The organism is Rhodobacter capsulatus (genome assembly GCF_052363185.1).
GTDB lineage: Bacteria > Pseudomonadota > Alphaproteobacteria > Rhodobacterales > Rhodobacteraceae > Rhodobacter > Rhodobacter capsulatus_E.
Genome location: NZ_CP198955.1, coordinates 1,868,749 through 1,921,059 on the forward strand (window position 1 = coordinate 1,868,749; position 52,311 = coordinate 1,921,059).

At 64.0% G+C, this 52,311-nt stretch carries 65 protein-coding genes, 1 tRNA gene and 1 pseudogene (2 of these 67 cut by a window edge); 43 read left to right on the forward strand and 24 right to left on the reverse strand.

Annotation, left to right across the window (positions count from 1 at the left end):
• The 3 genes in view from ACTTAG_RS09210 to ACTTAG_RS09220 are tightly spaced (at most 35 nt apart) and all read right to left on the reverse strand, a layout consistent with a single transcriptional unit that may run on beyond the window.
• On the reverse strand, positions 1 to 312 hold the 5' portion of the coding sequence (locus tag ACTTAG_RS09210; protein WP_444462043.1) for a DMT family transporter. The gene continues 21 nt to the left of window position 1, outside the view; the window shows 312 of its 333 coding nt (coding positions 1–312); the start codon lies at positions 310 to 312; its stop codon lies off the left edge, out of view.
• The gene (locus tag ACTTAG_RS09215) at positions 312 to 923 is read right to left on the reverse strand and encodes a YitT family protein (RefSeq protein WP_444462044.1); all 612 of its coding nucleotides are present in this window, start codon (positions 921 to 923) and stop codon (positions 312 to 314) included. Before ACTTAG_RS09215 ends, ACTTAG_RS09210 begins: the two co-directional genes overlap by 1 nt.
• A gap of 35 nt (positions 924 to 958) precedes the next feature.
• A complete protein-coding gene (locus ACTTAG_RS09220; RefSeq protein WP_444462045.1) occupies positions 959 to 1,576 on the reverse strand; it encodes a YitT family protein in 618 nt (205 codons plus the stop codon).
• A gap of 383 nt (positions 1,577 to 1,959) precedes the next feature.
• Between ACTTAG_RS09220 and ACTTAG_RS09225 the strand changes: the two genes are divergently transcribed.
• On the forward strand, positions 1,960 to 2,196 hold the full coding sequence (locus tag ACTTAG_RS09225) for a hypothetical protein (protein ID WP_444462046.1): 237 nt from the start codon (positions 1,960 to 1,962) through the stop codon (positions 2,194 to 2,196).
• Between the two features lie 77 nt (positions 2,197 to 2,273).
• Here the strand turns inward: ACTTAG_RS09225 and ACTTAG_RS09230 are convergent, their stop codons facing one another.
• The 4 genes from ACTTAG_RS09230 to ACTTAG_RS09245 form a co-directional block, all read right to left on the reverse strand.
• Positions 2,274 to 3,488, reverse strand: coding sequence for an NADP-dependent isocitrate dehydrogenase (locus ACTTAG_RS09230; RefSeq protein ID WP_444462047.1), 1,215 nt, complete (start codon positions 3,486 to 3,488; stop codon positions 2,274 to 2,276).
• 93 nt (positions 3,489 to 3,581) lie between these two features.
• On the reverse strand, positions 3,582 to 4,178 hold the full coding sequence (locus ACTTAG_RS09235; RefSeq protein ID WP_444462048.1) for an HD domain-containing protein: 597 nt from the start codon (positions 4,176 to 4,178) through the stop codon (positions 3,582 to 3,584).
• Complete coding sequence (locus tag ACTTAG_RS09240) at positions 4,175 to 4,402, reverse strand: hypothetical protein (RefSeq protein ID WP_444462049.1); 228 nt, start codon at positions 4,400 to 4,402, stop codon at positions 4,175 to 4,177. The genes ACTTAG_RS09235 and ACTTAG_RS09240 overlap by 4 nt, the downstream gene beginning before the upstream one ends.
• Position 4,403: 1 nt before the next feature.
• A complete protein-coding gene (locus tag ACTTAG_RS09245; protein WP_444462050.1) occupies positions 4,404 to 5,063 on the reverse strand; it encodes an alpha/beta hydrolase in 660 nt (219 codons plus the stop codon).
• Between the two features lie 211 nt (positions 5,064 to 5,274).
• Between ACTTAG_RS09245 and ACTTAG_RS09250 the strand changes: the two genes are divergently transcribed.
• From ACTTAG_RS09250 to ACTTAG_RS09295, 10 genes are all read left to right on the forward strand, one after another.
• A complete protein-coding gene (locus ACTTAG_RS09250; protein WP_444462051.1) occupies positions 5,275 to 5,733 on the forward strand; it encodes an RrF2 family transcriptional regulator in 459 nt (152 codons plus the stop codon).
• Positions 5,734 to 5,852: 119 nt separating this feature from the next.
• Positions 5,853 to 6,920, forward strand: coding sequence for a cysteine desulfurase family protein (locus tag ACTTAG_RS09255; protein ID WP_444462052.1), 1,068 nt, complete (start codon positions 5,853 to 5,855; stop codon positions 6,918 to 6,920).
• A 19-nt stretch (positions 6,921 to 6,939) separates the two neighbouring features.
• A complete protein-coding gene (gene sufB / locus ACTTAG_RS09260; protein WP_444462053.1) occupies positions 6,940 to 8,454 on the forward strand; it encodes a Fe-S cluster assembly protein SufB in 1,515 nt (504 codons plus the stop codon).
• An 11-nt stretch (positions 8,455 to 8,465) separates the two neighbouring features.
• On the forward strand, positions 8,466 to 9,059 hold the full coding sequence (locus ACTTAG_RS09265) for a hypothetical protein (RefSeq protein ID WP_444462054.1): 594 nt from the start codon (positions 8,466 to 8,468) through the stop codon (positions 9,057 to 9,059).
• A gap of 30 nt (positions 9,060 to 9,089) precedes the next feature.
• Complete coding sequence (gene sufC, locus ACTTAG_RS09270) at positions 9,090 to 9,860, forward strand: Fe-S cluster assembly ATPase SufC (protein ID WP_444462055.1); 771 nt, start codon at positions 9,090 to 9,092, stop codon at positions 9,858 to 9,860.
• Positions 9,860 to 11,128 carry a SufB/SufD family protein gene (locus ACTTAG_RS09275; RefSeq protein ID WP_444462056.1) on the forward strand — a complete coding sequence of 423 codons (1,269 nt, stop codon included), beginning with the start codon at positions 9,860 to 9,862 and terminating at the stop codon, positions 11,126 to 11,128. Before sufC ends, ACTTAG_RS09275 begins: the two co-directional genes overlap by 1 nt.
• A 10-nt stretch (positions 11,129 to 11,138) precedes the next feature.
• A complete protein-coding gene (locus tag ACTTAG_RS09280; protein ID WP_444462057.1) occupies positions 11,139 to 11,627 on the forward strand; it encodes a YIP1 family protein in 489 nt (162 codons plus the stop codon).
• Entirely contained in the window at positions 11,624 to 12,214 is a 591-nt protein-coding gene (locus ACTTAG_RS09285; RefSeq protein WP_444462058.1) for a YIP1 family protein, read from the forward strand. The genes ACTTAG_RS09280 and ACTTAG_RS09285 overlap by 4 nt, the downstream gene beginning before the upstream one ends.
• A 10-nt stretch (positions 12,215 to 12,224) precedes the next feature.
• Positions 12,225 to 13,445 (forward strand): cysteine desulfurase, encoded by a 1,221-nt coding sequence (locus ACTTAG_RS09290; protein WP_444462059.1) that lies wholly within the window; start codon positions 12,225 to 12,227, stop codon positions 13,443 to 13,445.
• Between the two features lie 73 nt (positions 13,446 to 13,518).
• Positions 13,519 to 13,595 (forward strand) — tRNA-Arg (locus tag ACTTAG_RS09295).
• A gap of 149 nt (positions 13,596 to 13,744) precedes the next feature.
• Here the strand turns inward: ACTTAG_RS09295 and ACTTAG_RS09300 are convergent.
• A complete protein-coding gene (locus ACTTAG_RS09300) occupies positions 13,745 to 14,305 on the reverse strand; it encodes a YcbK family protein (protein WP_444462060.1) in 561 nt (186 codons plus the stop codon).
• A 325-nt stretch (positions 14,306 to 14,630) separates the two neighbouring features.
• Here ACTTAG_RS09300 and ACTTAG_RS09305 point away from each other — a divergent pair, with 325 nt between their 5' ends.
• The 4 genes from ACTTAG_RS09305 to ACTTAG_RS09320 are packed head-to-tail and all read left to right on the forward strand — an operon-like array spanning position 14,631 to position 18,896.
• Entirely contained in the window at positions 14,631 to 16,253 is a 1,623-nt protein-coding gene (locus ACTTAG_RS09305) for a L,D-transpeptidase family protein (RefSeq protein WP_444462061.1), read from the forward strand.
• Between the two features lie 48 nt (positions 16,254 to 16,301).
• Entirely contained in the window at positions 16,302 to 17,402 is a 1,101-nt protein-coding gene (gene lpxD, locus ACTTAG_RS09310; RefSeq protein WP_444462062.1) for a UDP-3-O-(3-hydroxymyristoyl)glucosamine N-acyltransferase, read from the forward strand.
• A 7-nt stretch (positions 17,403 to 17,409) separates the two neighbouring features.
• Positions 17,410 to 17,685 carry an acyl carrier protein gene (locus ACTTAG_RS09315; protein ID WP_444462064.1) on the forward strand — a complete coding sequence of 92 codons (276 nt, stop codon included), beginning with the start codon at positions 17,410 to 17,412 and terminating at the stop codon, positions 17,683 to 17,685.
• The gene (locus tag ACTTAG_RS09320) at positions 17,682 to 18,896 is read left to right on the forward strand and encodes a beta-ketoacyl-[acyl-carrier-protein] synthase family protein (RefSeq protein WP_444462065.1); all 1,215 of its coding nucleotides are present in this window, start codon (positions 17,682 to 17,684) and stop codon (positions 18,894 to 18,896) included. Before ACTTAG_RS09315 ends, ACTTAG_RS09320 begins: the two co-directional genes overlap by 4 nt.
• Positions 18,897 to 18,953: 57 nt before the next feature.
• Here the strand turns inward: ACTTAG_RS09320 and ACTTAG_RS09325 are convergent, their stop codons facing one another.
• Complete coding sequence (locus ACTTAG_RS09325; RefSeq protein WP_444462066.1) at positions 18,954 to 19,526, reverse strand: invasion associated locus B family protein; 573 nt, start codon at positions 19,524 to 19,526, stop codon at positions 18,954 to 18,956.
• 455 nt (positions 19,527 to 19,981) lie between these two features.
• On the opposite strand from ACTTAG_RS09325, the gene ACTTAG_RS09330 reads away from it, so the two are divergent.
• Entirely contained in the window at positions 19,982 to 21,544 is a 1,563-nt protein-coding gene (locus ACTTAG_RS09330; protein WP_444462067.1) for a helicase HerA-like domain-containing protein, read from the forward strand.
• Positions 21,545 to 21,572: 28 nt separating this feature from the next.
• On the opposite strand, the gene ACTTAG_RS09335 is transcribed toward ACTTAG_RS09330, so the two are convergent.
• Positions 21,573 to 21,881: a DUF6477 family protein gene (locus tag ACTTAG_RS09335; RefSeq protein WP_444462068.1), complete on the reverse strand. Its 309-nt coding sequence runs from the start codon at positions 21,879 to 21,881 to the stop codon at positions 21,573 to 21,575.
• A 221-nt stretch (positions 21,882 to 22,102) separates the two neighbouring features.
• On the opposite strand from ACTTAG_RS09335, the gene ACTTAG_RS09340 reads away from it, so the two are divergent.
• Positions 22,103 to 23,215 carry a DUF6456 domain-containing protein gene (locus tag ACTTAG_RS09340; protein ID WP_444462069.1) on the forward strand — a complete coding sequence of 371 codons (1,113 nt, stop codon included), beginning with the start codon at positions 22,103 to 22,105 and terminating at the stop codon, positions 23,213 to 23,215.
• 84 nt (positions 23,216 to 23,299) lie between these two features.
• Positions 23,300 to 24,265 (forward strand): lipoyl synthase, encoded by a 966-nt coding sequence (gene lipA / locus ACTTAG_RS09345; RefSeq protein WP_444462070.1) that lies wholly within the window; start codon positions 23,300 to 23,302, stop codon positions 24,263 to 24,265.
• A 535-nt stretch (positions 24,266 to 24,800) separates the two neighbouring features.
• Here the strand turns inward: lipA and ACTTAG_RS09350 are convergent.
• The 8 genes from ACTTAG_RS09350 to ACTTAG_RS09385 form a co-directional block, all read right to left on the reverse strand.
• Positions 24,801 to 25,853: a rolling circle replication-associated protein gene (locus tag ACTTAG_RS09350; protein ID WP_444462071.1), complete on the reverse strand. Its 1,053-nt coding sequence runs from the start codon at positions 25,851 to 25,853 to the stop codon at positions 24,801 to 24,803.
• Positions 25,854 to 26,452: 599 nt separating this feature from the next.
• Positions 26,453 to 27,151, reverse strand: a complete 699-nt coding sequence (locus tag ACTTAG_RS09355) for a hypothetical protein (protein ID WP_444462072.1) — start codon at positions 27,149 to 27,151, stop codon at positions 26,453 to 26,455.
• Positions 27,148 to 27,612, reverse strand: a complete 465-nt coding sequence (locus ACTTAG_RS09360; protein ID WP_444462073.1) for a hypothetical protein — start codon at positions 27,610 to 27,612, stop codon at positions 27,148 to 27,150. Before ACTTAG_RS09360 ends, ACTTAG_RS09355 begins: the two co-directional genes overlap by 4 nt.
• Positions 27,613 to 27,626: 14 nt before the next feature.
• Entirely contained in the window at positions 27,627 to 29,300 is a 1,674-nt protein-coding gene (locus ACTTAG_RS09365) for a hypothetical protein (RefSeq protein WP_444462074.1), read from the reverse strand.
• Positions 29,301 to 29,332: 32 nt separating this feature from the next.
• Entirely contained in the window at positions 29,333 to 30,130 is a 798-nt protein-coding gene (locus tag ACTTAG_RS09370; protein WP_444462075.1) for a hypothetical protein, read from the reverse strand.
• Positions 30,130 to 30,384 carry a hypothetical protein gene (locus ACTTAG_RS09375; RefSeq protein ID WP_444462076.1) on the reverse strand — a complete coding sequence of 85 codons (255 nt, stop codon included), beginning with the start codon at positions 30,382 to 30,384 and terminating at the stop codon, positions 30,130 to 30,132. The genes ACTTAG_RS09370 and ACTTAG_RS09375 overlap by 1 nt, the downstream gene beginning before the upstream one ends.
• Positions 30,381 to 30,569, reverse strand: a complete 189-nt coding sequence (locus ACTTAG_RS09380) for a hypothetical protein (protein WP_444462077.1) — start codon at positions 30,567 to 30,569, stop codon at positions 30,381 to 30,383. Before ACTTAG_RS09380 ends, ACTTAG_RS09375 begins: the two co-directional genes overlap by 4 nt.
• A 2-nt stretch (positions 30,570 to 30,571) precedes the next feature.
• A complete protein-coding gene (locus tag ACTTAG_RS09385; protein WP_444462078.1) occupies positions 30,572 to 30,706 on the reverse strand; it encodes a hypothetical protein in 135 nt (44 codons plus the stop codon).
• Positions 30,707 to 30,945: 239 nt separating this feature from the next.
• Between ACTTAG_RS09385 and ACTTAG_RS09390 the strand changes: the two genes are divergently transcribed.
• Positions 30,946 to 31,170, forward strand: coding sequence for a hypothetical protein (locus ACTTAG_RS09390; protein ID WP_444462079.1), 225 nt, complete (start codon positions 30,946 to 30,948; stop codon positions 31,168 to 31,170).
• Entirely contained in the window at positions 31,157 to 31,789 is a 633-nt protein-coding gene (locus tag ACTTAG_RS09395; protein ID WP_444462080.1) for a helix-turn-helix domain-containing protein, read from the forward strand. Before ACTTAG_RS09390 ends, ACTTAG_RS09395 begins: the two co-directional genes overlap by 14 nt.
• 55 nt (positions 31,790 to 31,844) lie before the next feature.
• On the opposite strand, the gene ACTTAG_RS09400 is transcribed toward ACTTAG_RS09395, so the two are convergent.
• The 4 genes from ACTTAG_RS09400 to ACTTAG_RS09415 are packed head-to-tail and all read right to left on the reverse strand — an operon-like array spanning position 31,845 to position 33,912.
• A complete protein-coding gene (locus tag ACTTAG_RS09400; protein ID WP_444462081.1) occupies positions 31,845 to 32,381 on the reverse strand; it encodes a YcbK family protein in 537 nt (178 codons plus the stop codon).
• A gap of 17 nt (positions 32,382 to 32,398) precedes the next feature.
• Positions 32,399 to 32,977 (reverse strand): hypothetical protein, encoded by a 579-nt coding sequence (locus ACTTAG_RS09405; RefSeq protein ID WP_444462082.1) that lies wholly within the window; start codon positions 32,975 to 32,977, stop codon positions 32,399 to 32,401.
• Positions 32,974 to 33,423 carry a hypothetical protein gene (locus ACTTAG_RS09410; RefSeq protein WP_444462083.1) on the reverse strand — a complete coding sequence of 150 codons (450 nt, stop codon included), beginning with the start codon at positions 33,421 to 33,423 and terminating at the stop codon, positions 32,974 to 32,976. The genes ACTTAG_RS09405 and ACTTAG_RS09410 overlap by 4 nt, the downstream gene beginning before the upstream one ends.
• Positions 33,424 to 33,453: 30 nt before the next feature.
• Positions 33,454 to 33,912: a hypothetical protein gene (locus ACTTAG_RS09415; RefSeq protein WP_444462084.1), complete on the reverse strand. Its 459-nt coding sequence runs from the start codon at positions 33,910 to 33,912 to the stop codon at positions 33,454 to 33,456.
• 284 nt (positions 33,913 to 34,196) lie between these two features.
• Between ACTTAG_RS09415 and ACTTAG_RS09420 the strand changes: the two genes are divergently transcribed.
• From ACTTAG_RS09420 to ACTTAG_RS09470, 11 genes are all read left to right on the forward strand, one after another.
• On the forward strand, positions 34,197 to 35,249 hold the full coding sequence (locus ACTTAG_RS09420) for a hypothetical protein (RefSeq protein WP_444462085.1): 1,053 nt from the start codon (positions 34,197 to 34,199) through the stop codon (positions 35,247 to 35,249).
• Between the two features lie 57 nt (positions 35,250 to 35,306).
• Positions 35,307 to 35,597 (forward strand): hypothetical protein, encoded by a 291-nt coding sequence (locus ACTTAG_RS09425; protein WP_444462086.1) that lies wholly within the window; start codon positions 35,307 to 35,309, stop codon positions 35,595 to 35,597.
• A complete protein-coding gene (locus tag ACTTAG_RS09430) occupies positions 35,597 to 35,827 on the forward strand; it encodes a hypothetical protein (RefSeq protein ID WP_444462087.1) in 231 nt (76 codons plus the stop codon). The genes ACTTAG_RS09425 and ACTTAG_RS09430 overlap by 1 nt, the downstream gene beginning before the upstream one ends.
• Complete coding sequence (locus tag ACTTAG_RS09435; protein WP_444462088.1) at positions 35,824 to 36,267, forward strand: hypothetical protein; 444 nt, start codon at positions 35,824 to 35,826, stop codon at positions 36,265 to 36,267. The genes ACTTAG_RS09430 and ACTTAG_RS09435 overlap by 4 nt, the downstream gene beginning before the upstream one ends.
• A 5-nt stretch (positions 36,268 to 36,272) precedes the next feature.
• Positions 36,273 to 36,812, forward strand: coding sequence for a hypothetical protein (locus ACTTAG_RS09440; RefSeq protein ID WP_444462089.1), 540 nt, complete (start codon positions 36,273 to 36,275; stop codon positions 36,810 to 36,812).
• A gap of 118 nt (positions 36,813 to 36,930) precedes the next feature.
• Positions 36,931 to 37,587 (forward strand): hypothetical protein, encoded by a 657-nt coding sequence (locus tag ACTTAG_RS09445; RefSeq protein ID WP_444462090.1) that lies wholly within the window; start codon positions 36,931 to 36,933, stop codon positions 37,585 to 37,587.
• Positions 37,588 to 37,793: 206 nt separating this feature from the next.
• Positions 37,794 to 38,234 (forward strand): transglycosylase SLT domain-containing protein, encoded by a 441-nt coding sequence (locus tag ACTTAG_RS09450; protein WP_444462091.1) that lies wholly within the window; start codon positions 37,794 to 37,796, stop codon positions 38,232 to 38,234.
• Complete coding sequence (locus ACTTAG_RS09455; RefSeq protein ID WP_444462092.1) at positions 38,234 to 38,398, forward strand: hypothetical protein; 165 nt, start codon at positions 38,234 to 38,236, stop codon at positions 38,396 to 38,398. Before ACTTAG_RS09450 ends, ACTTAG_RS09455 begins: the two co-directional genes overlap by 1 nt.
• Positions 38,398 to 38,631 carry a hypothetical protein gene (locus tag ACTTAG_RS09460; RefSeq protein WP_444462093.1) on the forward strand — a complete coding sequence of 78 codons (234 nt, stop codon included), beginning with the start codon at positions 38,398 to 38,400 and terminating at the stop codon, positions 38,629 to 38,631. The genes ACTTAG_RS09455 and ACTTAG_RS09460 overlap by 1 nt, the downstream gene beginning before the upstream one ends.
• Entirely contained in the window at positions 38,631 to 38,825 is a 195-nt protein-coding gene (locus tag ACTTAG_RS09465; RefSeq protein ID WP_444462094.1) for a hypothetical protein, read from the forward strand. Before ACTTAG_RS09460 ends, ACTTAG_RS09465 begins: the two co-directional genes overlap by 1 nt.
• Positions 38,818 to 39,048, forward strand: a complete 231-nt coding sequence (locus tag ACTTAG_RS09470) for a hypothetical protein (RefSeq protein ID WP_444462095.1) — start codon at positions 38,818 to 38,820, stop codon at positions 39,046 to 39,048. Before ACTTAG_RS09465 ends, ACTTAG_RS09470 begins: the two co-directional genes overlap by 8 nt.
• 123 nt (positions 39,049 to 39,171) lie before the next feature.
• Here ACTTAG_RS09470 and ACTTAG_RS09475 read toward each other — a convergent pair whose 3' ends face one another.
• Both ACTTAG_RS09475 and cbbR read right to left on the reverse strand, forming a co-directional pair.
• The gene (locus ACTTAG_RS09475) at positions 39,172 to 40,143 is read right to left on the reverse strand and encodes a quinone oxidoreductase family protein (RefSeq protein WP_444462096.1); all 972 of its coding nucleotides are present in this window, start codon (positions 40,141 to 40,143) and stop codon (positions 39,172 to 39,174) included.
• 89 nt (positions 40,144 to 40,232) lie between these two features.
• The gene (gene cbbR, locus ACTTAG_RS09480; RefSeq protein WP_444462097.1) at positions 40,233 to 41,174 is read right to left on the reverse strand and encodes a LysR family regulator CbbR; all 942 of its coding nucleotides are present in this window, start codon (positions 41,172 to 41,174) and stop codon (positions 40,233 to 40,235) included.
• Between the two features lie 92 nt (positions 41,175 to 41,266).
• On the opposite strand from cbbR, the gene ACTTAG_RS09485 reads away from it, so the two are divergent.
• From ACTTAG_RS09485 to ACTTAG_RS09540, 12 genes and pseudogenes are all read left to right on the forward strand, one after another.
• Positions 41,267 to 42,262 (forward strand): class 1 fructose-bisphosphatase, encoded by a 996-nt coding sequence (locus tag ACTTAG_RS09485; protein ID WP_444462098.1) that lies wholly within the window; start codon positions 41,267 to 41,269, stop codon positions 42,260 to 42,262.
• 4 nt (positions 42,263 to 42,266) lie between these two features.
• Positions 42,267 to 43,145 carry a phosphoribulokinase gene (locus tag ACTTAG_RS09490; protein ID WP_444462099.1) on the forward strand — a complete coding sequence of 293 codons (879 nt, stop codon included), beginning with the start codon at positions 42,267 to 42,269 and terminating at the stop codon, positions 43,143 to 43,145.
• Positions 43,146 to 43,227: 82 nt separating this feature from the next.
• Complete coding sequence (gene tkt, locus ACTTAG_RS09495; RefSeq protein ID WP_444462100.1) at positions 43,228 to 45,201, forward strand: transketolase; 1,974 nt, start codon at positions 43,228 to 43,230, stop codon at positions 45,199 to 45,201.
• Between the two features lie 8 nt (positions 45,202 to 45,209).
• On the forward strand, positions 45,210 to 46,211 hold the full coding sequence (gap, locus tag ACTTAG_RS09500) for a type I glyceraldehyde-3-phosphate dehydrogenase (RefSeq protein WP_444462101.1): 1,002 nt from the start codon (positions 45,210 to 45,212) through the stop codon (positions 46,209 to 46,211).
• 79 nt (positions 46,212 to 46,290) lie between these two features.
• Positions 46,291 to 47,355, forward strand: coding sequence for a class II fructose-bisphosphate aldolase (gene fba / locus ACTTAG_RS09505; RefSeq protein WP_444462102.1), 1,065 nt, complete (start codon positions 46,291 to 46,293; stop codon positions 47,353 to 47,355).
• An 18-nt stretch (positions 47,356 to 47,373) separates the two neighbouring features.
• Complete coding sequence (locus tag ACTTAG_RS09510) at positions 47,374 to 48,750, forward strand: ribulose-bisphosphate carboxylase (RefSeq protein ID WP_444462103.1); 1,377 nt, start codon at positions 47,374 to 47,376, stop codon at positions 48,748 to 48,750.
• Positions 48,751 to 48,808: 58 nt separating this feature from the next.
• Positions 48,809 to 49,496, forward strand: a pseudogene (rpe, locus tag ACTTAG_RS09515) (ribulose-phosphate 3-epimerase).
• Between the two features lie 4 nt (positions 49,497 to 49,500).
• On the forward strand, positions 49,501 to 50,052 hold the full coding sequence (locus ACTTAG_RS09520; protein ID WP_444462104.1) for a thioredoxin family protein: 552 nt from the start codon (positions 49,501 to 49,503) through the stop codon (positions 50,050 to 50,052).
• A complete protein-coding gene (locus ACTTAG_RS09525; RefSeq protein ID WP_444462105.1) occupies positions 50,052 to 50,711 on the forward strand; it encodes a phosphoglycolate phosphatase in 660 nt (219 codons plus the stop codon). The genes ACTTAG_RS09520 and ACTTAG_RS09525 overlap by 1 nt, the downstream gene beginning before the upstream one ends.
• Positions 50,702 to 51,385, forward strand: coding sequence for an HAD family hydrolase (locus ACTTAG_RS09530; RefSeq protein ID WP_444462106.1), 684 nt, complete (start codon positions 50,702 to 50,704; stop codon positions 51,383 to 51,385). The genes ACTTAG_RS09525 and ACTTAG_RS09530 overlap by 10 nt, the downstream gene beginning before the upstream one ends.
• Before the next feature lie 60 nt (positions 51,386 to 51,445).
• Entirely contained in the window at positions 51,446 to 51,877 is a 432-nt protein-coding gene (locus ACTTAG_RS09535) for a TIGR01244 family sulfur transferase (protein ID WP_444462107.1), read from the forward strand.
• Between the two features lie 176 nt (positions 51,878 to 52,053).
• Positions 52,054 to 52,311, forward strand: partial view of a helix-turn-helix transcriptional regulator gene (locus ACTTAG_RS09540; RefSeq protein ID WP_444462108.1) — the 5' end (the start) only. The gene runs 501 nt beyond the window's last position; 258 of the gene's 759 nt are visible here — the first part of the coding sequence; its start codon is at positions 52,054 to 52,056; its stop codon lies beyond the right edge, outside the window.

Below are 52,311 nucleotides of genomic sequence, written 5' to 3' on the forward strand. Positions count from 1 at the left end.
AAACAGGTTGATGACGGCGATGCCCGCGATGATGAGCCCGATGCCGAAAAGCGCGGGCGCGTCGAGTTTTTGCTGAAAGATCAGCCAGCCCGAGGCGGTGATCAGCACGATGCCGACGCCCGACCAGAGCGCATAGGTGATGCCCAGCGGCAAGGTTTTCAGCACCAGCGTGAAGAACCAGAAGGCCACGCCGAAGCCGAAGATCACGCCCAGCGTCGGCCAGAGCCGGGTGAATTGCTGCGAGGCTTGCAGGCAGGTGGAGCCGAAAGTCTCGAAGAGCACCGCGATGAGAAGGTAGAGATAGGGTTTCATCACGACACGATATACCAGTCGCGGCGGTGGTTGAAGGCGATGACGAAGTTCAGAACGACGGCGCCCAGAAGCGACCAGCCGATCCGGTCGAGCGGCAGGATCAGGCTGGCGAGGGCGAAAAGGATCAGGTCATGGGCCAGTTGCACATGGCCCGCGCGCCAGCCGTAGCGGTCCTGCACGATCAGCGCGACGATCGAGACGCCGCCCAAGGTGCCGGAATGACGGAACAGGCCCAGCAGGCCGACGCCCGCCGAGACGCCGAAGAGCAGCGCTGCGGCGGCGGGGTGGATCGTGTCAAGGACAAGGACGGGTTTGAGCGCCTCGGCCAGGATCGAGACGAAGCTGACGGTGGCAAGCGATTTCAGGCAGAAGACCGGCCCGCGCGCCCACCAGGCCAGCGCGAAGAAGGGGATGTTGAGCCCGAAGAACAGCGCCGAGAAATTGAGCCCGGTGGCGTAGGACAGGATCAGCGCCGTGCCCGCGGTGCCGCCCGTCACCAGCCCCGCCGCGCGCAACAGGTGAATGCCCAGCGCGGCTTGCGCCGAGGCGAGGATGAGCCCCTGGGCATCCTCGAAGAGCGTGTAGCGGCGAGTTGGTATGTCAGCATTCATGACCTGAATTTATGGCAGGAATGCTGCCCTGTCAATCAGGTCGCGATATAGCGGTCGCGGCGGTGGTTCATCGCGATCACGATATTGATCACCAGCGCGCCCAAAGCCGAGATCGCGACGGTTTTCCAGTCGCGCAAGGTGAGGGCGAGGCCGAAGACGCAGGCGTCAAAGATCAACTGCGTCCAGCCGGCGCGAAAGCCGGTGCGGTCCTGCAGGTAAAGCGCCATGATGCCGACGCCGCCAAGGCTGGCGCCGTGGCGGAAAAGCGCAAGCAGGGCAGAGCCCGAGAGAAAGCCGAAAATCACCGCGCCGACGATCGGGTTGACATTGGCGAAGCTGACATAGCCGGGCAGGAAGGCCGCCAGCGCCGAGAGCGCCGCGACCGAAAGGAAGGTCTTGATCACGAAGGCCAGCCCCATGCGCCGGTAGCCGAACCAGTAAAAGGGGATGTTGATCGCGAAGAAGACCGGGCCGAAGCCCCAGCCGGTGGCGTAGCTGATCAGCACGGCCAGCCCCGCGGTCTGCCCGGTGACAAGGCCGAGATGGGTCAGCAGCACGATGCCGAAAGCGGCCATGGTCGTGCCATAGGCGATGCCCTGGACATCATCCAGCAGCGTGTGTTCGACGGGGTTTTCGGCGATGATTTCGGTCATGCGGGCTTTTCTCATGCGCCGCGGTCTCGGGCAAGGGGCTGTGGCGGCGCGGACACGGGCCGCGCCTGTTCCGCCCGGCGCGTGGCTTTTTTCTTGGCGCGACTCGGGGGCGCAGGCATCTTCCCCGCATCCGGCAATTCAGACAGGGAGGGCGGATCATGACGATTTATGCATCCAACCTCCGAACCGGTGGGCTCACTCGCGCTGCGGCAACCGCAGCCGCAGTCACTCGCACTCGCATTTTCGCGTAAGCCATCCGCCCCGGTGCCCTGCACCACGTCTGACCTTCGACCGGATCCCCCCAAGCCTGCGTCTGGCCCTTGGCCCGTTCCGGTCTTTTTCACCCAAACCAGAGGCCGGTTGCCGCGTGCACCGGAAAGGACATGACCAGAACCGACGACTTCGAGCTGTCGCTGAAACTCGATCTTGAAACGCTCTTGGCGGCCCATGGCCCGCGCCGGGTGCTGTTGGGCCTGATGGCCGCGCTTGTCACCCACCAGCGCAACCGGGGCCTTGCCGCGCGCTTTGCCGAGATGGACGATCATATGCGGCGCGATATCGGCCTGCCGCCGCGCGGGCCCGTGCCGCCGATGCCGCATTGGACGCATTTCGGCTTTTGACATGCAAAGCGCATTGCAAGGCATTGAAAAAGGGCCGGGAAATCCCGGCCCTTGCAGTTTCGAAAAGATGCCCGGGCTCAGCCCGCCAGCGCCTTGTTCAGATATTCGTCGACCTTTTCCAGATAGCCCATGGTGGTCAGCCACTTCTGATCGGGCCCGACGAGCAGCGAGAGATCCTTGGTCATGAAGCCGTCCTCGACCGTCTGCACGCAGACCTTTTCCAGCGTCTGCGCAAAATTCATCAGCGCCGCGTTGTCGTCGAGCTTCGCGCGATGCTTCAGACCGCCGGTCCAGGCGAAGATCGAGGCGATCGAGTTCGTCGAGGTCTCCTTGCCGGCCTGATGCTGGCGGTAGTGACGGGTGACGGTGCCATGCGCGGCCTCGGCCTCGACGATCTTGCCATCGGGCGTCATCAGCACCGAGGTCATCAGGCCCAGCGAGCCAAAGCCCTGCGCGACGGTGTCGGACTGCACGTCGCCATCGTAGTTCTTGCAGGCCCAGACATAGCCGCCCGACCATTTCAGCGCCGAAGCCACCATGTCGTCGATCAGACGGTGTTCGTAATGGATGCCCGCCGCCTTGAACTGATCGGCGAATTCTTCCTCGTAGACCTTCTGGAACAGATCCTTGAAGCGGCCGTCATAGGCCTTGAGGATGGTGTTCTTGGTGGACAGATACACCGGCCAGCCCTTGAGCAGCCCGTAGTTCATCGAGGACCGGGCGAAGTCGATGATCGACTGATCGAGGTTGTACATCCCCATCGCCACCCCGGCGGCGGGGGCGTCGAAGACGGTCTTTTCGATCACCGTTCCATCCTCGCCGACGAATTTCATCGTCAGCGTGCCCTTGCCCGGGAAGTGGAAATCGGTGGCGCGGTATTGATCGCCAAAGGCGTGACGGCCGATCACGATCGGCTGGGTCCAGCCCGGCACCAGACGCGGCACGTTCTTGCAGATGATCGGTTCGCGGAAAATCACGCCTCCGAGGATGTTGCGGATCGTGCCGTTCGGCGATTTCCACATCTGCTTGAGGTTGAATTCGGCGACGCGCGCCTCGTCGGGGGTGATCGTGGCGCATTTCACCGCCACGCCGACTTCTTTCGTTTTCAGCGCGGAATCGATGGTGATCTGGTCGTTGGTGCGGTCGCGTTCCTCGATGCCCAGATCGTAGTAGAGCAGGTCGACGTCGAGATAGGGCAGGATCAGCTTTTTCTTGATGAAATCCCAGATGATCCGGGTCATCTCGTCGCCGTCCATCTCGACGATGGGATTCGCTACCTTGATCTTCGACATTGGGCCCTCATGCCTTGGTGACTCGTTGCCGCTTTTTAGCGGGTTTTCGCGGGTTTGGCTAGCCTTGTATGCGATTGCATACCGATTTCGGGATCAGAACCCGCGGGCGTTGAACCAGGGGCGGATCTTCGCCTGCACCCAATCCCAGACGCCGGGCAGGCCGCGGGCGACCTTGGTGCCGACGCGGGCCTGAAGCTGGTCCCAGGTGACGTCATATTCAAGCCAGGAGCCGCCGCCCGAGAGCTGGTTCAAAAGCACCGGTTGCACCCGGTCGAGCGATTTCGCATAGATCGCCGTGGGGGTTTCGGCGGCTTCGAATTCTTCCCAAAGCGCATGAAGATCGTCACCCAAATCCTTGGGAAGAAGACCGAAAATGCGCCTGGCGGCCGCGGCCTCGGCGCTTTGGATTTCGGTCGAGCCATGGGCCGTGCCGCCCGCGGAATGGATCGGCACATCGCCCACGTCGATCTCGACCAGATCGTGGATCAGAAGCATCTTCACCGCCCGCAAGGGATCGACGCCGGGCGCCGCTTCCTCGGCCAGAACCAGCGCATAAAGCGCCAGCGTCCAGCTGTGCTCGGCCGAGTTTTCGCGCCGCGCGCCGTCGTGAATGGGCGTCGCGCGGGTCACCGATTTCAGCTTTTCCGCCTCGAGCAGGAAGGCGAAAAGCTGATCGAGACGTTCCGTCATTCCCCCCGCAGCGCCTTCAGCCGCGTCTCGAAGAAGTCGCGGCCGCGGTCGGCGGCCATATAGGCGCGGCAGGCGGTCATGAAGGCCTCCTGCATCGAGGGCGAGGAGGTGCCGATGTAATTGCCGACCTCCATGAACAGCCGGTCGGCCTTGTCGCCCCGATCGCGCTGCGCCGCGATCACGTCGCGGGCCAGCGCCTCGGCCAGCTCTTCGGTCAGCGCCATCTTACCGCGAGCCCTCGGTCAGGCGACGGCGGACATAGGTCTGCACCGACTCGATCATCGGTTTCATATGGGCCTCGTCATCCTTGAAGAAGTGATCGGCGCCTTCGATTTCCTGATGGGTGATGGTGATGCCCTTTTGCTCGCGCAGCTTGCCCACCAGCGTCGCCGTGTCCTTCGGCGGGGCGACGCGGTCGGCGCTGCCATTGATGATCAGACCGGAAGACGGGCAGGGCGCGAGGAACGAGAAATCGTAGATATTGGCCGGCGGCGCCACCGAAACGAAGCCGGTGATTTCCGGCCGCCGCATCAGCAGCTGCATGCCGATCCAGGCGCCAAAGGAAAAGCCCGCAACCCAGCAATGTTTTGAATTCGGGTTCATCGCCTGCAGATAATCGAGCGCCGAGGCCGCGTCGGAAAGCTCGCCGATGCCCTGATCATATTCGCCCTGGCTCCGCCCAACCCCGCGGAAATTGAAGCGCAGCACGGTAAACCCGAGCTTGTGGAACGCATAATGCAGATTATAGACAACGCGGTTGTTCATCGTGCCGCCATATTGCGGATCGGGATGCAGGATGATCGCGATCGGCGCATCGGGGGCGGGCTGCGGATGGTAACGGCCTTCGAGACGGCCCTCGGGGCCGGGGAAGATCACTTCGGGCATGTTCTCTCGCCTGCTGCAGCGTTCTCGGAGGATCTGCGGCGGTGCGCAATCTTGACGCTTTTACCGCGAGACCCTAGGACGAAAACGTCCCGGCACGATGCCGGGATTTCGGATGCAATCGAGTTAAGCGGCCCAAGGCGCGTCGTCAATGCTTCGCCGCAGTTTCGGCGGGGTTTCCGGTCTGCGCCGGGCCCTTGGACGGGGGGAGAGCATGAAACTTTCGACGAAAGGGCGCTATGCGATGGTCGCGCTGGTCGATCTGGCCACCGTCGGGCCGGGGCAGATGACCTCGCTGGCCGAAATCTCGAAGCGGCAGGATATTTCGCTGCCCTATCTCGAACAGCTTTTCGTGCGGCTGCGCCGGGCCGGGCTGGTCGCTTCGGTGCGCGGCCCGGGGGGCGGCTACAAGCTGGCAAGGACGCCCGCCGAGATCCGGATTTCCGAAGTCTTCGAGGCGGTCGACGAGACGGTCTCGGCGCTGCATGTGGGGGCGGGGGCCTCGGGCGGGGTGTCCGGGTCGCGGGCGCAGTCGCTGGCGAACCGGCTTTGGGAAAGCCTGTCGGCGCAGGTCTTCGTGTTCCTGCATCAGACGACGCTGGAAGATGTGGTGAAGAATGGTCTGAAGCCTTGCCCTGCGGTGCCAAGCCTGTTTTCAGTGGTGGATGACTGACCGTCGCCCCGAAGGCGGGCGTGGACAGGGCGTATTTGAGCCAAGAAGAAACGCATCGGCTTCTTCTTGGTCCAAATACGCCTCTGTCCTCGGAGGACGGGCGCAAGGACGGGGATTGGATGACACGGGCTTATCTCGACTGGAACGCGACGACGCCGCTGCGCCCCGAGGCGAAGGCGGCGATGGTTGCGGCGATGGAGGTGGTGGGCAATCCGTCTTCGGTCCATGCCGAGGGCCGCGCGGCCAAGGCCTTGATGGAAAAGGCCCGCGCGCAGGTGGCGGCGGCTTTGGGAGCCGAGGGGGCGGATATCGTCTTCACCTCGGGCGCGACCGAGGCGGCGGGTCTGGCGCTGGCCGGGCGGGGCTGTGCGGCGGCGGCCATCGAGCATGATGCGGTGGCGGCCTGGTGTGCCAATACGCTGCCGGTCGATGGATTCGGCCGGGTGGCGGTGACCGATCCGGGCCGCGCGACGCTGCAGCTGGCCAATTCCGAAACCGGGGTGATTCAGGATCTGCCTGAGGGGCTCTGGGCCGCCGACCTGACCCAGGCTTTCGGCAAGCTGCCCTTGGCTTTCAACTGGTTGGGCGTCACTTGCGGTTTCATTTCCGCCCACAAACTGGGCGGGCCGAAGGGGATCGGCGCCCTGGTGCTGCGCCGTGGCACGGAGATTGCGTCGGTTCTGAAAGGCGGCGGGCAGGAGATGGGGCGGCGCGCGGGCACGGAAAACCTCATCGGCATTGCCGGTTTCGGGGCCGCGGCCGAGGCGGCGGCGGCCGACTTGGCACGGGGCGTGTGGGCGGAAGTTGCGGAAATTAGAGATATTCTAAAAGAGGCACTGGAATTCCCGACGAAAGAAGTCTATTTTCCGGGTTGGGAGACGCCGGAAGGGGAAACGGCTGGGCGGCCGCAGGTTTTGCCCAACACGCTTTCGGTGATCGCCCCGGGCTGGAAGGGCGAGACTCAGGTGATGCGCATGGACCTTGCGGGATATGCGGTCTCGGCGGGATCGGCCTGTTCCTCGGGCAAGGTCCGCGCGAGCCGGGTGCTGCGCGCGATGGGCTGGTCCGAGGCGCAGGCGGGCTCTGCGATCCGGGTGTCGCTGGGGCCGGGGATTGGACGGGACGAGATCTTGCGCTTTGCCGAAGACTGGCGGGCCGCATATGAAAAGCACCGCGCAAGACACTGACGCGGAAGGGGAAAAGACGATGACGCAGGAACAGGATATCCGCGAAGGCGTGGACCGCGAGACGGTCGAGACGGTGCAGAACATGGGCTCCTACAAATACGGGTGGGAGACCGAGATCGAGATGGAATATGCGCCGAAGGGCATTTCCGAAGACATCGTGCGGCTGATTTCGGCGAAGAACGACGAGCCCGAATGGATGCTGGACTGGCGTCTGGAGGCCTATCGGCGCTGGGTCGAAATGGAGATGCCGGACTGGGCGCTGTTGAAGCTGCCCGAGATCGACTATCAGGATCTTTACTATTACGCCCGCCCGAAAAGCATGGTCGAAAAGCCGAAATCGCTGGACGAGGTCGATCCGAAGCTTCTGGCCACCTATGAAAAACTGGGCATTCCGCTGAAGGAGCAGATGATCCTGGCGGGGGTCGAGGGGGCGGAGAACATCGACCTCTCGAACAGGCAGGTGGCGGTGGATGCGGTGTTCGATTCCGTCTCGGTCGGCACCACCTTCAAGGAGAAGCTGGCCGAGGCCGGGGTGATCTTCTGTTCGATCTCGGAGGCGATCAAGGAGCATCCGGAGCTGGTGAAACAGTATCTGGGCTCGGTTGTGCCGCAGACCGACAACTTCTTTGCGACGCTCAATTGCGCGGTCTTTTCGGACGGGTCGTTCGTCTATGTGCCGCCGGGGACGCGCTGCCCGATGGAGCTCTCGACCTATTTCCGGATCAATGCGGAAAACACCGGGCAGTTCGAACGCACGCTGATCATCTGCGACAAGGGCGCCTATGTGAGCTACCTTGAGGGCTGCACGGCGCCGAAACGGGACACCGCGCAACTCCATGCCGCCGTTGTGGAAATCGTCGTTCTGGAAGATGCCGAGGTGAAATATTCCACGGTGCAGAACTGGTTCCCCGGCGACGAGGAGGGCAAGGGCGGCATCTACAACTTCGTCACCAAGCGGGCGGATTGCCGCGGCGCGCGGGCGAAGGTGATGTGGACCAAGGTGGAGACCGGCTCGGCGATCACCTGGAAATACCCGTCCTGCATCCTGCGCGGCGACGAGTCTCAGGGCGAGTTCTATTCGATCGCCATCGCCAACAATTTCCAGCAGGCCGATACCGGCACGAAGATGGTGCATCTGGGCAAGAATACCCGAAGCCGCATCGTTTCCAAGGGGATTTCGGCGGGGCAGGCGCAGAACACCTATCGCGGGCTGGTGTCCATGCATCCGCGGGCGAAGAATTCGCGCAATTACACGCAATGCGACAGCCTGCTGATCGGCGACAAATGCGGCGCCCATACCGTGCCCTATATCGAGGTGAAGAACAACTCGAGCCGGGTCGAGCACGAGGCGACGACCTCCAAGGTCGATGACGATCAGCTGTTCTATTGCCGCGCCCGGGGCGTGGGCGAGGAAGAGGCGGTGGCGCTGGTGGTGAACGGCTTCTGCCGCGAGGTGCTGCAGGCGCTGCCGATGGAATTCGCGATGGAGGCGCAAAGCCTGGTTGCGATCAGCCTTGAAGGCTCGGTGGGCTGAGGATGGCGGCGATGCCCCAAAAGATCGAACGGCCGAAACTGACCCTGCCCGAGGCAGAGGCGGAGGCCCTTGCGGCTGCCTATGCCGCGGCCGGGGTGATCCTGGAATATGGCTCGGGCGGATCGACGGCGCTGGCGGCCGAGATGCCCGGCAAGGTGGTCTTTTCGGTCGAAAGCGATGCCGACTGGCTGGCGATGATGCGCAGCTGGTTCGATGCCCACCCGCCGAAAGCGCGGCTGGTGCTGCATCACGGCGATGTCGGGCCGACCAAGGAATGGGGTGCGCCGAAGGACACGGCCGCTTTCCGGCAATGGCCCGCCTATCCGATCGGGGTCTGGGACCGGCCCGATTTCGTGCACCCCGATCTGGTGCTGATCGACGGCCGTTTCCGCGCCGCCTGTTTCCTGACCACTTTGTTCCGGATCACCCGGCCCGTGACCGTGCTTTGGGATGATTATACGCTGCGTCCGGGCTATCACCTGATGGAAAGCTTCTGCCCGCCCACCCGCACGATCGGGCGCATGGCCGAATTCCAGCTGACCCCGACACCCGTCCCGGCCGAGAAACTCGGTCTCATCCTTTCCACCTATCTGCGCCCGAACTGACCCGGCGCCGCTGACCGCAAGGACGAAAAAATGCTTGAAATCAAAAACCTGCACGTCAAACTTGAAGAAGGCGAAAAGGTCATTCTGAAGGGGATGGACCTGACGGTCGACACGGGCAAGGTGCATGCGATCATGGGGCCGAACGGCTCCGGCAAATCGACGATGAGCTATGTGCTGGCGGGCCGTCCGGGCTATACCGTCACCGCGGGCTCGGCGAAGCTGCAGGGGCAGGAGCTGCTGGAGATGGAGCCCGAGGCGCGGGCGGCGGCGGGTCTCTTCCTTGCCTTCCAATATCCGGTCGAGATCCCGGGCGTGGGCAACATGACCTTCCTGCGCACCGCGCTGAATGCGCAGCGCAAGGCGCGGGGCGAGGATGAGCTGTCGGCGGGCGAATTCCTGAAACTGGTGCGCGACAAGGCGAAATCGCTGAAGATCGACGCCGAGATGCTGAAGCGTCCGGTCAATGTCGGCTTCTCGGGCGGGGAAAAGAAGCGCAACGAGATCCTGCAGATGGCCATGCTGGAACCGAAGATGTGCATCCTGGACGAGACCGACTCGGGGCTGGATGTCGATGCGATGCGTCTGGTGTCGGAGGGGGTGAATGCGCTGCGCTCCGAAGGGCGCAGCTTCCTTGTGATCACACACTATCAGCGGCTTCTGGATCACATCCAGCCCGATGTCGTGCATATCATGGCCGATGGCCGCATCCTGCAGACCGGCGGCCCCGATCTGGCCCGCGAGGTCGAGAAGAACGGCTATGCCGAGATCCTCGCGGCGCATGGGCTGACGGAGGCGAAGTGATGGCGACGAAAGAGGAAATCGTTGCAGCGCGGGTTGCGGGCCTCGCCGCGGGGCCGGGTCTGGCCGGGCCGCGGGCAGCGGCGCGGGCGCGTCTGACGGCGATGGGCCTGCCCGGACGGCGCGACGAATACTGGCGCTGGACCGATCCGGCGGCGCTGAATGCGGTCACACCGGCGGCGGCGACAGCGGCCGAGGAGGACGAGGCCCCGCTTTTCGATGCGCTCGACCGGCTGAAGATCGTCTTCGTCGATGGTGTCTTCGATGCGGCGGCCTCGGACGATCTGACGCTGTCCGGGGTCGAAATCGCCCGGATTGCCGATAAGACCCCGGGCTGGGCCGAAGCGCTTTACGGCACGCTGGAGACTGCGGGGCAAAATCCGGTGCAACGGCCCTTTGCCGCGCTGAACACGGCGCAGGCGACAGATGGCGTGCTGATCCGGGTGACGGCTGCGGCCGCAAAACCGATCAATCTGATTTATGTCCATAAATCAGAGCTTTCCGATCCGATCCTGCATCATCTTGTTTGCCTTGACCCGGGGGCGGAACTGACGCTTCTGGAAACCGGCCCGGCCGGGGCGCGGTTCAACAAGGTGATGGAGGTCGATGTCGGTGCAGGCGCCCGCTTTCATCACATCCGCGCGCAGGGCCCCGACAGCGAGCGCCGCGCCGTGACCCACATCTTCGCCCGGGTCGCCGAAAAGGCGCTCTTCAAAAGCTTTACGCTGACCGTCAACGGCGCGCTGACCCGCAACGAAGCGGTAATCGAGATTATCGGCAATGATGCGGTGGCCCATGTCGCCGGTGCCGCGCTTGGCGACGGGGCGACGGGCGCCTTCCTGCATGATGACACCGTTTTCGTCACCCATGCGGGGCTGCGCTGCGAAAGCCGTCAGGTGTTCAAGAAAGTGCTGAAACACGGCGCCATCGGCACGTTTCAGGGCAAGATCCTGGTCAAACCCGGCGCGCAGAAGACCGACGGCTATCAGATCAGCCAGTCGCTTCTGCTCGATGACGACAGCCAGTTCCTTGCCAAGCCCGAACTCGAGATCTATGCCGATGACGTGAAATGCTCGCATGGCTCGACCACCGGGGCGATCGACGAGACGGCACTCTTTTATCTGCGCTCGCGCGGGGTGCCGGAGGACGAGGCCAAGGGCTTGCTGGTCCTGTCCTTCCTTGCCGATGCCATCGACGAGATCGAGGATGCGGGGCTGAAAGACGAGATCGTCGCGCGGCTGGAAACCTGGCTTTCGCGGCACAGGGACTAAGGGGAAGAACATGGCCGCGGTCGAAGACATCCTGCGCAGCTACCGGCGTCCGCGCGTGGTGATCCGGGAGCATCTGGCCCGGGGGCGGGCGGAACCGCGGCTGTTCAGCTTTCTGTTCGCCGCGCTGCTGATGATGTTCGTGGCGCAATGGCCCGCGATGGCGCGGCAGCATTTCCAGACCCCCGATGTGCCGATGCCGGGGCTGCTTCTGGGCACGGCGCTGGCGCTGGCGGCGACAACGCCGTTCTTTTACGCGCTGGCCTTTCTGGTCACCCAGATCACCCGGCTGTTTCGCGGCCGCGGCGATGGCTATGGCGGGCGGCTGGCACTGTTCTGGGCGCTGTTTGCGGTCTCGCCGCTGATGCTGCTGCAGGGGCTGACCCAGGGCATGATCGGCCCCGGCCCGCAGGCGAATGCGGTGGCGGTCGTTGTCTTTGCCGCTTTCGTCCTGATCTGGGGCGCGGGCCTGCGGGTGACCCAGTTCGAGGGCCGCCCATGAGCCTGTCGCTTTATCTGGCGCTGGTGCGGCTGAGCTTTTCCGATCCGGTCGCGGCGGCGGCGCAGGTGACGCGACTTCTGGGCCGCCCGGCGGCGCGCTGGCTGGCTTTCGGGGCGGTGATCGCGGTGGGGGCGGCGCTGGGATTGCTGAGCGAGATCCTGTTCTCGCTGGTCACCGGGATGGATCTGGGTCCGATCGTCTCGCCCTTCCTGATGGCGGCGATTCAGGGCGGGCTGCTGCTCTATTCCGCGGCGGCGATGGCGTTTTTCGGCCGTCAGTTCGGCGGGCGTGGCGGGTTCGATGCCGCTTTCGCGCTGATGATCTGGATTCAGGCGATCATGGTTGGCGCGCAGGTGGTGCAGGCCCTGGTGATGCTGCTTTTCCCGATCGTGGGCGTGCTGATGACGCTGATGCTGTTCGGGGTGCTGTTGTGGCTGATCACGCTTTTCACCGCGGCGTTGCACGGGTTCGAAAATCTGCTGCTGACCGGCGCTGCGGTGCTGGTGGTCTTCTTCGGGTCGGCGATGCTGATCGGCTCGGTTCTTCTGGCAACGGGCCTGAGCCCGATCCTGCTGACGGAAAGCTGAAAGGGTCAAGATGTATGACGTTGCACGGGTCCGCGCCGATTTCCCGATCCTGTCGCGGCAGGTGAACGGCAAGCCGCTCGTCTATCTGGACAATGGCGCCTCGGCGCAAAAACCGGCCTGCGTGATCGAGGCGATGACGCAGATGTACACGCAGGATTATGCCAACGTTCACAGGGGCTTGCACACCCTTTCGAATATCTCGACCGACCGCTACGAAGCTGTGCGCGGCATCATCGCCCGGTTTCTGGGCGCCCCTTCCGAGGAAGAGATCGTCTTCACCACCGGCTCGACCGAGGGGATCAACCTGGTCTCTTACGCCTGGGCCGCGCCGCGGCTGCAGCCGGGCGACGAGATCGTGCTGTCGATCATGGAGCATCACGCCAATATCGTGCCTTGGCATTTCCTGCGCGAACGGCAAGGCGTGGTGCTGAAATGGGTCGAGATCGAGCCCGACGGCAGCCTGCCCGCGGAAAAGGTGCTGGAAGCGATCGGTCCGCGCACGAAACTGGTGGCGATCACCCAGATGTCGAACGTGCTGGGCACGGCGGTCGATGTGAAGACGATCTGCGCGGGCGCCCGTGAGAGGGGCGTGCCGGTGCTGGTCGATGGTTCGCAGGGCTCGGTGCATGCGCCGGTCGATGTCGCCGATCTGGGCTGCGATTTCTACGCCATCACCGGGCACAAGCTTTATGGGCCAAGCGGTTCAGGGGCGATCTTCATCCGGCGCGAGCGGATGGCGGAGATGCGCCCCTTTCTGGGCGGGGGCGACATGATCGCCACCGTCACGCGCGACACCGTCACCTACAACACGCCGCCGATGAAATTCGAGGCGGGAACGCCCGGCATCGTGCAGCAGGTGGGCCTTGGCGTCGCGCTTGACTATCTGATGCGCCTTGGCATGGAGAACGTCGCCGCGCATGAGGCCGCCTTGCGCGCCTATGCCGAGGCGAAGTTCAAGGGCCTGAACTGGCTGCATATTCAGGGCAACGCCAAGGACAAGGGGGCGATCTTTTCGATGACCCTTGATGGTCCGGCCCATGCGCATGACATATCGACGATTCTCGACAAGCGCGGCGTTGCGGTGCGGGCGGGGACGCATTGCGCCATGCCGCTGATGGCGCATCTGGGGCTGAATGCGACGGCGCGGGCCTCGTTTGGGCTTTACAACACGACCGAAGAGGTCGATGCGCTGGTCTCGGCGCTGGAACTTTGTCACGAGCTTCTGGCCTGAGCAAACTCGGGCAAGAAAAACCGGTCAAAGCGGTTGCAGCCCGCAAGCCTTTCGGGTATGAACCGCGCACGCTGCACCCGTAGCTCAGCTGGATAGAGTACTGCCCTCCGAAGGCAGGGGTCACAGGTTCGAATCCTGTCGGGTGCGCCAGATCTTCTCCAAACAAACGTCGCAAAGATACCTTTTGCGCAGAGTTTTCCCCCGCTGCGGAAGCGGGGTAACCTCTTGCCGCAAAACAAAAAAGCGCCGCTGTGCGGCGCTTTGTCCCATGAGTTTTCCTCAGCCCCTCGGACGGGTCTTCAGCCGCGCCAGGTGCGGACATCGCCGCAATCCATATGCACGAAATCCGAGCGGGAATAGCGCCCGACCCCGCCCGCCCGGCAGGAGGCGGCGGCGGCATAGACCTGCGACACCGAGCGCGATTTCATCCGCAGATCCGCCGCCATGCCGCGCATGTGCAGCGAATTGCGCGCAACCCCGCCCGAGCGCGCGCGCAGCATCGCATTCGTCGCGGGCGACCGGTAGCCCGACAGCAGCATATAGGGCTCGGAGGTGTCGAGAAGACGATGCGAGGCGGCGGCAATGTCGATGGTGCGCGGGTCGATCGTCTTGACGTCATTGGTGCGCCAGTCGCGCATGAACCGGGTGATTTCCTTCAGCGCCTCGGGGATATATTCGCCCTCGATCCAGTAGATCGTGTCGAGGCTTTCGCCGGTGCGGCCGGAATACATGTGAATGCGGCGGATATCGCCCGCGCCGCGCAGGAACCCGAATGCGTTGGAGGCCGTCGGTGCCGCCACCACAAGCGTGGCGGCAAAGGCCGCAAGAAGCCCGCGACGAGAAGTCGTGATCGTGCCCATATCGGTTCGCCTGTCCCTCGGTCTGTGCCGTCTGAAGTTTGCGGCTTAACCCGGATTTAACCGGATTCCGTGGCGAAGTTATGGCACGAAGCGACTCGTGTTTCAAATTGTCATTGTTTGACGGGTAGGGAAAACCGGACCTCTCGGCGATTTCTTGCCGGACGCGGCACGGGCATGGGCGCGGGCATGGGGCCGGGGTCTCTGTGGCGCGTTTGCATCTGTCGCGGCCGCGCGGCGTTCAAACATCGGGGGAAACCGCCTGCAGGGTGGACTTGGCCGGGGTTTTCCCACAGGGTCAGGCCTGATTTTCTGTGGCGGGGACAGAATGACGGGATCTTGTTTCGGTGTCGGGCGGGCCGCCCTTGTTGCGCTGATGATGGCCGGCGGGGGGGTGACGCCCGGCGTTTTCGCCGTTCCGGCGCAGGCGCAGGTGATTTCGGGCTTTGCCCAGGCCGTGGCCGAAACCGCCGCTGCCGACCCGGGCCTTGCCGCCTTTTACGCCGCGCAGGGCTATGCGCCGCTGTGGACCACCGCCGAGGCGGAAGCGCGGCGGGGGGCATTCCTTGCGGCGCTGGATCAGGCCGATGCCAATGGCCTGCCCGTGGCGCGCTATGACGCCGAGGCGCTGCGCGCCCGTTTTGCCAGCATTGAAACCGAGCGCGAGCGCGGCCAGCTCGAGGCGGCGATGTCGCTGGCCTATCTTGCCTGGGCGCGCGACATCTCCTCGGGGGCGCTTGAGCCGAAAAAGGTCGATGCCGGGATCGTGCGCGAGATCCGCCGCCCCGATCCGCAGGCGCTGTTGACCGGATTGGTCCGCAGCCCGGCCCCGGCGCGGTTTCTGCGCGATCTGGCGCCGAAAACGCCGCGCTATGCGGCGCTGGTCAAGGCGCGGCTCGATCTGCGGGCCGAGATCGCGGCGGGCGGCTGGGGGCCGCAGGTGGCGGCAAAGCGGCTTGGCCCGGGCGACAGCGGCCCGGCGGTGGTGGCGCTGCGCGACCGGCTGATCCGCATGGGCTATCTGGGCCGCTCGGTCAGCGCGACCTATGATGGCGCGCTGCAAAAGGCGGTGCAGAGCTATCAGCTTGATCAGGGGCTCAAGGCCGATGGCGTCGCGGGCGAGGGGACGCTGGCCGAGATCAACCGCCCCCCCGAAGAGCGGATGAAAGCGATCCTTGTCGCAATGGAGCGGCTGCGCTGGATGAACGGCCTGGATCTGGGCAAGCGGCACATCTGGGTGAACCTGCCCGATTTCAGCGCCCGCATCGTCGATGACGGCAAGATGAGCTTCGAGACGGTGACCGTGGTCGGCATGAACCAGGGCGACCGCCGCACGCCGGAATTTTCCGACGTGATGGAGATGATGGTGATCAATCCGAGCTGGTCGGTGCCGCGCTCGATCACCGTCAAGGAATATCTGCCGATGATGCAGCGCAATCCGGGCGCGGCGGGGCATATCCAGCTGATCGACAGCCGGGGCCGGGCGGTGTCGCGCGCTTCGGTGAATTTCGCCGCCTATAACGCGCGCAACTTCCCCTTTGCGATGCGTCAGCCGCCCTCGAACGGCAATGCGCTGGGGCTGGTGAAATTCCTCTTCCCCAATCCCTACAACATCTATCTGCATGATACGCCGTCGAAATCCCTGTTCCAGAAAGAGGTCCGCGCCTTCAGCCATGGCTGCATCCGGGTCGGGCGGCCCTTTGATCTGGCCTATGCGCTGCTTGCCGCGCAGGAGGCCGACCCCGAGGGCTATTTCCAGTCGGTGCTGAAGACCGGCGCCGAAACCACGGTGAAGCTGCGCGATCCGGTGCCGGTGCATCTGGTCTATTTCACCGCCTTCCCGAATGCCCAGGGCCGGATCGAATATCGCGACGATGTCTACGGGCGGGATGCCGCGCTCTTTGCCGCTTTGGACAAGGCGGGGGTGGCATTGGCGCCGCTGACGAATTAAATCGGGGGCGAGGCGCGGCACGGCGCCAGTCAACGAGAGGCTTGATCCATGGCGCAAACGGTCGAAACCATAGCGCGGGCGCTGGCGGCGCGGGCGGAGGGCGATCTGTCCCTGCCGATCGAGGGCGCCTCGGAGCCGCAATCGGCAGGCCCGCGTCAGATCGCGCTGGCGATGAGTGCGAAATACCTTCCCGGTCTGGCGGCCGGCCAGGCGCTGGCGGCGATCCTGCCCGAGGGCACGGATTGGCAGGCTTTGGGGCTGAAGGCGGCGATCTTTGTGGCGCGGCCGCGGCTCGCCATGGCGGGGCTGTCGAAAGCCTTCGATCCGGGCCCCGAGATTACGCCCGGCATTCATCCGACCGCGGTGATCGACCCCACGGCCGAGATCGGCGCAGGCGCGGCCATCGGCCCCTTTGTCGTCATCGGCCGCGGGGTTCGGATCGGTGAGGGCGCGCGGATCGCGGCCCATGCCTGCATTTCCGAGGATGTGAAGATCGGCGAGGAAGCCCTTGTTCTGCAAGGCGTAAAGATTGGTGCGCGGGTGGTGGTGGGCGATCGGTTCATCGCCCAGCCCGGCGCGGTGGTGGGGGCGGACGGGTTTTCCTTTGTCACGCCGGAAAAATCCGGGGTCGAGGAAATCCGCGAGACGCTTGGCCAGCGCGAGGCGATCACCGAACAAAGCTGGACCCGGATTCACAGCCTTGGCACCGTCGTCATCGGCGATGATGTCGAGCTTGGCGCGAATGTCTGCATCGACCGGGGCACGGTGCGGGCGACGATGATCGGCTCGGGCACCAAGCTCGACAATCTTGTCCACATCGGCCACAATGTGCAGATCGGTCGCGACTGTCTTTTGTGCGGTCAGGTCGGCATCGCGGGCTCGTCGCGCATCGGCGACCGGGTGGTGCTGGGCGGCCAATGCGGGGTGAACGACAATATCTTTGTTGGCGATGACGTGATCGCGGGTGGCGCCACCAAGATCTTCACCAATGCGCCCGCGGGGCGGGTGCTGCTGGGCTATCCGGCGGTGAAGATGGAAACCCATGTCGAAGCCTGGAAGAACATCCGCCGTCTGCCGCGACTCTTTGCGCAAATGGCCGAACTTCGGGAAACTGTTACAAATCTCACGCAGAAGAAGGGCACGGAGTAACAGCCAGATGAGGCCCGATATGCAAGAGAAGATTCTTTCGATCATCGCCCGCGAGGCTGCGATGGAACCCGCCGAAGTGCGCCCCGACATGACGCTTGAGGAACTGGGGCTCGACAGCCTCGGCCTTGTCGAGATGATCTTCGCGATCGAGGAGACCTTCGGGGTGTCCGTTCCCTTCAACGCCAACGAGCCCTCGCAAAGCGAGTTCGACATTTCCTCGGTCGGCGCGATCGTGCGCGCGGTCGAGCGGCTGGTTTCGGGGCCGCAGGCGGCGCTGGCGTGACCCAGAGACGTGTTGTGATCACAGGGGCCGGGACGGTCAACGCCCTGGCCCCGGATGTGCAGGGCACCTTCGCCGCGATGGCCGAAGGGCGCTGCGGGATCGGCGCGCTTGAATTTCCCGATGTCGAGCGGCTGACGATCCGGATCGGCGCGCAGGTGCGCGACTTCACCCCCGAGACCCAGTTCGACAAGGGCAAGCTGTCGCTTTACGACCGCTTCACGCAATTCGCGCTGGTCGCGGCGCGCCAGGCGATGGCGCAGGCTGGGCAGCCGCTGGAAAGCTGTGATCACACCCGCTGGGGCGCGATCATCGGCACCGCGGGCGGCGGCAATGCGACGGTGAACGAGGCCTATCGCGCCGTTTATGCCGAGGGCAAGAACCGGGTGCATCCGTTCACCGTGCCGCGGCTGATGGGCAATGCGGCGGCGTCTCATATTTCGATGGAATTCGGGCTGATGGGGCCCAGTTTCGCGGTGGCGACGGCCTGTGCCAGTTCGAACCATGCGCTGGGTCTGGCCTTTCAGATGATCCGGGCCGGTCTGGCCGAGGGGATGCTGGCGGGCGGGGCGGAATCGATGCTGAATTTCGGCGGGCTGAAGGCCTGGGAAGGGCTGCGGGTGATGTCGCCCGATGGCTGCCGCCCGTTCAGCGCCACCCGCAACGGCATGGTGCAGGGCGAGGGCGCGGGCGTCTTCGTGCTTGAAACGCTTGAAGGCGCCAAGGCGCGCGGCGCTGAAATTCTGGCCGAGATCAAGGGCTTCGCCATGACCTCGGACGCCAGCGACATCGTCATGCCCTCGCGCGAGGGGGCGGCGCGGGCGATGCGGCTGGCGCTGCGCGATGCCGGGCTGCCGCCCGAGGCGGTGGATTATGTGAACGCCCATGGCACCGGCACCGCGGCCAATGACAAGACCGAGGCGGCGGCGCTGGCGGATATTTTCGGCGACGGGCTGGCCCGGCTGCCGGTCAGTTCCACCAAGGCGATGCACGGTCATTGCATCGGCGCCACCGGGGCGATCGAGCTTCTGGCCTGTCTGATGGCGCTGAACGAAGGCGTGATCGCGCCGACGCTGGGCTTCGAGGCGCCCGATCCCGAGTGTCCGCTGGATGTCGTGCCGCATGTCGCGCGTCAGGCGCGGGTCGACACGGTGATGACCAATGCCTTTGCCTTTGGCGGCCTGAACGCGGTGCTGATCCTGTCAAAAGCATGACGCCGCCCCGAAAGGCGGCGTCTTTCAATATCTTGCAAGTCGATCCTTAGTTTTGGATCACTTCGGCTGCATCGCATCCCAAGCCGCGCTGAAGCCTGTGAGCGAGATTTCCAGCTCCACCTTCTGATCGGGGGCGCGCATCGGCACGATCGTCATGGCGATCTTCTTGCCCTTCTTGAACAGGTCAAGCTCGTCCGCCTTCAGCATGACATTCGAGAAGCAGCCGACCTGCGAGCAGAAGGAATAGGGCAGGGTGATCGGCTTTTGCGTGTCGATCTGCAGCGTCACCCCGGCGGTCAGCGCCGATTCGAGCGGCGTGGCGATGGTGGCGCCGGCGACGGCCTCCTTGCCCTTGGGCAGGCCCAGAACCGAGATCGAGGCGACCTTGTTGCCGTCCTTGTCCGACATCACCTGAAACATCTCGCAGGGTTCGGTGCCGGTTTCGACACGGATGCACTGCACTTTCCAGTCGCCCTCGGTCGTCTTGACATAGGGTTCCGCGGCGGGCTCTGCCGCGGCGGGGGCCGCCGGGGCGGCAGCGGCCGGAGCCGCGGGATCTTCGGCCAGAGCCATCGGCGCCGCAAGGCTGACCGCAAGCAGAAGTGCAAGGGAAGGGGTGGTTTTCTTCATGAAATGTCCTCCGATGGGGATGGTGTCGCCTTACCATGGCGCCCGGGGCCTGTCAGGGGCAAAAGCGTCCGAAAGCGCCCGGCCGATGGCCGCGGCAGTGAAAGATGCGTGATCGGATCGGGGTGGGGCGGAAAAGAGAAGGGCTCCGTTTCCGGAGCCCTGTATTCCCCCTGTCGGACTGGCCGACTATGTCATTGCAAGGAACGCTAGTGCGGAAAACGCCGCAGGTCAACACGCAATGATGATCGGCCGTGACCGCCCGGCATCGGGGCAAAACGAAAAAACCGCGCCCGAAGGCGCGGCCAGTCGACAGGGAGGAAGTGTCCCGCGGCCAAAGGGCCCAAAGCGGAACAGATCCACTCTGGCACAAAAGGGTTAAACAAGTATTGTCGCAGCTGTTGCATGGAAAACCATGAATGTCGGCCCTGTCGGGCGGGGGTTGCGGAGGGCGAGAGATGGGCGGAATTCTGACCGGGGCAGGGATCTTCGTGGGGGGCGGCGGCGCGGGCCATGCCGCGGCACAGGAGCTGCTGCTGTCCTGCGGCAACCGCCACGGGCTGATCGCGGGCGCCACCGGCACCGGCAAGACGGTGACGCTGCAGGTCGTGGCCGAGGGGTTTTCGGCCGCCGGGGTCCCGGTCTTCATGGCCGATGTCAAGGGTGACCTTGCGGGTCTTGCCGCCTCCGGCTCGGAGACGGGCAAGCTGCACGCGGCCTTCGCGACCCGCGCGGCAACCATCGGTTACGAGCTGTCCTATCGCGCCTTTCCGGTCACCTTCTGGGATCTGTTCGGCGCGCAGGGCCATCCGGTGCGCACGACGGTGACGGAAATGGGACCGCTGCTGCTGGCGCGGCTGCTTGATCTGAGCGAGGCGCAGGAGGGCGTGCTGAACATCGCCTTTCATCTGGCCGATGCCGAGGGGCTGGCGCTGCTCGATCTGGCCGATCTGCGGGCGATGCTGGTGCATGTGGGCGAGCGCGCGGCCGAGCTGAAACTGCGCTACGGCAATATCTCGGCCGAGTCGGTGGGGGCGATCCAGCGCCAGCTGTTGATCCTGGAAAATCAGGGCGCGACCGGTTTTTTTGGCGAACCGGCGCTGGATCTGGCCGACATGATGACGCTGGCCCCGGACGGGCGCGGCCGGATCAACATTCTGGCCGCCGACCGGCTGATGGCCAGCCCGCGGCTTTATGCGACCTTCCTGCTCTGGCTTCTGTCGGAACTTTTCGAGGAGCTGCCCGAGGTGGGCGACCCGGACCGGCCGCGGTTCGTCTTTTTCTTCGACGAGGCGCATCTGCTCTTTGACGATGCGCCCAAGGCGCTGGTGGACAAGGTCGAACAGGTGGCGCGGCTGATCCGCTCGAAAGGGGTCGGCATCTATTTCATCACCCAAAATCCCGCCGATGTGCCCGAGGCGATTCTGGGCCAGCTGGGCAACCGGGTGCAGCATGCGCTGCGCGCCTTCACCGCAAGGGATCAGAAGGATCTCAAACGCGCCGCCGAAACCTATCGGCCCAATCCGCGTTTCGACACCGAAACCGCGATCAGGGAAGTTGGCACGGGCGAGGCGGTGACCTCGTTTCTGGAGGCGAAGGGGGCGCCCGGCATGGTCGAACGCACGCTGGTGCGCCCGCCGCAATCGCGCCTTGGCCCGCTTGCGCCCGAGGAACGCCGCGCGGTTCTGGCGGCCTCGCCCTTCGGGGGGAAATACGACCGCGCGCTGGACCGGCCCTCGGCGTTCGAAATCCTGACCGCCAAGGCCGATCAGGCCGCCACCGCCGCAGCCCGGGCCGAGGCGGCCCCGGCCTCTGCCGCCGCGCAGCTTGAATTCAACCGCGCCCGCCGCTTCGAGCCGCCGCAACCCGCGGCCAAGACGCCGCGCCGGTCCGCAGGCGGGGCATCGCGCAGCGACAGCATCGCCGAGGTCTTCGGCAAGTCGCTGGCCCGGCAACTGGGCAGCAAGGCCGGGCAACAGATCGTGCGCGGCGTTCTGGGCTCGCTGTTCAAGGCGCGTTGATCTGGGCCCGTCGATCCGGGCGCGCCGATCAGGCCACGCGGATCTGATCGGCCATCGGCTTGCGCGCCACCATCCGCGCTTCCGCCATCATCGCGATCAGCACCTCGATGTGACGCAGGAAACTATAGGCCGCCGCCCCGTTGCGGCGGGCCTGTTCCAGCCCGGCTTCCTCGTCCATCAGCGCCTGCAGCGCCGCTTCGGGGCGCGGCAGATCGCGCAGCGCAAGCAGCCGGCGCAGGTCGCGGTTGCGGTCGTAGTCGCGCTGTCCGAAACGCGCGGCCCGGATCAGCAATTTCGGGCGCCGCAGCTGCGCCATCTGGTCGATCTGGTCGGTCATCGTGATCCCCTCCACTCTGGCCGGATCAGGCTTGCACAACCAAAGCGGGTGTTGCGTAATTAACCGCTCAACCGAACGGTGCATTTCGAAATCTTTAGAGTTTATAAAGAATTTTGGAGTTCGCCCCGTTTCTTAACGATGGGGTAACCAAAGCAACCCACGGTTGCAGGCGCAGTTTGCGCTATCCTGACCGGGTAGCGCGTCGAACTGGGAGACCTGAAATGAAGACCATGCAAGCTTTGCAGTTGCTGCCTGCCTGGTTGTCTGACGATGCACGGCTTTATCTGCGTCATGTCGAGGAGGGCGTGCCGATCCGGCAACTGGCCCGGGCCCAGGGCTGTCATGCCTCGACCATCCTGCGCCGCGTGCGCCGGATCGAACAGCGCCGCGACGATCCGCTGGTCGACGAAGCCCTGACGCGGCTTGGCCGTTTCCCCCCGGCTGCCCCTGCTGCCCCGCCCAGAGAGGATGACCCCGCCATGACCGCTCCGATCCGCACCCCCGACCCCCGGCCGTGCCCCGATATCGAGACCCTCTCGCGCGAGGGGCGACGGGTGCTGCGACGTCTGGCCGAACCGGGGGCGCTGTTGATCATCGCGGCCGACATGGAAAAGGCGGTGGTGTTGCGTGGCACGGTGCGCACGGCGGTGGTGGACCGTGCGGTGGCGCAGGGCTTTGCGCTGAACGGCTGGATCGCGGTCAAGCACAGCGGCCGGGTGACCAGCTATGACCTGGCTCCGGCGGGGCGGGCTGCGCTGAAGGCGCTGATCGAGGCCGAGGCCTGCGCCGAGGGCCGCGACCCCGAGACGCCCTCGCAGGCCGACCGGCACCGCGACTGGGGCGAACGTGCGGTGAACGAGGGGCAGGGGCGGGTGACGCGGCTGCGGATGAACCTGGCCGAAAGCCCACTGGGCGTGCTGGCGCGGCGGCGCGATGCCGATGGGCGGCCTTTCCTCTCGCCCGATCTGGTGGCGGCGGGGGAGCGGCTGCGCGAGGATTTCGAACTGGCGCAGATGGGGCCGCGGGTGGCGCAGAACTGGGAACGGTTCATGACCGGCGGCGCCCGCGGCCAGTATCGGCCCGATCTGGGCCATGGCGGCCCGGGCGGGTCGGAGCGCGCCCGTGAACGGGTGGCGGCGGCGCTCTCCGACCTTGGCCCGGGGCTGGGCGACATGGTGCTGCGCTGCTGCTGCTTTCTGGAGGGACTGGAATCGGCGGAAAAGCGCATGGGCTGGTCGGCGCGCTCGGGCAAGATCGTGCTGCGCATCGCGCTGATGCGGCTCAAGCGCCATTACGACGAAACCTATGGCGGCGCGGCGCCCTTGATCGGCTAGGCGGGGCCGGGGGCGGCACGGGCAATTTGCATCGGGCGGGGTTTCGGCCTATCTGGGGTCAATCTTGCTGCGAAAGGACGCCCGATGCCCGACACCCAGGACCCGGCCCAAAAGGCACCCAGCCTGCGCCACCCGGAAAAGGCGCATCGCCCCGACAATGCGCAGCCGAAAAAGCCCGGCTGGATCAAGGTCAAGGCGCCCACCTCGCAGGGCTACAAGGAAACCCGCGATCTGCTGAAGACGAACAAGCTCGTCACCGTCTGCGAAGAGGCGGGTTGCCCGAATGTCGGCGAATGCTGGAGCCACGGCCACGCCACGATGATGATCATGGGCGAGACCTGCACCCGCGGCTGCAGTTTCTGCAATGTCGCCACCGGCAAGCCCGAGGCGCTCGATGCCTTTGAACCCGGCCGGGTGGCGCAGGCCGTGGCGACGCTCGGTCTGAAACATGTGGTCATCACCTCGGTCGATCGCGACGATCTGGAGGACGGCGGGGCCGAGCATTTCGCCCAGACGATCCGCGCCGTGCGCCACCGCGCGCCCGAGACGACGATCGAGGTGCTGACCCCCGACTTTCTGAAGTGTGGCCCGGAAGCGCTTGAAAAGGTTGTCGAAGCTCGACCTGACGTGTTCAACCACAATCTTGAGACCGTGCCCGGCCTTTACCCGACGGTGCGGCCCGGGGCGCGCTATTTCCATTCCTTGCGGCTCTTGCAACGGGTCAAGGAGCTGGACCCGGCGATGTTCACCAAATCCGGCATCATGGTGGGTCTTGGCGAGGATCGGCAGGGCGTTTTGCAGGTGATGGACGACATGCGCGCCGCCGATATCGACTTTCTGACCATCGGCCAATATCTGCAGCCGACGCCGAAACACCATGCCGTGGCCCGGTTCGTCACGCCCGAGGAATTCGCCGACTATGAAAAGGCGGCTTATGGGAAAGGCTTCCTGATGGTCTCGGCGACGCCCTTGACGCGGTCGAGCTATCACGCAGGCGAGGATTTCGCGAAACTGCGCGCGGCCCGCATCGCCAAACTCGGCCGCGGCTGAGCGAAGCAATCCCGTTATAACCATCTGGGGCAGGCCTAAGCGGCCCGCCCAAAGACAGATTTAAATCCTATAATCGGTAAATCGGAAAAATGATCTGTGCGGCACAAAATTTAGGGCAGGGGTCCAGATGATGGCAAACGGCCCCCGATGCGTCGCGCATCTAGGGGGCCGTTTTGTGTGTGATCACAGGCGAAGGCACAAGTTGCATAATGTCAAGCCGCTGGCGCACAATGTCTGCAGACACTACCTGCGGTTGCACCACGGGACGAAAGCCCGGGAGCCGCCGTTGCCCTTGGTTTTCTCCGGGCGGGCCTTGCAGGTGCCGGGTTCGAGCGGATCGAGGCGAAGCCCAGAGGCAGGTTCCCGCGTGTCGCGGGCCTTGGGCTTGGCGATCTGCGCGAGACGGGGCGGCTGCGGAGCTTCGACAGAGCGCCGGGGCTTGTCGAGGGCAGCGCGCCCGAGAACGACATAGGGGAGCGCTTCAGCAAGCTCGCGCTGTGCACGGGCTACGCGGAACGTCCCGCCGCCCGTGCGATCATAAGTTGCCCGATCCGGCGTCCCGGTCGGGGCTGAAGTCTGTCTGTCGCGGCGCTTGGCCATTTTGGAAACCCTCGGTCTTGTGGTTGGATAGCCACAAGATACCATCGCTAGACTGAGCGAGCAAATCTTCTATGTAACGTCGCTGGCGCTCGCGATCGCCGCTCATCATCCAGTCCTTCTGGCCTTGGATTGCTTCGAAAATCCTTTCGAAATGCTCGATCTGATCGGCGAGCGGAAGCGCTTCGAAGCGCTCACGCATGCGGCGAAGCTGGGCCTTGTCGAAGGACTTCTGGACCCATTCCGACATTTTTTCCCGGTCGGCGTCGTCTTGCGTGATCGCATCGAGGTAATCGCGCCGGGTGGCCCCGGTCATGAGATAGCGCTTGTCCTTGGAGCCGCCCGGGGGGAGGTATTCGAAAGACGAGGGCAGAACGCCCAATTCTCGCGCAAGCGCGGCCTTTCGAGCGAACCACGCCGCCCCAAGGGCGGGTTTCTTGGAGAGCGAGAACCAAGCGTTATTCTTGTTGTCCGCAAGGAGATACTTGCAGACGTAACGGGCCGATTTCTCGCTGGCGCTCCAATCGACCGTGATATGGCCATGCGGCCATTCGCGAATGTGGACCATTCGCTTTTGCGGTATCTCGCGACAGAAGGGGGCATCGGGGGTGCCATAAGCGGGGACCGTGCCGCGATCCCCGAGGGGTTCGAGGTGCTGGAAGAACAGCAGCGCGTGGAAATGCGCCCGGCCCCGGAGGTCCCCATACTCGCCCGCGACGAGATACCTTACTTTGTGACCCGCACGGCGAAGCAGCTTCATGAAAAGCTGGAAGTGACGCGGATGCAGGACTTTATCCGCGAGGTCGTCACGGGGCGCATAGGTAAGCGTTACCGTGGCCGTGACGGACGAGGTGGAAGCCTCAGCGAGCGAGCGGGCAACGTAATCGTTGACCCGGTTCTGACGGCAGCGCCAGCACTGGCGGCAAGCCACCTCTTGTTGTTCGAAGTTCGGCCCGCGTTGGACCCAGATGAAGGAGGGGTTGATGCACATTTTCGGGCCCTTCTTGGCGTGTCACTAAAAGGGTATGTTTATCTAGTTACAGACCCCCGCCCCCGCGCCTCTCTGATCGAGAGGCGCGGGGGTCGGACGTGCTGACAGGACAGCACTGTTAGATGATGGGGGGCGGCTGGCGCCGCCCCTGCGCCAGTTGAGGGTGCGCGCCGCCTCGCCCCTACGGGGCGGGCGAAGCTTCACCTCAACTTGGCCATCATTTTGGAGCCTATGACAGCCGTAAGGCCCTCTCAGCGCGCTTTACAGAACTGCGTGCTAACTGAGGGTCGGGCCGTAAGGCATTGAAGAAGGCTCAATCTCAAACGCCGATTGGCTGCATCCCGCCTAGGGCAAACCCCCGCAAGCGGGGGCCGCTTCGCTTTCGCCCTGGGCTATTGCGGAGGCAATTGGACCGCCTTCGGCGCCCTGCGGGTAGCTAGTCCAATTGCGCAGAGGGAACCCCGCAGAGCGGGGACCCCCCCCCCTGCTAGGGTCTACCGAATAGGCCGAGCGCCTCCGGCGCTGCAAGTGGCACGGCCACCGCATCGAAGAAGCACCTTCGCAAGTGAGTTGCTGAGAAGCCGCAAGCGGCTTGGGGCCTAGATGCGAACGCGGGCCAGAATGCCCCGGGGCATCATGGGTTCCGGGGGGCCGGGTTCGATCTGGCGGAGCCTGATGCGGTAATCCTGTATTTCCCAATGGGCGGGGTCCCATCGGAAGGTATCGCCGGGGCCATCGTCGCCGCCCCAATTGAGGGCCAGCTTGTCCCGCTTGGGCAGCGTGGCGTTGAGGCGGTCGAGGGCGAGACGGCCAAGGACCGCGAGGAATTGCCATTCCTGCGGCGTCAGTTGCCAGTGGTAGACACCGTGGACGATATCCACGGCCTCGCCAATGCAATGGGCCGAGCGGGGCCATGGGGCCTTGGAAACGCCCCGTTGCACAAGCGCATCTTGTTCCGCCTTGGTGCGGAAAGCGCTGTGGACGTAAAGGGGAATGCCCCGCCTGCGGCCCATTTCGCAGACCCGCGCCGCCCAGAGCATCAAGCGGCGGTCGACCATTTGCCAATCGGCTTTTTCGCCGTGGGTCAAATAGGCCGGGCCGGTGAAGTAGCTGGGGGCCCGGAGCCGCTGGGGAACATCCCATGTCGGGCCGTCTGTGGGATCTTCGAGGAAGCGAAGGGAGAGGCGGGCGGGGTCGGGGTTTTCGTGGCGGGCGGTCTGGTAGATAGCCTGAGGCGTCGTGAGACGCCCCAAGCCGTATTTTTGCCACCAGCCCGTGAGGACTTGGCCGGGTTTCATTCGGTGGCCACCTCATTGGTTTGTTCCGGCTCCCCTTCGGGTTGCCGATCGAGGCGAGCGCGCCGAAGCGTTTGGCGCTCTTCCTCGATTTCGGCGCGAAGCTCACGGAGCATCCGCCGTTTTTCGAGTTCGAACATGCGCGTGGCGCGGCTCACTTCGAGGAGGGACCCGCTTTCGTCGGGCATCCGGTCGATATTGGTGAAGACCTCGCCCGAAGCTTCGACAGCCGTCGAATGGGGGACGTGACGGAAGACCCGCACGCCCTTGGGCGCTTCGACCCGAAGCGTCAAATCTTCCTGCGTCTGGAAGTCGAAGGCCGCGCCGTAACCGACGAGGGCTTCGACCCCTTGGGCTTGGGCGTAAAGAGCGCCCGGACCCGAGAGCAGAATTTGCACCCGGCCTTTCGGGGCTTCGAAGGACGCATATTTCACCTCATTCCAAGAGTAGAGATCGAATTTCATTGTGGTTTTCCCCCTCAGCCTTCGTTGATGACGGCTTCGTAATCGTCGTTGTTCTCGGCGAGGACGTCGCCGATTTGGGTCAGGCCGGAAATCGTCAGGTTGTGACGGCAGACCACCTCAAAGGCGTCCGCAAGCTGATCCGCGAAGACGTCATGCGGGAAGGGCTGCGGCGCGAGATAGTGCGTGGTCGAGAACGTCGGGTTGACGATTTCGGTTTGCCAGATGGCCGAACGGTTTTCGGTCCAGCCGCCGCCCGGGGTGGCCATGTAGAACACGCCGCCAAGGCGCGTCGTGTCCCGGTTCCACTTGTCGTTCATGGGTTCATAGCCATAGAGGCCATGGGGCGTCGTGTGTTTGGCGTCAATGCGCCGGTTCTGGACCAGATCGACCGGCTCGACGCGCTGGATATCGCGCAGCGCGTTCGGCAGATGGTCGATATGGGTGGCCATAAGCCACTCATCGGACATGCGTTCGTCGATCCGTTCGGGAAGGACTTCAACCGTGAAAATGATCACGCCGCCAACGTCTTGGGCGGGGACATTGAGACGAAGCGTGGCCGAGGCGCGGCCCGTGGTGACGGACTTGTCGAGGTTCGCGCCATCGGTCGCGGGCCGCTCGGCGAAGCCGACCGGCACACGGGCGCTATCGAGCAGCCACGGGCGCTTGAACTGATCTTCGGGAACCGAAAGACCGCGCATGAGAAGAGAAACGATGGTGTCATCGTTCCGAAAGCCCGTGGTGTCGTTGCCTTCATAGGCCGTCCGCAGCTTGGCGAAGGCTTGAGTGGTGCGGGCCTTGTCGATATCGGCGAGCGTGATCGAGACGGCTTGACCGCCCATTTCCGCCCAGATGTCAGGATAGCCCGCCGCCGTCTGGCGGACGAAATAGGCGGTGTTGACGTTCCCGGTGTCCACACCGGAGGCCTTGGGGTAGGTCGTCGTGGCGCTGCCACCGGTCTCGTTGACCACGGCATTCGTGGACACGATGTTGAGGTTTTGCTTGCCAATACCCGTCACCGGGAGACGACCCGCGGCGACGTCGAGGTCGAGCGAGCCGACAACGAGGGCGCGTTCATAGTCGGGAACGACGCGCCCGAAGCGCTGCGACGGCCAGAAGGCCGGGGGCAGGGTGGAAGCCGCGGCGGCGTCTTCAATCACATACTTGCGGCGCGGAAGCCGCGAGGAGTGCGCGGCAAGCCGGAAGTTGTAAATCAGGTTGAAGGCGTCAACCAGATCGGTGTTGATCGCGCCGCTGTTGGGATAGGCGCCTTCGTGCACAGGGACGTGCAGGCCCAAAGTCTTGAAGATGGTCGAGTTGACCAGCGCGGTGCGGGTTTCCGAGCCCGCCGCGTAGAAATAGGGCGGCGGGGTCCGATTGTCGCTGCCGAGCGCGCGAATGACCTTGCCGGTCATGGCGTGCATGAGTTCTTCGCGCCCCGAGAATTGCGGATGCGCGGACTTGGGCACGAACCATGCCTGAATATTGGCGAAGACGCCATTCAGGAGCGGTTTCGGCATTTCGGCCAGTTGAACGTCAATGCCCATCGTGCCCGAGGCGCTATCGCCGGGCAGAAGGGGGGCATAGCCGACCGGGACGACGACACCGGCACGGCCGGAAGTCATGGTGACGTTCCGGTCATACCGCTGGGTGACGTTGAATTCGACGGGAGTCGTGGATTGACGCGCCATAGGGCGTTCCTTTCAGGATGAAGTGGAAGGGATCAAAAGGGCCAAGGGGCTTGTTGAGGCCCATAGGCGGAGCGCTGCGCATCCTTGCGGCGCTTTTCGTCTTTGCCGAAAACGTCGCGAAGCCAGCGGTAACCGTAGTTACGCCCCCGCTGCTTCAGGTTTTCGCGGCGGTCGGGGAGTTCGTCATAGGAGCGCTTCGCCTCGGCCATGCCATAGCCGAGCCATTGCTCGAAATCGGCGTTGTTGTTCGGATTGGGAACGGTGACAACCGTCCCATCCGCCAACACGCCGGGCATGGTCAGAGGGCTAGGATCGCCAGAATTATCAGGGCGAGTTTGAGGCCAAGATAAAGGCCCACGATCCAAAGGAGCAGTCGCACGAGGAACCCCCGAGTTTGCCGTTTCGGGAATGACCGTAACGGCAGATCGCCCGAGAGGCGAGGGGCCTTGCCCGGCGCTTTGTGCCGCAGAGGGCGGCGCAACGACGACGCCCGAGCGGGCGCGTTCAAGGTTGATCCGGGCAATATCAGTGTTGAGCTGATCCACCTGCCGTTGCCGTTCGGCGTCACCGTTGAATTCCTTTTCGATGCCCGCGACGGCATCGGCGAGGAACTCGATAGACGCGAGCGGCGGAACGTCCGAGGCCGTGGCGAGCGATCCGCCCGGCTGGCCGTATTGCAGAAGGGTCAGGGGGTTGAACCCGTATTTATCAGCCGCGCGGCGAGCGCCGAGCGCCTGAAGGTCGATGTTATCGGCAGCGTTGGGCTGCTTTTTCTTGCCGAAGATGGAGCCAATGGCCCCGACGACACTGGAAATAATGGTCGGGTCCATTAACGGGCGAGCCTCCGTTGCTGGAGGTAAGCGGCCCGCTTCTGAACGCGGGTCCGCATGGGAACAACGGGCCACAAGGCCCGGAGTTTCTTGCGCAATTCGTTCGGGCTGATCCAGAACATATCGCAGGCGAACAAAGCCGCCTGCGGAAGTTCGACCTCAGGGTCGAAAATCCAGCTTTCGCAGTTCGTGTGAATGATCAGCCACGACAGGGCATCTTCGAGGGTGGAGACGGAAATGGGATCGCGGGTCATTTGAAGAAACCCTCGATCTGCGCGATGGCTTCATCGAGCGAAAGCGTTTCGATCTCCAGAATTTCGACATCATAGCCATTGTCGAAGAACTGGCGCTCGATAGCCTCTGCCTCTTCCTGTGTGGCAACGGTAACGCCGAAAGCACGGCGACCGAGGGTGAGGATCACGTCGAAACGGGCGGCCATGATCAGACCACCGTGGACGTGAGACCCGCGCAGAACGCGCCATGCGCCTGCGGCCAGTAGAGGGCGCAGACGATGCCAAGGACGGAGACGATAGGAAGCGTGACGACGCGGAGGGTCGTCTTGACGGCTTGTGCCATGTGATCACCTTTGCTACCGGGCCGAAGCGGCCCGGGGCGATCTAGGCACAAATCCTATAATCAGTATTTGGGGGGAGAGCGTTTGAGCTACCACAAGCCTTAGTATGCAGCGGGGCGCGGTTAAAAGCGTCAACAAAGAAACGCGGCAGCTACAACTAGGCTCAGAGCCCAAACGCCCCCGAAAGATACCCGAGAGGGCGGAACAACGCAAGCGCGGCGGTCCTATCCAAAGGACTACCATGCGCGGAAAGAACATCACGAAACCGGAATCGGAATTCATCCGGTCCGCCCGTCTCGGGGGGATCGGCGGGAAGGTCTGGACCGTTGAGGCAATCGCAGAGGCGCTTGGGCGCTCGGATCGGTCAATCCGCAAGGCAGTTGCGCGGATGAAAGCAACGGGCGAGTGGGATGCGCCCGTGCAGCTTGGCTTCGATCTGGGCGGGCGCACCAATGGCCGCAGCTAACGAAAAGCCCTTCGGCGGGACGTATCAGAAAAAAGTCAAGGCTCTGGCGGTTTCGCGCGGGATCAAGGGCGCAACCTTGGCAATCCTTTCCGTGTTGCTGGACCATTGCAACTGGGAAACCGGAATCGCCTTCCCCCCCAAGAAGATGATTGCCGAGAAGTCTGGGGCGTCACCGAACACGGTTGACCGGGCGATTACCGCCCTCAAATCCGCGTGCATCATCGAGCCTGTTGCCTATCGCAACGGCGGGCGGCACCGGGCGGTTTGCTACAAGTTCGGCCTCGGCCCGTGGGGTGGAGAGGCTCAGCCGAAACAAGAAAAAACCCCCCCCAAAATGGGGGAAAAACCCCCCCAAAAATGGGGGAAAAACCCCCCCCAAAATGGGGGCCCCAACCATGAAGTAACATTTAAAGAACATGGAAAGGGGGCCGCTGGTCGCGGCCACGCCATGCAAGAGGCAGCGACAGCCGTTGCGCCAGAACCGGAAGCTGATCTGCAAGCGTGGATCGCGTTCGCCTATCGGGCAGGCGCGGCGCAGGGGGAACCGTTCGCGCAGGTCAGGCAGAAGGCCCTAAACATGCAGGCGCTTGCGCGTGGGGCTGCGGTGGAAGCTGCTTAGAACAAGCAGGGCTTGCCCCGGCCTTGCGCTTGTTCCTGCAAGGCCGGGGAGAGGGTCAGGCGAAGGCGAGGCGCAGGGCGGCAACCGCCCGCGCGACGGGGCCAAGCCGGGGCGCAATCGACAGGGACCGGGCGGGCGCGGGGCGGGCGACCTCGGCCTTGATCTTGTCGAGGTCGAGGCCGGGCCAGCTGCCCCAGTGGCGCGCGGGGCCGGTGTCGATGTGGATGAAGCCCTGATCCGGGTAGAAGCCGAACCCGGTGAACCCCGCGCGGATCGCGGCGGCGACGAATTGGGCCGGGTCGAGGTCTTTTTGCATCACGTCGAACGCCTTCGCCTGAAGGTGCTGCGAGTTCGTCGCGCCGCCAACCTTGCGGTTATGGGCGGGCGAGCGATAGGCCGAAAGAATCCGCAAGGGTTTCCCGATGGTTGCGCGAAGGTCTTGCAGCTTGTCGAGGCTGGCCGGGTCGATCTTGAGGGAACCGGACCCTTTGCACGCGAGTTCGGAGGGGCGGAAGTTCGGCCAGCGCCAGCCGGTTTCGGGCGTGGTGGGTGCGTGGGTGTGGTTGGGCCAGTAAAGTTTAGCAATTTCCATGGCTTGCGGTGTCCTTTTCACAGGGTCGGGGGGTGGTGGATGAATGAGCCAGGTGCAGCGGTTGTCAGGCTCTGGGCGAGTTTGGGGCCGATGCTCTGGGCCGCGTTTTGCAGGTCGCGGTGATCCGTCATTCGGCCCCAGTAGGTCACGGCGGCTTGGCTGCGGATCGTCGCATCAACGGCGGTCGGGCGCTGGCCCAAGAGCAACATTCCAAGGGCGCGATGCCGCCCCCGGAAAATCACCGTCTTGAGGGCCGGTGTCGCGCGGTCGAGGTAAAGCGGGGCCTCGTCACAGACCACGAAAAGCGGCGCGGTCTTGCTGGATGCCAGATAGGCCGCAAGGATCGCGTTGCGCAGCGTCTCGGGGTGCGACGATGCCAAAACGACGCGCGGCGCACCCGTTGCCAAAAGCCCCATGGCCTCTTGGACCGTTCGCGCGCCTTCGCCCGCGATGGGGTCGAGGATCAAGACGCGGGCCAGCTTGGCGCGCTCGATCATGGCGCGGGCCAGCGTGGTCTTGCCGCCCCCGCGGCCCGCCCAAATCGCCGTGACGCTGGTTGCGAAGTCACCGGCCATTTTCGGCGCTTTGCGGCTCATGCTGCGGCCTCGGGCTGCGAAACCGGCATGGCACGCGCTGCCCGCACGATCTGGACGCAGGCGAAGCCGTGGGCGAGGATCGCAAGGGAGTTCGCCAGCGCGCCGCCGTTCGGGGAAAGCATGATCTTGGCAAGCCACGGCTGCGAGGCAATCAGGTCATAAGTCGCGCGGGCTGCGATCTGCCCGCCGTCGCTGCGGGCCTGATCGCCAAGCGGACAGGGAGCCCCGCCGCAACTGGCCGAGATCATCCCACCGGCGACTTCGTGAAGAACCGTCCACTGTTCCGCCCATACCTCGGGGGGGATGATTTCAGGCGCTTCAGGGTCGATTTCCGGGCCGGTGTCGAGGTCGAGGGCTTGCCCCGGATCGACAGCAGGGGAGGGCGGGGCAAGCGCGCTTGCGATTTCCTCGGGCCGGAATTCATCGGATGCACCCGCGCCGATCACGGCGCTTTCAAGGTCAATCCCGCTCATGGATCACCCCCCGAACCCGAAAAAGCCCGCAGAGGCTGATTTCCCGCCCGCCTGATGCGGCTGCGCGACTTTCTGGGGGGTGGGTAGCGGGCGCGAAGGTTGCGCACTCTGCGGCCATCCTGCGGGCGGCTTGGCGGTAAGGCGGCGCGGGGCAGGGGGCGCGGCCTCGGGCTTGGCCGGGGGATCGACGGCCAGCGGCGCGGGGGCCTCGGTGTCGGTCGGCTCAGTGGCGGGGGGCGAGGTCATGGCCGCGCGCTCGATCTCGTATCGCTGCCAGTCGAAGTCGGGCGGCAAACCGGCAACCTCAGACAATTCAGGGCGCAGGCGGTGCGGAATGTTTTTGCGGCCAGAGAGCCACATATACACGGTTTGCCAAGTGCGGCGCATTTCTGCGGCAATTTCAGATTTTTTCCGGCTCTGCGGGATATATTCGGCAAAGCACGGCAGTAGGGTTTTTTGCATGTGAGTGGCCTTTCTAGTGGTGTCACACATTCAGCAAATAAACTTTGAGATTACAAGGAACAAAAACACCTAAAATTTAGGGTTATTTAGGTAACAAAATTCAATATGGAGGCGAGCCAAAAATTCCGCAAATGTCTGGGCGTTCCTGAAACCCAAATCGGAGTTACCAATGGGTAAGAATATCATGGGCATGATGATTGCCGTTGCCCTCGGCGTGATCGCGGTCGAATTCGCCCGCCAGAATACCCCCCTCGGCGATTTCATCGGCAAGTGAGGCGCAAAACATGGCCCTGACAAATCAGGAAAAGCGGCGTCGTCAGGCTGAAGAAGCCGAACGGCGCGAGCGCGCCGAAAACCGGCCCGGCCCGCTGGGGACGCGCCGTCAAATCCCGCGTTCCGAGGTCGGCCAATCCATCGGCGTGCGCCTCTCGGCCCCGGTGATTTTCTCTTATTCGGAGGATATCGGGGCGGTCGTCGGGCCGTTCGCGGCGAACACGCAAACCGCCATCCAAATTCCCTGCGGGGAATACACATATCGGCAGTTTTTCTTCCGGCTGGTGGCTTCGGCGGCAATCGCGGGCGAAACTGATCCGGTTGATGGTGAATATATCGTCCGGTCCGCCTTCTTCGAAAAATATGTCGATCAGATTTCCCTTGAAATCGGAGGGCGCGAGGCGTGGCGGTTCACCGGGGCGGAATTCTACTCGTTCGCCCGCTACCTTCACGGCGGGACGATCAACGAAGGCTTCCTTGCGTGGGGCTTCGGTGCGCCGCGCCAATTCAAGGAAAACATGGCCGAAGACGCCTATCTTTTCGGGACGCAGGGCATTTCTTCGGCGCGTATCATGGTTCGCGCCTCGGCGCAGTGGCCCGCGGGAATGGTCCTGAAGCCCGCCTTCGAATATGCGCCCATCACGCGCCCGATCGGCTTCTTCGTAACGACGACGCGGAACGTCTACAACGTCACAGCCCCGGGGAAGCAGCTTTTCACCGATATTCCCTTCGGGATCGACTTTTCCCGCATCTGGGTTCTGGGTCCGGGCGTCAAGGCCGCAAACCTTGAAATCGACGGGGTCGAGGCGTTCAACGCTCAGGCATCTTCGATCCGGGCTCTGTCGCGCATGTGGGGCCAGCGAACGGACATGCTGCCGGATGGCCTGATGCTGGACTTCTGGCGCGATCAGGACGGCAAGGGCGTTGACAGTCTCGCCCGCACGGTGTCGCAGCGCGCCCGGGCGGCTGATGTGCGCCTGACGCTCGATCTGGACACGGGCGGCACGGCGAAGCGCTATGACATCATCACGTTTCACTGCGGCCCCTACGAAAGCCAGCGGTGACGCGATGCGGGGGGGGCGGCGCATCGCCCCCCCGGTCTGAAATCTGAGGGAAAATCAATGGCGGAACAAGCTGGCGGCGGTTTCCTTGACGGCGCGGTGTCGGTTATCGGGCAATTCGGTCAGGTGGTCAGCGGCGTTGCGCAAATCACCGACACCGGGGCCGATATTGCCGAGGATATCGCGCGAGGGCGCGGCGCTCTGCATCAAGAGGCTGACGCGCACGATCTGAATCAACTCGAAATGTTCCTTGATCGGGAAAAGTTCCTGCGCGGGGACAACATTCGGGCGATGCAAACAATGGGCGCGGTCGCGGTGGCCGTGGTCGTTCTTCTGGTGGTGATGAAATAATGGCAATCCCCCCCTCTACCGTTCCTTCGCTGGGGCTTTCGACCAGTTCGAGCGCCTACGCGGCGACCGGGACGGATTACAACTCGGGCGGCGGTGCCCAGACCGGGAATATTTCGGTGGGCGCTGATGCTTCCGCCTCTGGCCCCCTCGGTGGCCTCGTCAACGATCTTATCAAGGGCGTGATCGTGGCCCTTCTCGCCAAATGGGCATGGAACAAGCTGAGAAAATGAAAGCGCAATTCTTTGTGCCGGGGCAGGGCGGCGAAATCCTGCGGCGCGTGCAACTGGCGAACCTGCCCGAGGCGGGCGATCTGGCCGCGTTCCTTGAGGTCGAGGGCGGCGAAATGTTCGGTCTGATCGTGGAAGATGACGCGCAGAACCTTCAGGGTTACGCGGTCTTCGCGCTGGACAACTCCGAACCGGAACGGATGCTCGCAATTCACTTCGCCCGCGTCCTGCAATCGGTGCCGCAGCTGGCGCGCGTCGTTCTGCAATCGCTGATCGGCGCGGCGCAAATCGCGGGCGTTCCGGTGCGGATGCACTCCGACCGGGTGAAGGCGCTGGCCCGCATGGCGGGCGCTGCGGCCTTCGCAGAGACGCTTGACGGCCTCGGGGAGCCTGCCGCCGTGATCTATGGCGAGGCGGTCGAGCTGGTCGAGGCGGCGGGGTAGGGGGCATGTCTTCGCGGTCGAGAACCACGGATGCGAGCGCGTCCACGACTTCCACAAACATTCTGGACCGGCGCGCAACCCAACAAAGCGGGCTGCAAATTCTGGACAGCGCAATTATCGGCGCAGATGACCAAGTTATCAGGGCGACACTTGAGGGGCTGAGGGCGAACTTTCAGGTTCTCACGTCTTCAAATTCGGCAACGGTTTCGGACGTGATGAGCATTGCGACGCGCGTTCTTGGCTTTGCCGATCAAGGGCAAATCCGGCTGGAAACTTTCGCCTATAACACGCTGCGCCAATACCGCGACACGCTGGAGCAGATGCAGCGGCAAGGGCAAAACGTCCTTGAGTTCGCAGACGCACAGGCGGCGCGGGCGATGCAGCTTGCCGGATCTGCGCAACAGGACCAGTCGCGCGCGCTGCAAGAGGCGCTTTCCATCGTCGCAGAAACGAAAACGGGCGATTTCAGCCAAAACCTGACGACGCTTTCGGCCCTCGTCATGGGCTTCGCGCTTGCCGCCCTCTACATCGCAAGGAAAAACTGAAATGCTGATCGACATTGAGCCGAAAAAGCTCCTGCGGGTCTATCTGAAACCGGGCGAAGCTTGGACTTTCCCGGCGATTGCGACGGTTTGTTATGTGGCGGGCGATTTCCCGCGGCTTGTGCTGCGCGAGGGATCAACCGGCTATGACCTGTGGGAAGGGCAAAGCCTGCCGGTGGATCGCAACGCGGTGCAGGTCTTCAACCCGTTCCATGTCGGCGGCTGGGTTACCCTGGCATCCGATCTTCCCGCCCATACCTCGGGCGAGGTCGCGCCCAAGGTGACACACGACGAAAGCACGATTTCGTTTGCCACTCTGAACAAGACGTTCACCGCCGTTGCCGGGTCCGCGGCAATGTTCATGGTCCGCGCGTCGGAAAAGGTCTCTTTCACCGCGGATTTCACGGTGGCCGGGAACACGCTGCAAGCTTTCAAGCTGATTTCCGCACCCGAAAGCGTGATCTTGGAAGGCGGCTGTCTTCCGGTGCCGGTTTTCCGCAAAGGCTTCGGGGCCGTGCCCCATATTGCCGTGACGCAGGGTTACGCGGCTGTCGCAGCGACCACGAAAGCCGCGATCTTGGCGCAGGCGAAAATATCCACGGCGGTCAGCTTGAACCAATCGACATTTGCGGCGCTGCGTGGGTGGGCTGCAAAAGTGCAGGAATTCGTTATTGAGCCCGACGAAACTTACCTTTTCATGCGGGCGGCTCAGACGGAAGTCATTCATGGCGCGCTGATCTTCCGCGATTGGGGCAAGCCTGCGGAGTTCTTCAATTGAGTAGCCGGGGCCTTATCGCAGTTCTTGCCCTCGGGGGCATTTATTACGCCGGGTCGCGCATGGGTTATGTGCCGCCCATTTCCGAATTGATCGGCCTTGGGCGCGACGATGGGGAATGGACGCCCCCGGAAATGGACAGTTACACCGGAATTCAGCCCACGCCATCGGCTGTTCCGGCTGTTCCGACCGGCTCAACGGTGGTTCAAATGAACCGTTACGAATACACGCTGCGGCAAAACATGCCCAACGTCTCGGGCTGGGCGCGGAACAACATGCACGTTGCCGCGGCAATCATGGCCGTTGAAAACTCGTCAATCAACCCGAACCTTGACGGGGACAACGGAACGTCGCTTGGCATCTATCAGGTGAAAATCGCCACGGCGGAAACCTGCGCCCGGGCGGGATATTCGAAATTCGCCCCCACGGCGGAAAACCTTCACACCATTCCCGGGGGGGTCTATTTCGGCACGGCTGAAATGGAACGCCTTTCGCGGATCAATTCCAACCGGGATTGGATTATCTGCGCCTATAACGGCGGGGCCGGGTGGCAACAGATGGGCGAAAGCTATCAGCGCGATCGGCTGCGGTATCTGGACCGGGTGAAGGCCAAGATTGTGCAGTTCTACGGGCAAGGGGGGGCTGTCTGATGCCTGTTTTGATCTGGGCCGGGATCGCGGCTGCGGGTGCCCTCGGCGTCGGAAGCTGGGCCGCGGGCAAGGAAGCTGGCAAGGGCGCGGCTGATGCGCTGAAATGGCTGGCCCTCGGGGCTGGCGCGGTGGTGGTCTATCGCATGACGCAGGGGGGCCGGTGATGTTCTCGGGGCTCATGGAAAGCCTTGGCTTTGGCGGCGGCGCGCAGACGCCACCGGAGCCCGCGCAGGGCGGCGGGATCGCGGCCAGCGTGGTTGACACTCTGGCCGGGCGCGTGCCCGGTTACGGCACCGTTTGGGAGTTCGAGAGCGGATCGCCGCGCCCGACCTATGCCGCGCTGGCGGTGGCGGCTGCGGTGGGCCTCGGGCTGTGGCTTTTCGGGGGGCGGCGCTGATGGTCGAGGGGATCGGATGGCAGGACGTGGCAAGCGCGCTGGCGGGGCTGATGGTGCCCGTTGCTGGGGCAGTCTGGGTGCGTGTGTCCGGTGATCTGGCGCGCGTCTCTGCCGGGCTGGTCGAGGTGGCAAAGCTGGTTCACGGCCATGGAATTCGCCTGGACTACATCGAGCGGGAAAAGGCCGATGGCTGATCGGGCGAAATGGGCAGACGAAACGGCCGGCCTTGTTCTGTTGCTGCCGTATGTCGGGGCATTTGTTCCGGGTTTTCAAGAGGTTGTGGCGCGAGGTGTATCCATCTTGCAAACGCTGCCTGACTGGTATCAGGCCGGGGCCGGGATCGGGCTTGCGTGGGCCTTCGGGGTCAACGTGGCACGCGCGCCGCTGCAAAAGCTGATCGGTCGCAAGCCCGGATAAGCAACGGGCTTGCGCGAATTTGTTCCGGGTGCTAGCTTGGCTGCGTCAACAAAGAAACGCCGTCGCGCGTGCCAGAGTCCGATAATCAGTATTATGTAAAATACCGATGCAACTCCAACCCGATTATGGGGTCAGAATCGTGCAGCCCGTGGTCTTTCTGGCCTCCAGCGCCGTATGTGCGGCCGCGACATCACCCAGGGCATAGCGCTGCCCGATCTCGACCTTGATCCGGCCCGCAAGGATCAGATCGAACAACTCGCGGCTGGCCTTGCGCAGCCAGCCGGGTTGCGCCGTATGGTGGAACAAGGTCGGCCGCGTCAGACGCAGAGAGCCGCGCGCCAGATCGGTGATGCGGAAATCCAGCGCCGGTCCCGAGCTTTGCCCGAAGCTTACCAGCGTGCCGAAGGTCTGCAGCACCTCGACCGATTTCTTCACCGTCACCGCGCCAACCGAGTCATAGACCGCCTGCACGCCCTTGCCCTCGGTCAGCCGCATCGTCTCGGCGACGAAATCCTGCGTCTTGTAGTCGATCACCGCCTCATAGCCATGCTGCAATGCCAGCGTGCATTTTTCGGGCGTGCCGGCCGTGCCGATGGCCCGCACCCCCTTGTGCTTCAGCCATTGCCCGGCCAGCAGACCGACACCGCCCGCCGCGGCATGGACCAGAACGCAATCGCCCGCCGCCACCGGATAGGAATGATGGATCAGATAATGCACGGTCAGCCCCTTGAGCATCACCGCCGCCGCGACCTCGTCGGAAATGCCCTCCGGGATCGCCACCAGCTGATCGGCCGCGATCACCCGGTGACTGGCATAGGCGCCGTCGCGCAGCGTATAGGCCACGCGCAGCCCCACCGGCAGATCGACGCCGGGGCCGACCGCTTCGATCACGCCGGCCGCCTCGCCGCCCGGGACCAGATCGGAGGGCACGGCCCAGGGATAAAGACCGGTGCGGAAATAGACGTCGATGTAGTTCAGCCCGATCGCGGTCTGGCGCAGCACCACCTCGCCCGGACCGGGCTGCGGCACCGCGCGGTCCTGACGGCGAAACTTCTCCACCCCGCCCGGGGCGGTCACGACCATGGCATAGCTCATCGCATTCTCCTTCCGACTGCCGACCGCACCCCCCAACCCCGGCGCGGACCGTTTGCGCTCACAATGGCGCCACCGTCACCGGGCGTCAATCACCGGGCTTCAATCACTGGCAGCGTCGGAAAATAGCTGCCTTTCAGCGCGATGATCGCTTCCCAAAGCCGTTCGGCCACCGGCCTTGGCACCTCGTCCTCGCGCCGCACCATGAACCAGTTGCGCACGATCGGCAGCCCCGGCGCCGGCAGCTCGACCAGCCGCCCCGAGCCAAGCTCCTCGGTCACCGTATGCAGGCTGAGAAAGGCGATGCCCAGCCCCGCCATCACCGCCTGCTTGATCGTCTCGTTGCTTTCCATCTCCATCGTCTCGAAGGCGCGCCCGTCGGCCACCCGATCCAGCCAGCGCTCCATCAGAATCCGCGTCCCCGAGCCCGGTTCGCGGGTCAGGAACACCTCGTCCAGCAGCGCATCGGCGCTGCCCCCCTGCCCCAGCAGCCGATGATCCGGCGGCACGACGAGCGTATGCGGATGCGGCCCGAGCGGCTCGGCCAGAACCGGCGGCCGCCGCGGCGGCCGCCCCATGATCGCAATTTCAAAGGCGCCGCGTTCCAGCCCCTCGATCGTGGCCTCGCGGTTGCCCACCCGCAGCGCCACCTCGATATCCGGGTGCGACAGACTCAGCGCCTTGACCAGCCTTGGCGCGAAATATTTCGCCGTCGAGACCACCCCCAGCGTCACCCGGCCGGTTTTGCCCCGTGACAGCGCCGCCAGATCGGCCCCGGCCTGCGACAAAGCGTCTTCGATCCGCTTCGCCGCCGCCAGCATCGCATGACCGGCATCGGTCAGGTCCGACCCCGCGCCATCGGCCGCGCGCTGCAACAGGCGCACTTGAACTGCGTCCTCCAAGCCCTTGATTTGTGTATGGATTGCAGGCGTCGTCAGGCCAAGCGCCTGGCCCGCCGCGGTCAGCGAGCCCCATTTTGCAACCGCCTTCAGCGCCCGCAGTTGCTTCATCGTGATCCCGTCCAGCCGGACCATGTTAAATTTTCCTGAAAGAGAGTTGTCGAATTTCAAATTTGCATGAAACCGCTTTCGGCGCAACGTCCGGCCAACCGAATGAGGAGGAGGCCATGGCGATCGAGCTTGACGGTCTTGGGCTTAGCCCGGAACTGGCGGATGTGATGACCCGGCTGGCGCGTGTGGGGGCGGATCTCGCCCGCACCATTGCCCGCAACGGGGTGGAAACGGACCTGGCGGCGGGGGTTGGCACCAATGCCGGGGGCGATGGTCAAAAGGCGCTCGACGTGATGGCGGACGACGCCTTCCGCGAGGCGCTGACGGGCACTTCCGTCGCCTATTACGCCTCGGAAGAACAGGATGAGGTGGTGACGCTGGGCGAAGGCACGCTGGCGCTTGCCATCGACCCGCTCGACGGCTCCTCGAACATCGATGTGAACGTGTCGATCGGCACGATCTTCTCGGTCTTCCCGGCGACGGACGACCCGAACACCAGCTTCCTGCGCAAGGGCTCGGAGCAGCTGGCGGGCGGCTATATCATCTACGGGCCGCAATGCGCCATCGTCTGCAGCTTCGGGCGCGGCGTGCATCATTGGGTGCTCGATCTTGACAGCCGCAGCTTCAAGCGCCTGCCCGACATCAAGGCGCTGCCGCAAGACACCTCGGAATATGCGATCAACGCCTCGAATTACCGGCATTGGCCCTCGCCGATCCGCGCCTTCATCGACGATCTGGTGGCGGGCGCCGAGGGGCCGCGCGGGCGCAACTTCAACATGCGCTGGATCGCCTCGCTCGTCGCCGAAACCCACCGCATCCTGATGCGCGGCGGGGTCTTCCTTTACCCGGGCGACGAACGCAAGGGCTATGCCCGCGGCCGTCTGCGCCATGTCTATGAATGTGCGCCGATCGCCTTTCTGATCACGCAAGTGGGCGGCGGCGCCACCGACGGCTGCGAGGACATCCTCTCGGCCGTGCCCGACAAGCTGCATGCGCGCACGCCGTTTGTCTTCGGCTGTGCGGCCAAGGTGGCCCGCGTCACCGCCTATCACGACCTGCCCGGGGAGGAGACCTCGGCACTCTTCAACACCCGTGGTCTTTTCCGGAGCTGATCCCATGTCGAAAAAATATCCCATCATCTCTGTCGTCGGGTCCTCGGGGGCTGGCACCTCGACCGTCAAGGCCACCTTCGACCAGATCTTCCGCCGCGAAGGCGTGAAAGCCGTCTCGATCGAGGGCGACGCCTTCCACCGCTTCAACCGCGCCGACATGAAGGCGGAACTGGACCGGCGCTATGCCGCGGGCGATGCCACCTTCTCGCATTTCTCCTACGAGGCGAATGCGCTCGAAGATCTGGAACGCGTCTTCCGCGAATATGGCGAAACCGGCAAGGGCCGCACCCGGCGTTATGTGCATGACGCCAATGAATCGGCGAAATACGGTGTCGAGCCGGGCCATTTCACCGACTGGGCGCCCTTCGAGGACGACAGCGACCTGCTCTTCTACGAAGGCCTGCATGGCTGCGTGACGAATGATCAGGTCAATATCGCGGCCCATGCCGATCTGAAGATCGGTGTCGTGCCGGTGATCAACCTGGAATGGATCCAGAAGATCCACCGTGACCGGGCGCAGCGCGGCTACACGACCGAGGCCGTCACCGATGTGATCCTGCGCCGGATGCATGCCTATGTGCATTGCATCGTGCCGCAATTCTCGCAGACCGACATCAACTTCCAGCGCGTGCCGGTGGTCGATACCTCGAACCCGTTCATCACCCGCTGGATCCCGACGCCGGATGAAAGCCTGATCGTGATCCGCTTCCGCAACCCGCGCGGCATCGACTTCCCCTATCTGACCTCGATGATCCATGGCTCTTGGATGAGCCGGGCGAATTCGATCGTGATCCCGGGCAACAAGCAGGATCTGGCGATGCAGCTGATCCTGACGCCGCTGATCGAGCGGCTGGTGCGCGAAGGCCGCCGCGCCCGCGCGTAAGGCGAACAAAATCAAGATATTGGCGAGGCCCGGCAAACCGGGCCCGCCGCTGGAAGAAACGGCTCATCAGGGAGGAGGAGCCATGAAGGATCTGGATATGGCGCAGGAAACGCGGATGGCCAATGCCATCCGGGCGCTGGCGATGGATGCGGTGGAAAAGGCGAAATCGGGGCATCCCGGCATGCCGATGGGCATGGCCGATGTGGCCACCGTTCTTTTCAACCGTTTCATGAAAATCGACCCCTCGACGCCGAAATGGCCCGACCGCGACCGGTTCGTGCTGTCGGCCGGTCACGGATCGATGCTGCTTTACGCGATCCATCACCTGCTCGGCTACGCCGACATGGGTCTCGAAGAGCTGAAGAATTTCCGCCAACTTGGCGCCCGCACTGCCGGCCATCCTGAATACGGCCATGCCGAGGGCATCGAGATGACGACCGGACCTCTGGGTCAGGGGATCGCGACCGCGGTCGGCATGGCCTTGGCCGAGCGCATGAAGAACGCCCGCTATGGCGATGATATTGTCGACCATTTCACCTATGTGATTGCCGGTGACGGCTGCCTGATGGAAGGCATCAGCCACGAGGCGATCGACCTGGCCGGGCATCTGAAGCTTGGCCGTCTGATCGTGCTTTGGGATGACAACCGCATCACCATCGACGGCGACACCGATCTTTCGACCTCGACCGACCAGCTTGCCCGCTTTGCCGCCGCGGGCTGGCACGTGCAATCCTGCGACGGTCATGCGGCCAATGACATCGCCGCCGCGATCGAGGCCGCCAAGGCCGATCCGCGCCCCTCGATGATCGCTTGCCGCACCGTGATCGGCTTTGGCGCGCCGAACAAGCAGGGCGGCCATGACGTGCACGGCGCGCCCTTGGGCGCCGAGGAAATCGCCGCCGCGCGGGCTTTCCTTGACTGGCCGCATGCCCCTTTCGAGATCCCTTCCGAACTCACCGCGGCCTGGGGCCGGGTTGCGGCACGGGGGGCTTCGGCGCGGGCCAACTGGGAGGCGCGGTTGCAAAACCACGCGGCCCGCGCCGACTTCATCAAGGCCGAGGCCGACGACACCACGGCCCTGCCCGCCGCCATCGCCGCCTATAAAGCGAGGCTTTCCGCCGACAAGCCGAAGGTGGCGACGCGCAAAGCCAGCGAAATGGCGCTCGAGGTGGTGAACACCACCCTGCCCCACTCCGTCGGCGGCTCGGCCGATCTGACCGGCTCGAACCTGACCCGGTCGAAGGGGATGGTTTCGGTGAAGCCGGGCGCCTTTGCGGGCAATTACATCCATTACGGCATCCGCGAACACGGGATGGCGGCGGCAATGAACGGCATCGCGCTGCATGGGGGCCTGCGCCCCTATGGCGGCACCTTCATGGCCTTTGCCGATTACTGCCGCCCGTCCATTCGCCTCTCGGCGCTGATGGGGGTTCCGGTCACCTATGTGATGACGCATGACAGCATCGGCCTTGGCGAGGACGGGCCGACCCACCAGCCGGTCGAGCATCTGGCAAGCTTGCGGGCGATCCCGAACCTGAACGTGATCCGCCCCGCCGATGCGGTCGAAACCGCCGAGGCCTGGGAAATCGCCATGACCTCGAAACACACGCCGAGCCTGCTGGTGCTGTCGCGGCAGAACCTGCCGACCGTGCGCACGACGCATACGGCCGAGAATCTGACCGCCCGCGGCGCCTATCTGATCCGCGATCCCGAGGATCGTCAGGTGACGCTGATCGCCACCGGCTCGGAGCTGGAAATCGCGCTGGCCGCCGCCGATCAGCTGGCGAAAGAGGGGATCCGCGCCGCCGTGGTCTCTGCCCCCTGCTTCGAGCTTTTCGCGGCGCAACCGCGGGATTACGTGACCAAGGTTCTAGGCACGGCGCCGCGGGTGGGCTGTGAAGCTGCGATCCGGCAGGGCTGGTGCATGCTGCTTGGCCCCACCGACGCCTTTGTCGGCATGACCGGCTTTGGCGCCTCGGCCCCTGCCCCGCAGCTTTATCAACACTTCAACATCACCGCAGAGGCGATTGTCTCTGAAGCAAAAAACCTGATCTGAGGGAAAAGATGACCGTCAAAGTTGCCATCAACGGTTTTGGCCGCATCGGCCGCAACGTGCTGCGCGCCATCATTGAATCGGGCCGCACCGACATCGAAGTCGTCGCGATCAACGACCTTGGCCCGGTGGAAACCAACGCCCATCTGCTGCGCTTCGATAGCGTGCACGGTCGCTTCCCCGCGACCGTGACCACCGGCGAGGACTGGATCGACGTGGGCCGCGGCCCGATCAAGGTCACCGCGATCCGCAATCCGGCGGAACTGCCCTGGGGCAATGTCGATGTGGCGCTGGAATGCACCGGCATCTTCACCACCAAGGACAAGGCCGCGGCCCACCTGCAAAACGGCTCGAAACGCGTTCTGGTCTCGGCGCCTTGCGACAACGCCGACAAGACGATCGTGTTCGGGGTGAACCACGGCACGCTGACGGCCGAAGACATGGTCGTGTCGAACGCCTCCTGCACCACGAACTGCCTGAGCCCCGTTGCGAAAGCGCTGAATGACGCGATCGGGATCTCGAAAGGCTTCATGACGACGATCCACAGCTATACGGGCGACCAGCCGACGCTCGACACGATGCACAAGGATCTTTATCGCGCCCGCGCCGCCGCGCTGAGCATGATCCCGACCTCGACCGGCGCCGCCAAGGCCGTGGGGCTGGTGCTGCCGGAACTGAAAGGCAAGCTCGATGGCGTGGCGATCCGGGTTCCGACGCCGAACGTTTCGGTGGTCGATCTCGTGTTCGAAGCCGCCCGGGACACCACCGTGGCCGAGGTGAACGCCGCGATCCGCGCCGCCGCCGATGGCCCGCTGAAAGGCGTGCTCGGCTATACCGACCAGCCGAATGTCTCGTCGGACTTCAACCATGATCCGCATTCCTCGGTCTTCCATATGGATCAGACCAAGGTGATGGAGGGGCGGATGGTCCGCATCCTGTCGTGGTATGACAACGAATGGGGCTTCTCTAACCGCATGGCGGATACCGCCGTCGCGATGGGCAAGCTGATCTGAACCAAGCCGGGGGCGCTGCCCCCGGACCCCCGGGATATTTGGAGCAAGATAAAAAGCTCCGCGAGTTGAGGACATCAAAATGGCACTGATCACCCTTCGGCAACTGCTTGACCACGCTGCGGAATATTCCTATGGCGTGCCCGCATTCAACATCAACAACATGGAACAGGGTCTGGCGATCATGGAGGCCGCCAAGGCCGTCGATGCGCCGGTCATCATCCAGGCCTCGCGCGGCGCGCGGTCCTATGCCAATGACATCATGCTTGCGAAGATGATCGAGGCGCTGGCCGCGATCTATCCGGATATTCCGCTCTGCATGCATCAGGACCACGGCAACAACGAAGCCACCTGCATGACTGCGATCCGTCACGGCTTCACCTCGGTGATGATGGACGGCTCGCTTGAGGGCGACGCGAAGACCCCGGCCAGCTACGAGTATAACGTCGACATCACCGAGCGCGTTTCGCGCATGGCGCATTGGGTCGGCGCCTCGGTCGAGGGGGAGCTGGGCGTTCTGGGCTCGCTTGAAACCGGGCAAGGCGAGGCCGAGGACGGGCATGGCGCCGAAGGCGTTCTGGATCACAGCCAGCTGCTCACCGACCCCGATCAGGCCGTTGATTTCGTGAAGAAAACGCAAGTCGACGCGCTGGCCATCGCTTGCGGCACCTCGCATGGCGCCTATAAATTCTCGCGCAAGCCCGATGGTGAAATCCTCGCCATGTCGGTAATCGAGGCGATCCACAAGAAACTGCCGAACACCCATCTGGTGATGCACGGCTCGTCCTCGGTGCCGCAGGATCTGCAGGACATCATCAACGAATTCGGCGGGGCGATGCCGCAAACCTTCGGCGTGCCGGTCGAGGAAATTGTCCGCGGCATCAAGATGGGCGTGCGCAAGGTCAATATCGACACCGACTGCCGCATGGCGATGACCGGGCAGTTCCGCCGCATCGCCGAGCAGAACAAGGCCGAATTCGACCCGCGCAAATTCCTCAAGCCCGCGATGGATGCGATGCGCGATCTTTGCAAGGCGCGTCTTGAAGCCTTCGGCACCGCAGGCCATGCTTCGAAAATCAAGGTCATCCCGATGGATGACATGGCGAAACGCTACGCCAGCGGCTCGCTTGCGCCGAAAACCAACTGATCGAAAGGACCCCTCATCATGGATCAGTCTAACCGTTACGCCCGGCTCGACCTCAAGGAAGCCGACCTCATCGCCGCTGGCCGCCATGTGCTTTGCGCCTATATCATGAAGCCCAAGGCGGGCTACGGCTATCTGGAAACCGCCGCCCATTTCGCCGCCGAAAGCTCGACCGGCACCAACGTCGAGGTCTCGACCACCGACGATTTCACCCGGGGCGTCGATGCGCTGGTCTATGAGATCGACCCCGAGCGCGAGATCATGAAGATCGCCTATCCGGTTGAACTCTTTGACCGAAATATCATCGACGGCCGGGCGATGCTGTGCTCGTTCCTGACGCTGACGATCGGCAACAACCAGGGCATGGGCGACGTCGAATATGCCAAGATGCACGACTTCTACGTGCCGCCCTGCTATCTGCGCCTGTTCGACGGCCCCTCGATGAACATTGCCGACATGTGGCGGGTGCTGGGTCGTCCGGTGGTCGATGGCGGCATGGTCGTGGGCACGATCATCAAGCCGAAGCTCGGCCTGCGTCCGAAACCCTTTGCCGATGCCTGCTATGAATTCTGGCTGGGTGGCGATTTCATCAAGAACGATGAACCGCAGGGCAACCAGACCTTTGCGCCGCTGAAGGAAACCATCCGTCTGGTCGCCGATGCGATGAAACGGGCGCAGGATGAAACCGGCGAGGCCAAGCTTTTCTCGGCCAACATCACCGCCGACGATCATTACGAAATGGTCGCCCGTGGCGAATACATCCTTGAAACCTTTGGCGAAAATGCCGATCACGTCGCCTTCCTCGTGGATGGCTATGTCACCGGCCCGGCGGCGATCACCACCGCGCGGCGCTCCTTCCCGCGGCAGTTCCTGCACTATCACCGCGCGGGCCATGGCGCCGTGACCTCGCCGCAATCGATGCGCGGCTACACCGCCTTCGTTCTGTCAAAGATGTCGCGTCTGCAAGGTGCCTCGGGCATCCACACCGGCACGATGGGCTATGGCAAGATGGAGGGCGATGCCTCGGACAAGATCATGGCCTACATGCTGACCGATGAAGCCGCGCAGGGCCCGTTCTACCATCAGGACTGGCTGGGCATGAAAGCCACGACGCCGATCATCTCGGGCGGCATGAACGCGCTGCGTCTGCCGGGCTTCTTCGACAACCTCGGCCATTCGAACGTGATCCAGACCTCGGGCGGCGGCGCCTTTGGCCACCTGGATGGCGGCACCGCGGGGGCGAAATCTTTGCGTCAGTCCTGCGACGCCTGGAAGGCGGGCATCGACCTCGTGACCTATGCGAAATCGCACCGCGAACTGGCGCGCGCCTTCGAGAGCTTCCCGAATGATGCCGACAAGCTCTATCCGGGCTGGCGCGTCGCTCTGGGCGTGAACTGAACGCCGTGCTATCCGGGCGGGGGGGGACACCCCCGCCCCAACCCCTCAGGAGACCGACATGACCTTCGACCGTTCCATCAAGATCGCCCCCCTCGATCCTTTCCGCCGACTTCGCCGATTTCGGCCGTGAAATCCAGGCCATCGAGGCGCAGGGCGCCGATTGGGTGCATGTCGATGTGATGGATGGGCATTTCGTGCCGAACCTCACCTTTGGTCCGCCCGCCGTCGCGGCCTTTCGCAAGCATGTGAAGACCGTGATGGATGTGCACCTGATGATTTCCCCGGTCGATGCCTATATCGACGCTTATGCGCAGGCGGGCGCCGATGTGCTGACGGCGCATGTCGAGGCCGGGCCGCATATTCACCGCACGCTGCAGGCGATCCGCGCCGCCGGCATGAAGTCGGGCGTCGCGATCAACCCCGGCACGCCGGCCGAGGCGATCGAGCATGTGCTTGATATTGCGGATGTTGTCTGCGTGATGACGGTGAACCCCGGTTTTGGCGGGCAGAAATACATCGACATGACCGGCAAGGTCCGCAAGCTGCGCGCGATGATCGGCGACCGTCCGGTGCATATCGAGATCGACGGCGGCATGGACCCGGTCACCGCGCCCTTGATGGCCGCCGCGGGCGCCGATGTCTTCGTGGCCGGTTCGGGCGTCTTCAAGGGCGGCTCGGTCGCGACCCCGGAGGTCTATGGCAAGAACATCGCCGCCATCCGCGCGGCGGCACAGGCGGCGCTGTAAGATCATGGCCGTCTCCCCTCCGGTCTGCGATTTTGGCTGGAAAGCCCCGGATTTCCGCCTGCCCGACACCTCGGGCAGGCTCTGGAGCCTTGAGGATATCCGCGGGCCGAAGGGTTTGCTGATCATGTTTATCTGCAACCATTGCCCCTATGTTCAGGCGATCCTTGACCGGCTGCAACGCGATGTCGAGGCGCTGATGGAAGTGGGCATCGGGGTGGCGGCGATTTCGTCGAACGACGTTGCAAGCTATCCCGAGGACGGCCCCGAAAACATGGCCCGGCTGGCGGCGGAGCGGGGCTTTCGTTTCCCCTATCTGTTCGATGAAACGCAAGCCGTGGCAAAGGCTTACGATGCGGTCTGCACACCGGATTTCTTCGGATTCAACGCCGATGATCAGCTGCAGTATCGCGGCCGTCTTGACGCTTCGGGCCGCACCGCCGGTCCGGCGGATGCGCGGCGCGAGCTTTACGAGGCGATGCTGAGTGTCGCCGAAACCGGCCAGGGACCGCGCGATCAGATCGCCTCGATGGGCTGTTCGATCAAATGGAAAGAGTGATGACCCCCGCGCTGATCTTCGACCTTGACGGAACGCTGATCGACTCGGCGCCCGCCATTCACAAGGTCTCGAACGATGTGCTCGGCGCGCGGGGCTATGCGCCCCTCGGCCTCGATCAGATCCGCTCTTTCGTCGGGCAAGGCGCCCCGCATCTGGTGCGCTGCCTGCTGACAACCGCAGGCGAAGACCCGGCCGGGCCGCTGTTCGACGTGATCTATACCGATCTTGTCACCCGCTACGAAACCGATGTCGAGGGCAACACGCTTTACCCGGGTGTGATCACAGCCTTGGAGCGTCTGCGGGCGATGGACTGCCCGATGGCGATCACCACCAACAAGCCCTACAAACCCGCGCTGGCGGCGATCGCCCATGTCGGTCTGACCGATTATTTCCAGCTTGTCATCGGCGGCGACAGCCTGCCCACGCGCAAGCCAAACCCCGAGATGGTGCAAGAGGCGCAAAGATTATTGGGCCGGGATCGCGCCCTTTACATCGGCGACAGCGAGATCGACGCGCAGACCGCCGAAAACGCGGGCCTGCCGTTCCTGATCTACACCGAAGGCTATCGCAAGACCCCGGTCGACGCGCTGCCCCATGCCGCGAAGTTCTGCGATTTCAAAGACCTGCCAAGCATTGTTGAGGGCTGGACATGGGGCTGAGCGCGCTGATCTTCGACGTTGACGGCACTTTGGCGGAAACCGAGGAAGTGCATCGTCAAGCGTTCAACGAGACTTTTGCCGCCCATGGCCTCGACTGGCACTGGACGCGCGATGATTATCGGACGCTTCTGCGCACCACCGGCGGCAAGGAGCGGATGGCGAAACACCGCGAGACCCTCGGCTCCGGGCCCGATGATGCGCAGATCGCCGCGCTGCACCGGGCCAAGACGCAGCGCTATGTCGAAATCATCGCCTCGGGTCAGGTCAGCCTGCTGCCCGGGGTCGAAGACCTGATCGCCCGGGCCCGGGCCGCCGGGTTGCGGCTTGCCATCGCCACCACCACCACCCGCGCCAATGTCGATGCGCTGATCGCCGCCACCTTCCGTTGCCCTCCCGAAACGATTTTCGAGGTGATTGCCGCGGGGGACGAGGTCGCGCGCAAGAAGCCCGCCCCCGATGTCTATCTTCTGGCGCTGGAGCGTCTGGCCCTGCCGCCCGGTGCCTGCCTGGCCTTCGAGGACAGCCGCGCCGGTCTTGTCTCGGCCAGGGCCGCGGGGCTGCGCGTGGTTCTGACGCCCTCGGAATACACCCGCGGCGACGATTTCACCGCGGCGGACTGGCTGATCTCCGATCTGACGGCCCTGTCGCGCAAAGACATCCCCGACCTGCCCTGAGCCCCTTGCGCCGACCGGCACCACAGGCCAGAGTGGCCGCGGACCTTGCCGGAGGAAGACATGGACCTGCGCATCCTGACGCCCGATTTCGCCGTGGCCCCGCAGATCGCCCTTGAAGAGATCGCCGAAGCCGCGCGGCTCGGCTTTCGGACCCTGATCAACAACCGCCCCGATGACGAGGTGGAGGCCGGCCTGTCCGATGCCGCGATGCAGGCCGCCGCCAAGGAAGCCGGCCTGGCCTATGTCTATCTGCCCTATCATCCGGGCGCGCTCAGCCCCGAGCTGATCGCCGGTTTCGAGGCGGCCCTGAGCACCGCCGAGGCCCCGGTTCTGGCCTGGTGCCGCTCGGGAACCCGGTCGTCGCATCTGTGGGCGCTGAGCCAGGCCGGGCAGCAGCCGCTTGACAAAATCGTCGAAACCGCCCGAAATGCCGGATATGATCTGTCCGGGCTGGTGCCGATGCTGCGCGCCAAGGCAGCCTCGGTTGACTGAGGATCGAAGTTTAACCGCTTGGTAAAAAAGCATAATTGCACAGAAGCGTTACGGATGGTGCACTGTGCGACCTTGTGACCGAAGTCCGTGCGGGCTGGTTAACGGGCTTGCGCGCAGCTTGCGACGCATGGCAAAAACGTGATCTGTGCAAGCTTGCGAGGTGTGAGACGCGCGCAATGCTGGATCATCTTGAACAACTTCTGGTCGCCGATGACATCGGCACCATCTGGAACATGCATTGTGCCCAGATGGCAAATTACGGTTTCGACCGGCTGATCTACGGATTCACGCGCTTCAGCGCGACGCAGAACCTCACCTCGCTTGAGGACATGCTGATCCTGTCGAACCATCACCCCGATTATCTGCAATCCTTCCTTGCGGTCGGGACCTTCTCGGAAGCGCCGATGGTGAAATGGGCGGTGGGGTCGGTCGGC

Bases quoted from the DNA above. Each gene is read 5' to 3' on its own strand.
- ACTTAG_RS09425 (WP_444462086.1), top strand. From the start codon at position 35,307: ATGGCGGAACAAGCTGGCGGCGGTTTCCTTGACGGCGCGGTGTCGGTT.
- ACTTAG_RS09250 (WP_444462051.1), top strand. From the start codon at position 5,275: ATGAAACTTTCGACGAAAGGGCGCTATGCGATGGTCGCGCTGGTCGAT.
- ACTTAG_RS09395 (WP_444462080.1), top strand. From the start codon at position 31,157: ATGGCCGCAGCTAACGAAAAGCCCTTCGGCGGGACGTATCAGAAAAAA.
- ACTTAG_RS09520 (WP_444462104.1), top strand. From the start codon at position 49,501: ATGGCCGTCTCCCCTCCGGTCTGCGATTTTGGCTGGAAAGCCCCGGAT.
- ACTTAG_RS09255 (WP_444462052.1), top strand. From the start codon at position 5,853: ATGACACGGGCTTATCTCGACTGGAACGCGACGACGCCGCTGCGCCCC.
- ACTTAG_RS09440 (WP_444462089.1), top strand. From the start codon at position 36,273: ATGTCTTCGCGGTCGAGAACCACGGATGCGAGCGCGTCCACGACTTCC.
- ACTTAG_RS09315 (WP_444462064.1), top strand. From the start codon at position 17,410: ATGAGGCCCGATATGCAAGAGAAGATTCTTTCGATCATCGCCCGCGAG.
- ACTTAG_RS09340 (WP_444462069.1), top strand. From the start codon at position 22,103: ATGAAGACCATGCAAGCTTTGCAGTTGCTGCCTGCCTGGTTGTCTGAC.
- ACTTAG_RS09405 (WP_444462082.1), bottom strand. From the start codon at position 32,977: ATGAGCCGCAAAGCGCCGAAAATGGCCGGTGACTTCGCAACCAGCGTC.
- sufB (WP_444462053.1), top strand. From the start codon at position 6,940: ATGACGCAGGAACAGGATATCCGCGAAGGCGTGGACCGCGAGACGGTC.
- ACTTAG_RS09235 (WP_444462048.1), bottom strand. From the start codon at position 4,178: ATGACGGAACGTCTCGATCAGCTTTTCGCCTTCCTGCTCGAGGCGGAA.
- ACTTAG_RS09510 (WP_444462103.1), top strand. From the start codon at position 47,374: ATGGATCAGTCTAACCGTTACGCCCGGCTCGACCTCAAGGAAGCCGAC.
- ACTTAG_RS09460 (WP_444462093.1), top strand. From the start codon at position 38,398: ATGTTCTCGGGGCTCATGGAAAGCCTTGGCTTTGGCGGCGGCGCGCAG.
- ACTTAG_RS09245 (WP_444462050.1), bottom strand. From the start codon at position 5,063: ATGCCCGAAGTGATCTTCCCCGGCCCCGAGGGCCGTCTCGAAGGCCGT.
- ACTTAG_RS09490 (WP_444462099.1), top strand. From the start codon at position 42,267: ATGTCGAAAAAATATCCCATCATCTCTGTCGTCGGGTCCTCGGGGGCT.
- ACTTAG_RS09290 (WP_444462059.1), top strand. From the start codon at position 12,225: ATGTATGACGTTGCACGGGTCCGCGCCGATTTCCCGATCCTGTCGCGG.
- ACTTAG_RS09265 (WP_444462054.1), top strand. From the start codon at position 8,466: ATGCCCCAAAAGATCGAACGGCCGAAACTGACCCTGCCCGAGGCAGAG.
- ACTTAG_RS09535 (WP_444462107.1), top strand. From the start codon at position 51,446: ATGGACCTGCGCATCCTGACGCCCGATTTCGCCGTGGCCCCGCAGATC.
- ACTTAG_RS09390 (WP_444462079.1), top strand. From the start codon at position 30,946: ATGCGCGGAAAGAACATCACGAAACCGGAATCGGAATTCATCCGGTCC.
- ACTTAG_RS09215 (WP_444462044.1), bottom strand. From the start codon at position 923: ATGAATGCTGACATACCAACTCGCCGCTACACGCTCTTCGAGGATGCC.
- ACTTAG_RS09335 (WP_444462068.1), bottom strand. From the start codon at position 21,881: ATGACCGACCAGATCGACCAGATGGCGCAGCTGCGGCGCCCGAAATTG.
- ACTTAG_RS09350 (WP_444462071.1), bottom strand. From the start codon at position 25,853: ATGTGCATCAACCCCTCCTTCATCTGGGTCCAACGCGGGCCGAACTTC.
- ACTTAG_RS09455 (WP_444462092.1), top strand. From the start codon at position 38,234: ATGCCTGTTTTGATCTGGGCCGGGATCGCGGCTGCGGGTGCCCTCGGC.
- ACTTAG_RS09385 (WP_444462078.1), bottom strand. From the start codon at position 30,706: ATGGCACAAGCCGTCAAGACGACCCTCCGCGTCGTCACGCTTCCTATC.
- ACTTAG_RS09525 (WP_444462105.1), top strand. From the start codon at position 50,052: ATGACCCCCGCGCTGATCTTCGACCTTGACGGAACGCTGATCGACTCG.
- ACTTAG_RS09400 (WP_444462081.1), bottom strand. From the start codon at position 32,381: ATGGAAATTGCTAAACTTTACTGGCCCAACCACACCCACGCACCCACC.
- ACTTAG_RS09225 (WP_444462046.1), top strand. From the start codon at position 1,960: ATGACCAGAACCGACGACTTCGAGCTGTCGCTGAAACTCGATCTTGAA.
- ACTTAG_RS09280 (WP_444462057.1), top strand. From the start codon at position 11,139: ATGGCCGCGGTCGAAGACATCCTGCGCAGCTACCGGCGTCCGCGCGTG.
- ACTTAG_RS09430 (WP_444462087.1), top strand. From the start codon at position 35,597: ATGGCAATCCCCCCCTCTACCGTTCCTTCGCTGGGGCTTTCGACCAGT.
- ACTTAG_RS09415 (WP_444462084.1), bottom strand. From the start codon at position 33,912: ATGCAAAAAACCCTACTGCCGTGCTTTGCCGAATATATCCCGCAGAGC.
- ACTTAG_RS09300 (WP_444462060.1), bottom strand. From the start codon at position 14,305: ATGGGCACGATCACGACTTCTCGTCGCGGGCTTCTTGCGGCCTTTGCC.
- gap (WP_444462101.1), top strand. From the start codon at position 45,210: ATGACCGTCAAAGTTGCCATCAACGGTTTTGGCCGCATCGGCCGCAAC.
- ACTTAG_RS09365 (WP_444462074.1), bottom strand. From the start codon at position 29,300: ATGGCGCGTCAATCCACGACTCCCGTCGAATTCAACGTCACCCAGCGG.
- ACTTAG_RS09380 (WP_444462077.1), bottom strand. From the start codon at position 30,569: ATGGCCGCCCGTTTCGACGTGATCCTCACCCTCGGTCGCCGTGCTTTC.
- cbbR (WP_444462097.1), bottom strand. From the start codon at position 41,174: ATGGTCCGGCTGGACGGGATCACGATGAAGCAACTGCGGGCGCTGAAG.
- ACTTAG_RS09275 (WP_444462056.1), top strand. From the start codon at position 9,860: ATGGCGACGAAAGAGGAAATCGTTGCAGCGCGGGTTGCGGGCCTCGCC.
- ACTTAG_RS09435 (WP_444462088.1), top strand. From the start codon at position 35,824: ATGAAAGCGCAATTCTTTGTGCCGGGGCAGGGCGGCGAAATCCTGCGG.
- sufC (WP_444462055.1), top strand. From the start codon at position 9,090: ATGCTTGAAATCAAAAACCTGCACGTCAAACTTGAAGAAGGCGAAAAG.
- tkt (WP_444462100.1), top strand. From the start codon at position 43,228: ATGAAGGATCTGGATATGGCGCAGGAAACGCGGATGGCCAATGCCATC.
- ACTTAG_RS09305 (WP_444462061.1), top strand. From the start codon at position 14,631: ATGACGGGATCTTGTTTCGGTGTCGGGCGGGCCGCCCTTGTTGCGCTG.
- ACTTAG_RS09450 (WP_444462091.1), top strand. From the start codon at position 37,794: ATGAACCGTTACGAATACACGCTGCGGCAAAACATGCCCAACGTCTCG.
- ACTTAG_RS09330 (WP_444462067.1), top strand. From the start codon at position 19,982: ATGGGCGGAATTCTGACCGGGGCAGGGATCTTCGTGGGGGGCGGCGGC.
- ACTTAG_RS09360 (WP_444462073.1), bottom strand. From the start codon at position 27,612: ATGAAATTCGATCTCTACTCTTGGAATGAGGTGAAATATGCGTCCTTC.
- ACTTAG_RS09475 (WP_444462096.1), bottom strand. From the start codon at position 40,143: ATGAGCTATGCCATGGTCGTGACCGCCCCGGGCGGGGTGGAGAAGTTT.
- ACTTAG_RS09370 (WP_444462075.1), bottom strand. From the start codon at position 30,130: ATGGACCCGACCATTATTTCCAGTGTCGTCGGGGCCATTGGCTCCATC.
- ACTTAG_RS09530 (WP_444462106.1), top strand. From the start codon at position 50,702: ATGGGGCTGAGCGCGCTGATCTTCGACGTTGACGGCACTTTGGCGGAA.
- ACTTAG_RS09355 (WP_444462072.1), bottom strand. From the start codon at position 27,151: ATGAAACCCGGCCAAGTCCTCACGGGCTGGTGGCAAAAATACGGCTTG.
- ACTTAG_RS09240 (WP_444462049.1), bottom strand. From the start codon at position 4,402: ATGGCGCTGACCGAAGAGCTGGCCGAGGCGCTGGCCCGCGACGTGATC.
- lipA (WP_444462070.1), top strand. From the start codon at position 23,300: ATGCCCGACACCCAGGACCCGGCCCAAAAGGCACCCAGCCTGCGCCAC.
- ACTTAG_RS09420 (WP_444462085.1), top strand. From the start codon at position 34,197: ATGGCCCTGACAAATCAGGAAAAGCGGCGTCGTCAGGCTGAAGAAGCC.
- ACTTAG_RS09375 (WP_444462076.1), bottom strand. From the start codon at position 30,384: ATGACCCGCGATCCCATTTCCGTCTCCACCCTCGAAGATGCCCTGTCG.
- lpxD (WP_444462062.1), top strand. From the start codon at position 16,302: ATGGCGCAAACGGTCGAAACCATAGCGCGGGCGCTGGCGGCGCGGGCG.
- ACTTAG_RS09485 (WP_444462098.1), top strand. From the start codon at position 41,267: ATGGCGATCGAGCTTGACGGTCTTGGGCTTAGCCCGGAACTGGCGGAT.
- ACTTAG_RS09465 (WP_444462094.1), top strand. From the start codon at position 38,631: ATGGTCGAGGGGATCGGATGGCAGGACGTGGCAAGCGCGCTGGCGGGG.
- ACTTAG_RS09470 (WP_444462095.1), top strand. From the start codon at position 38,818: ATGGCTGATCGGGCGAAATGGGCAGACGAAACGGCCGGCCTTGTTCTG.
- ACTTAG_RS09220 (WP_444462045.1), bottom strand. From the start codon at position 1,576: ATGACCGAAATCATCGCCGAAAACCCCGTCGAACACACGCTGCTGGAT.
- ACTTAG_RS09285 (WP_444462058.1), top strand. From the start codon at position 11,624: ATGAGCCTGTCGCTTTATCTGGCGCTGGTGCGGCTGAGCTTTTCCGAT.
- ACTTAG_RS09325 (WP_444462066.1), bottom strand. From the start codon at position 19,526: ATGAAGAAAACCACCCCTTCCCTTGCACTTCTGCTTGCGGTCAGCCTT.
- fba (WP_444462102.1), top strand. From the start codon at position 46,291: ATGGCACTGATCACCCTTCGGCAACTGCTTGACCACGCTGCGGAATAT.
- ACTTAG_RS09230 (WP_444462047.1), bottom strand. From the start codon at position 3,488: ATGTCGAAGATCAAGGTAGCGAATCCCATCGTCGAGATGGACGGCGAC.